At 65.8% G+C, this 57,671-nt stretch carries 43 protein-coding genes and 1 riboswitch (1 of these 44 running past the window's edge); of the genes, 27 read left to right on the top strand and 16 right to left on the bottom strand.

Going from position 1 to position 57,671, the window contains the following annotated elements; all coding sequences use genetic code 11:
* Positions 1–639 carry the 3' portion of an acyl-CoA dehydrogenase family protein gene (locus tag KVY23_RS21425; protein WP_230558165.1) on the top strand. The gene continues 501 nt to the left of window position 1, outside the view, so 639 of the gene's 1,140 nt are visible here — the last part of the coding sequence; its start codon lies off the left edge, out of view; the stop codon is at positions 637–639.
* Positions 636–1,328: a dienelactone hydrolase family protein gene (locus KVY23_RS21420; protein WP_230558164.1), complete on the top strand. Its 693-nt coding sequence runs from the start codon at positions 636–638 to the stop codon at positions 1,326–1,328. Before KVY23_RS21425 ends, KVY23_RS21420 begins: the two co-directional genes overlap by 4 nt.
* Here KVY23_RS21420 and KVY23_RS21415 read toward each other — a convergent pair whose 3' ends face one another.
* The 4 genes from KVY23_RS21415 to KVY23_RS21400 all read right to left on the bottom strand — a co-directional run bounded on the left by KVY23_RS21415 (position 1,329) and on the right by KVY23_RS21400 (position 4,287).
* Positions 1,329–2,129 carry an ABC transporter gene (locus tag KVY23_RS21415; RefSeq protein ID WP_230558163.1) on the bottom strand — a complete coding sequence of 267 codons (801 nt, stop codon included), beginning with the start codon at positions 2,127–2,129 and terminating at the stop codon, positions 1,329–1,331.
* Positions 2,130–2,183: 54 nt separating this feature from the next.
* On the bottom strand, positions 2,184–2,498 hold the full coding sequence (locus tag KVY23_RS21410) for a multidrug efflux SMR transporter (RefSeq protein WP_083668176.1): 315 nt from the start codon (positions 2,496–2,498) through the stop codon (positions 2,184–2,186).
* Positions 2,499–2,510: 12 nt separating this feature from the next.
* A riboswitch (guanidine-III (ykkC-III) riboswitch) is annotated at positions 2,511–2,581 on the bottom strand.
* Between the two features lie 12 nt (positions 2,582–2,593).
* Positions 2,594–3,286, bottom strand: coding sequence for a TIGR03943 family protein (locus KVY23_RS21405; RefSeq protein ID WP_230558162.1), 693 nt, complete (start codon positions 3,284–3,286; stop codon positions 2,594–2,596).
* Positions 3,283–4,287: a permease gene (locus tag KVY23_RS21400; protein ID WP_371829755.1), complete on the bottom strand. Its 1,005-nt coding sequence runs from the start codon at positions 4,285–4,287 to the stop codon at positions 3,283–3,285. The genes KVY23_RS21405 and KVY23_RS21400 overlap by 4 nt, the downstream gene beginning before the upstream one ends.
* Positions 4,288–4,374: 87 nt before the next feature.
* Between KVY23_RS21400 and KVY23_RS21395 the strand changes: the two genes are divergently transcribed.
* Both KVY23_RS21395 and KVY23_RS21390 read left to right on the top strand, forming a co-directional pair.
* Positions 4,375–5,073 (top strand): response regulator transcription factor, encoded by a 699-nt coding sequence (locus KVY23_RS21395; protein WP_371829756.1) that lies wholly within the window; start codon positions 4,375–4,377, stop codon positions 5,071–5,073.
* 35 nt (positions 5,074–5,108) lie between these two features.
* A complete protein-coding gene (locus KVY23_RS21390; protein ID WP_269417437.1) occupies positions 5,109–6,479 on the top strand; it encodes a cell wall metabolism sensor histidine kinase WalK in 1,371 nt (456 codons plus the stop codon).
* Here KVY23_RS21390 and KVY23_RS21385 read toward each other — a convergent pair.
* Both KVY23_RS21385 and KVY23_RS21380 read right to left on the bottom strand, forming a co-directional pair.
* Positions 6,445–7,848: an MFS transporter gene (locus KVY23_RS21385; RefSeq protein WP_230558161.1), complete on the bottom strand. Its 1,404-nt coding sequence runs from the start codon at positions 7,846–7,848 to the stop codon at positions 6,445–6,447. The two genes, KVY23_RS21390 and KVY23_RS21385, sit on opposite strands and share 35 nt — an antisense overlap.
* 30 nt (positions 7,849–7,878) lie before the next feature.
* Positions 7,879–8,304 (bottom strand): HIT family protein, encoded by a 426-nt coding sequence (locus tag KVY23_RS21380; RefSeq protein ID WP_206510995.1) that lies wholly within the window; start codon positions 8,302–8,304, stop codon positions 7,879–7,881.
* 97 nt (positions 8,305–8,401) lie between these two features.
* Between KVY23_RS21380 and KVY23_RS21375 the strand changes: the two genes are divergently transcribed.
* The gene (locus tag KVY23_RS21375) at positions 8,402–9,613 is read left to right on the top strand and encodes a bifunctional glycosyltransferase family 2/GtrA family protein (protein WP_230558160.1); all 1,212 of its coding nucleotides are present in this window, start codon (positions 8,402–8,404) and stop codon (positions 9,611–9,613) included.
* Positions 9,610–11,607: a glycosyltransferase family 39 protein gene (locus KVY23_RS21370; protein ID WP_230558159.1), complete on the top strand. Its 1,998-nt coding sequence runs from the start codon at positions 9,610–9,612 to the stop codon at positions 11,605–11,607. Before KVY23_RS21375 ends, KVY23_RS21370 begins: the two co-directional genes overlap by 4 nt.
* On the opposite strand, the gene KVY23_RS21365 is transcribed toward KVY23_RS21370, so the two are convergent.
* Positions 11,608–12,012 carry a helix-turn-helix domain-containing protein gene (locus KVY23_RS21365; RefSeq protein WP_230558178.1) on the bottom strand — a complete coding sequence of 135 codons (405 nt, stop codon included), beginning with the start codon at positions 12,010–12,012 and terminating at the stop codon, positions 11,608–11,610.
* 174 nt (positions 12,013–12,186) lie between these two features.
* On the opposite strand from KVY23_RS21365, the gene KVY23_RS21360 reads away from it, so the two are divergent.
* Positions 12,187–12,810: an FMN-dependent NADH-azoreductase gene (locus KVY23_RS21360; protein ID WP_230558158.1), complete on the top strand. Its 624-nt coding sequence runs from the start codon at positions 12,187–12,189 to the stop codon at positions 12,808–12,810.
* Positions 12,811–12,916: 106 nt separating this feature from the next.
* Positions 12,917–14,167, top strand: a complete 1,251-nt coding sequence (gene purD / locus KVY23_RS21355; protein ID WP_230558157.1) for a phosphoribosylamine--glycine ligase — start codon at positions 12,917–12,919, stop codon at positions 14,165–14,167.
* Between the two features lie 70 nt (positions 14,168–14,237).
* Here purD and KVY23_RS21350 read toward each other — a convergent pair whose 3' ends face one another.
* Entirely contained in the window at positions 14,238–15,074 is an 837-nt protein-coding gene (locus KVY23_RS21350) for a type IV toxin-antitoxin system AbiEi family antitoxin domain-containing protein (protein ID WP_206510990.1), read from the bottom strand.
* Between the two features lie 85 nt (positions 15,075–15,159).
* Positions 15,160–16,062, bottom strand: a complete 903-nt coding sequence (locus tag KVY23_RS21345; RefSeq protein WP_230558156.1) for a hydroxyethylthiazole kinase — start codon at positions 16,060–16,062, stop codon at positions 15,160–15,162.
* Between the two features lie 81 nt (positions 16,063–16,143).
* Between KVY23_RS21345 and KVY23_RS21340 the strand changes: the two genes are divergently transcribed.
* Positions 16,144–17,256: an aminotransferase class I/II-fold pyridoxal phosphate-dependent enzyme gene (locus KVY23_RS21340; RefSeq protein WP_268995324.1), complete on the top strand. Its 1,113-nt coding sequence runs from the start codon at positions 16,144–16,146 to the stop codon at positions 17,254–17,256.
* Here KVY23_RS21340 and KVY23_RS21335 read toward each other — a convergent pair.
* Positions 17,253–18,245 carry a low specificity L-threonine aldolase gene (locus KVY23_RS21335; RefSeq protein WP_230558154.1) on the bottom strand — a complete coding sequence of 331 codons (993 nt, stop codon included), beginning with the start codon at positions 18,243–18,245 and terminating at the stop codon, positions 17,253–17,255. The genes KVY23_RS21340 and KVY23_RS21335 overlap by 4 nt on opposite strands.
* Before the next feature lie 74 nt (positions 18,246–18,319).
* Here KVY23_RS21335 and KVY23_RS21330 point away from each other — a divergent pair, with 74 nt between their 5' ends.
* Positions 18,320–18,967, top strand: a complete 648-nt coding sequence (locus tag KVY23_RS21330) for a TetR/AcrR family transcriptional regulator (protein WP_230558153.1) — start codon at positions 18,320–18,322, stop codon at positions 18,965–18,967.
* Between the two features lie 11 nt (positions 18,968–18,978).
* Positions 18,979–20,397, top strand: coding sequence for an adenylosuccinate lyase (gene purB, locus KVY23_RS21325; RefSeq protein WP_075841020.1), 1,419 nt, complete (start codon positions 18,979–18,981; stop codon positions 20,395–20,397).
* On the opposite strand, the gene KVY23_RS21320 is transcribed toward purB, so the two are convergent.
* Positions 20,383–21,183: an HAD-IIA family hydrolase gene (locus KVY23_RS21320; RefSeq protein ID WP_075841021.1), complete on the bottom strand. Its 801-nt coding sequence runs from the start codon at positions 21,181–21,183 to the stop codon at positions 20,383–20,385. The two genes, purB and KVY23_RS21320, sit on opposite strands and share 15 nt — an antisense overlap.
* A 57-nt stretch (positions 21,184–21,240) precedes the next feature.
* On the opposite strand from KVY23_RS21320, the gene KVY23_RS21315 reads away from it, so the two are divergent.
* Positions 21,241–21,660 carry an HIT family protein gene (locus KVY23_RS21315; RefSeq protein ID WP_230558152.1) on the top strand — a complete coding sequence of 140 codons (420 nt, stop codon included), beginning with the start codon at positions 21,241–21,243 and terminating at the stop codon, positions 21,658–21,660.
* Positions 21,661–21,663: 3 nt separating this feature from the next.
* On the opposite strand, the gene KVY23_RS21310 is transcribed toward KVY23_RS21315, so the two are convergent.
* Both KVY23_RS21310 and KVY23_RS21305 read right to left on the bottom strand, forming a co-directional pair.
* Entirely contained in the window at positions 21,664–22,425 is a 762-nt protein-coding gene (locus KVY23_RS21310; protein WP_230558151.1) for a 2,3-dihydro-2,3-dihydroxybenzoate dehydrogenase, read from the bottom strand.
* Positions 22,422–23,534, bottom strand: coding sequence for an isochorismate synthase MenF (locus tag KVY23_RS21305; RefSeq protein ID WP_230558150.1), 1,113 nt, complete (start codon positions 23,532–23,534; stop codon positions 22,422–22,424). Before KVY23_RS21305 ends, KVY23_RS21310 begins: the two co-directional genes overlap by 4 nt.
* 146 nt (positions 23,535–23,680) lie before the next feature.
* Here KVY23_RS21305 and KVY23_RS21300 point away from each other — a divergent pair, with 146 nt between their 5' ends.
* The 10 genes from KVY23_RS21300 (at position 23,681) to KVY23_RS21255 (ending at position 47,376) form a co-directional block, all read left to right on the top strand.
* Positions 23,681–24,997 (top strand): lysine N(6)-hydroxylase/L-ornithine N(5)-oxygenase family protein, encoded by a 1,317-nt coding sequence (locus KVY23_RS21300; protein WP_230558149.1) that lies wholly within the window; start codon positions 23,681–23,683, stop codon positions 24,995–24,997.
* 2 nt (positions 24,998–24,999) lie between these two features.
* Positions 25,000–26,655, top strand: a complete 1,656-nt coding sequence (locus tag KVY23_RS21295; RefSeq protein WP_230558148.1) for an ABC transporter ATP-binding protein — start codon at positions 25,000–25,002, stop codon at positions 26,653–26,655.
* Positions 26,652–28,406 carry an ABC transporter ATP-binding protein gene (locus KVY23_RS21290; protein ID WP_230558147.1) on the top strand — a complete coding sequence of 585 codons (1,755 nt, stop codon included), beginning with the start codon at positions 26,652–26,654 and terminating at the stop codon, positions 28,404–28,406. Before KVY23_RS21295 ends, KVY23_RS21290 begins: the two co-directional genes overlap by 4 nt.
* A gap of 70 nt (positions 28,407–28,476) precedes the next feature.
* Positions 28,477–29,139 (top strand): isochorismatase family protein, encoded by a 663-nt coding sequence (locus tag KVY23_RS21285; protein ID WP_230558146.1) that lies wholly within the window; start codon positions 28,477–28,479, stop codon positions 29,137–29,139.
* Positions 29,136–30,752 (top strand): (2,3-dihydroxybenzoyl)adenylate synthase, encoded by a 1,617-nt coding sequence (locus KVY23_RS21280; protein ID WP_230558145.1) that lies wholly within the window; start codon positions 29,136–29,138, stop codon positions 30,750–30,752. Before KVY23_RS21285 ends, KVY23_RS21280 begins: the two co-directional genes overlap by 4 nt.
* Positions 30,749–43,168, top strand: a complete 12,420-nt coding sequence (locus tag KVY23_RS21275; protein ID WP_230558144.1) for a non-ribosomal peptide synthetase — start codon at positions 30,749–30,751, stop codon at positions 43,166–43,168. Before KVY23_RS21280 ends, KVY23_RS21275 begins: the two co-directional genes overlap by 4 nt.
* Positions 43,169–43,265: 97 nt before the next feature.
* Positions 43,266–44,285, top strand: a complete 1,020-nt coding sequence (locus KVY23_RS21270; protein ID WP_230558143.1) for an ABC transporter substrate-binding protein — start codon at positions 43,266–43,268, stop codon at positions 44,283–44,285.
* Between the two features lie 35 nt (positions 44,286–44,320).
* On the top strand, positions 44,321–44,548 hold the full coding sequence (locus KVY23_RS21265) for a phosphopantetheine-binding protein (RefSeq protein ID WP_075841035.1): 228 nt from the start codon (positions 44,321–44,323) through the stop codon (positions 44,546–44,548).
* Between the two features lie 28 nt (positions 44,549–44,576).
* Entirely contained in the window at positions 44,577–46,400 is a 1,824-nt protein-coding gene (locus tag KVY23_RS21260) for a siderophore-interacting protein (protein WP_230558142.1), read from the top strand.
* 85 nt (positions 46,401–46,485) lie between these two features.
* Positions 46,486–47,376, top strand: a complete 891-nt coding sequence (locus KVY23_RS21255) for a siderophore-interacting protein (RefSeq protein ID WP_230558141.1) — start codon at positions 46,486–46,488, stop codon at positions 47,374–47,376.
* A 45-nt stretch (positions 47,377–47,421) separates the two neighbouring features.
* Here KVY23_RS21255 and KVY23_RS21250 read toward each other — a convergent pair whose 3' ends face one another.
* Positions 47,422–48,849 carry an MDR family MFS transporter gene (locus KVY23_RS21250; RefSeq protein WP_230558140.1) on the bottom strand — a complete coding sequence of 476 codons (1,428 nt, stop codon included), beginning with the start codon at positions 48,847–48,849 and terminating at the stop codon, positions 47,422–47,424.
* A 63-nt stretch (positions 48,850–48,912) separates the two neighbouring features.
* Between KVY23_RS21250 and KVY23_RS21245 the strand changes: the two genes are divergently transcribed.
* Together KVY23_RS21245 and KVY23_RS21240 are read left to right on the top strand one after the other, a co-directional pair.
* Positions 48,913–49,797, top strand: a complete 885-nt coding sequence (locus tag KVY23_RS21245; protein ID WP_230558139.1) for a phosphoribosylaminoimidazolesuccinocarboxamide synthase — start codon at positions 48,913–48,915, stop codon at positions 49,795–49,797.
* Positions 49,794–51,920 carry a S9 family peptidase gene (locus KVY23_RS21240; RefSeq protein ID WP_230558138.1) on the top strand — a complete coding sequence of 709 codons (2,127 nt, stop codon included), beginning with the start codon at positions 49,794–49,796 and terminating at the stop codon, positions 51,918–51,920. Before KVY23_RS21245 ends, KVY23_RS21240 begins: the two co-directional genes overlap by 4 nt.
* A 60-nt stretch (positions 51,921–51,980) precedes the next feature.
* Here KVY23_RS21240 and KVY23_RS21235 read toward each other — a convergent pair whose 3' ends face one another.
* Both KVY23_RS21235 and KVY23_RS21230 read right to left on the bottom strand, forming a co-directional pair.
* The gene (locus KVY23_RS21235) at positions 51,981–52,661 is read right to left on the bottom strand and encodes a response regulator (protein ID WP_075841039.1); all 681 of its coding nucleotides are present in this window, start codon (positions 52,659–52,661) and stop codon (positions 51,981–51,983) included.
* Positions 52,658–54,295 (bottom strand): ATP-binding protein, encoded by a 1,638-nt coding sequence (locus KVY23_RS21230; protein ID WP_374108756.1) that lies wholly within the window; start codon positions 54,293–54,295, stop codon positions 52,658–52,660. The genes KVY23_RS21235 and KVY23_RS21230 overlap by 4 nt, the downstream gene beginning before the upstream one ends.
* Positions 54,296–54,352: 57 nt before the next feature.
* Here KVY23_RS21230 and KVY23_RS21225 point away from each other — a divergent pair, with 57 nt between their 5' ends.
* The 3 genes from KVY23_RS21225 to KVY23_RS21215 all read left to right on the top strand — a co-directional run bounded on the left by KVY23_RS21225 (position 54,353) and on the right by KVY23_RS21215 (position 57,173).
* On the top strand, positions 54,353–55,771 hold the full coding sequence (locus KVY23_RS21225; RefSeq protein ID WP_230558137.1) for a cation:dicarboxylate symporter family transporter: 1,419 nt from the start codon (positions 54,353–54,355) through the stop codon (positions 55,769–55,771).
* A 138-nt stretch (positions 55,772–55,909) separates the two neighbouring features.
* Positions 55,910–56,419 carry a glutathione peroxidase gene (locus KVY23_RS21220; protein WP_269417429.1) on the top strand — a complete coding sequence of 170 codons (510 nt, stop codon included), beginning with the start codon at positions 55,910–55,912 and terminating at the stop codon, positions 56,417–56,419.
* A gap of 55 nt (positions 56,420–56,474) precedes the next feature.
* Entirely contained in the window at positions 56,475–57,173 is a 699-nt protein-coding gene (locus KVY23_RS21215) for a DUF2334 domain-containing protein (protein WP_206510975.1), read from the top strand.
* Positions 57,174–57,671 lie beyond the last annotated feature (498 nt).

The raw sequence follows: 57,671 nt of genomic DNA, 5'->3' as shown, positions 1-57,671 counted from the left end.
TACAACCTGTTCGCCCGCACCGGCGAGGGATCCAAGGGCATCTCCTGCTTCCTGGTCCCCAAGGATCAGCAGGGTCTCTCGTTCGGTAAGCCCGAGGAGAAGATGGGCCTGCACGCCGTTCCCACCACCTCGGCCCACTACGACAATGCCGTCCTCCCGGCCGAGCGCCGCCTCGGAACCGAGGGGCAGGGACTGCAGATCGCGTTCAGCGCACTCGATTCGGGCCGACTCGGAATCGCTGCCGTGGCAGTCGGCATCGCGCAGGCCGCCCTCGACGACGCCGTCGCCTACGCCAACGAACGCACCACGTTCGGCAAGAGAATCGTCGACCATCAGGGTCTGGGCTTTCTTCTCGCCGATATGGCCGCCGCCGTCGACTCCGCGCGCGCGACGTATCTCGATGCGGCCCGGCGTCGCGACGCCGGACTCGACTACTCGAGAGGTGCATCCGTCGCGAAGCTCGTCGCCACCGACGCGGCGATGAAGGTGACCACCGACGCCGTCCAGGTGTTCGGCGGCTACGGCTACACCCGCGACTTCCGCGTCGAGCGGTACATGCGCGACGCGAAGATCACCCAGATATTCGAGGGCACCAACCAGATCCAACGTCTGGTGATTGCGCGTAGCCTGCGTACGTGACCGAGATCTCCGTAGAGACGCCAGCCGGACCGATCAGCGCAGTACTCGAGGCACCCGCGGGTGGTGGTCCGGGAGTCGTCATCGTGCACGATGCCTTCGGGCTGACCGAGGACACCAGAAACATCGCCCGACGCTTCGCGGACCAGGGTTACGTGGCGTTGGCACCCGACCTGTACAGCCGCGGCGGCGTCAGGAAATGCGTGACCGGAGTGTTCCGGGCACTGCTCGGACAGAGCGGAGTTGCGATCGACGACCTGCTCGCGACCCGAGACTTCCTGCAGGCGCGCGAGGACGTCACCGGCAAGGTCGGCATCGTCGGCTTCTGCATGGGCGGCGGCTTCGCATTGCTGCTCTCGCCCAAGGGGTTCGGCGCCAGTGCCCCGTTCTACGGGGTCACCCCCAGGCATCTCGAGGAGGTTCTCGACGGTGCATGCCCCATCGTCGCCTCGTACGGAAAGAACGATCCTTCGCTCATCGGCGCGGGGAAGAAGGTGGAGAAGATCCTGGCGGCCAAGGGTATCGACCACGACGTCAAGACCTATCCCGGTGCCTCGCACAGCTTTGCGAACGCGCTACCGAAGGGCCCGATGGCCGCAGTCGCGCGAGTCACCGGCATGGGCTGGCGGGGTGAACAGGCGGAGGATGCGTTCGGCCGAGTGTTCGACTTCTTCGGCACGCACCTGAAATAGCTACTGCAGTTCCTGGACCGGTTGCTTGCCCTTGAGCCAGCGGTTCGGCAGTCGACCGACCAGTTCGCCGAGCGGATTGACAGCCTGCGAGAGAATCTCGACGGAGTCCTGCAGGATGGTGATGCTGACCCCCATGCGCTCGATGTTGGGGGCGAGTGAGGCGAGGGTGTCCGTGAGCGTCACCAGCTGATCGAGAGTGCCACCCTTGGCGGTGAGACGCTCGATGGCTCCGTCCTCGGCCAGCAACTGCTCGAGTATCCCGTCCTCTTCGATGGCGCGTTCGATGATGCCGCCCTCGCGCGTCAACAACTCCAGCGGCCCGTTCTCGGCGGTGAGACGCTCCAGCGGACCGTCGACCGCCGTTATTCGATCCAGCAACCCGCCCTCGGCGAGGAGCCGCTCCAGCGGCCCGTCCTCGGCGAGCAAGCGATCCAGTGGGCCACCGGTCGCGGTGATGCGGTCCACTGGACCGCCTTCCGCGAGAAGCCGTTCGAGTGTGCCCTCCTCGGAGGTGAGCCGGTCGACGACGCCGCCGGGGGCGAGCAGGCGGTCGAGTGGTCCGCCCTCGCGCAGGGCGTTGCCGAGTGCGCGGTCATCGGAGGTGAGCTGCCCCAATGCCGTGATCAGCTGCATCGTCCCACCCTTGGGGTTGGTGGCATGTGCGAGATTCATGGGTGTCGCAACTCCCGACTCCAGCGCGAAACGGGTGGTCGAGAGAATTGCGCTCGAGACCTCCAGGGCCGTTTCTGCGACGGCGATCCCGGCGCGTGCAGGCAGTGTGATCGCGGACACCCAGTTCATGGTTTTACTGTAACCGCTCGCACACATTCTCCGGTGTCGCATCGGTGCAGGGCTTCAGTGCAGGAGTTTGAGCCCGACGATGCAGCCGACCAGTCCGAGGAGCAGCGCGATTCTGATCCAGGACGCGGGCTCGTCTCCGGTCACCATGGCGTATGCGACGGTGAGAGAGGCGCCGATTCCGACCCAGACCGCGTAGGCGGTGCCGGTAGGTAGCGTCCGCATCGCGTAGGCCAGGCCGGCCATGCTGATCACCAGAGCGACACCGAAGACGACCGAGGGACCTGTTCGCGTGAAGCCGTCGGACTTGCCGAGGGCTGTCGCCCAGATCGCTTCGAATACACCCGAGACAACCAGGATGATCCACGCCACGACAAACACTCTCCTGCACCGTCTTGTCGCTGGCCGGGTACGGTGCGCTCGTCCGGATGTCATCGAGACCAGTACGACGGTACCAGTTTTCTCGATCAGTAGGCGTACGTGTTCTCCGGCGCCGGAATCTGCTCGACCCCGGTCACGGACATCGTCGGCACGTTCCCGGTCTCCGGAGACGACTGCCCGACGGTCCCGCGGACGCGCAGCCAGTCACCCTCGGCCCATGCATTCGAACCGGTGTCGAGATGAATCCGGATCGACCGCGCATCCGCCGCGCAACAGACGATGAGGATGCGCGCTAGATCGACGCTGCCGTCGGAGTTCTCCACCACGAAACCGGTCACGGTGATCTCCCGATCCTTCAGGCTGCCGGTGTTGTCCCGGGCCGCGCGCTGAACTACGTCGAGCATCGGAACCTCGGGGCTGGCGCCGCCCGGAAGCGGCGGGAAGGCCGTGCGTTCGAGCGGGCCCGCGGTGACGACCCGCTCCGATACCGAGGACACCCCCAGGGCCGGGGGTGCCACGAACAGAATGAGCGCCGCGGGAATCAACAACATCCAGTACGGGCGGCTGCTGTGGCCGTGCTCCTCGTGGTCTTCGGGGCCGCCGCGCTGGATATCGCGGACCATCGCGGCGACAGCAAGCACAATCATGAAAACCCCGCTCACCAGCAGATACGGATGCATGCTCGGCTTGACGTAGCGAACGAAACTGCCGTCGAACGCAATCTTCACCACCGCGCCACCGACCAGCATGAGCAGTACGTTCTGCGTCTCGCGTTTCACCGGGCGCCGCCCAGGACGACGTACCCGAGGATGCTCGCGCACACGACGGCCACGACGAAGGTGACCGGCGCGAATCGAAGGACGAAACCGCGACCGAAGCTACCGGCCTGCATCGCCATCAACTTCACATCCACGGCCGGACCGACGACGAGGAAGACCAACCGGGGCAGCAACGGAAGCATCGACATGCTGGCCGCGACGAAAGCGTCGGCCTCCGAGCACAGTGCGAGAACGACGGCGAGGATTGCCATCACACCGATCGCCAGCAGCATCTGACCTGCCAGGTGTTCGAGCACCCAGTCCGGCACGATGATGTGCAGCACGGCCGCCAGCCCGGCGCCGAACACCAGGAATGCTCCTGCCTGCATCAGATCGTGCCGGGCCGCCTCGGAGAACACCTCCCACTTGGAGCGACCGGTGTCCTGATGGCGGGCACTCACCCTCGCCGTGATCCATTCGGTCTTGCCGATCCGTGCCCACAGCCAACCCATGATGAGTGCCGTCGCCAACGATCCGAGGAACCTCGCGAGAACCATCCGCGGCTCACCGGGGAAGGCCACGGCCGTCGACACCAACACGACCGGGTTGATGGCGGGGGCCGACAGCAGAAATGCCAGCGCCGCGGACGTCGGCACACCCTGGTCCATCAACCGTCGCGAGACCGGGACGGCGCCGCACTCGCATCCGGGCAGCGCCATCCCCGCCAGCCCGGACACTCCCACCGCGGCTTTTTCGTTGTTCGGCAGCAGCCGTTTCAGCATCGCCGGCGACACGAACGCGGCAATGCCGCCGCTGACCAGCACACCCAGCACCAGGAACGGCGTGGCCTGGACGAATACGCCCAGGAAGATGGTGGCGCCTGCCTGCAGTTCGGGAATCGCTCCGACTGCTCCGACGATCTGCTCGCGGAACACGATCGCCGATACGAGAAGAAATGCGAATACGTGCATGGAGTTGATGGACACGCGGCTGCGCTCGGGCCGCTCGGTCTCCAACATCATCGACCATCATGCACGTTGTCCACCGTTCACAGGAACCTCACAGCGAGAGTGCAGCGAGTGCGCAGAAGATCGGTCCATGATGTGGGAGTGAGCGAAACACCTCAGGCGCGCGTGCTGATAGTCGACGACGAACCGACCATCCTGGAATTGCTGTCGGTCAGCCTCCGATTCCAAGGATTCGACGTGCGAACCGCGGCCGCCGGACCCGAGGCTCTCGACAAAGCCAGAACCTTCCGTCCCGAAGCGGTGATCCTGGACGTGATGATGCCCGGCATGGACGGTTTCGGTCTGCTTCGACGACTGCGCGCGGACGGCGTCGACGCACCGGCGCTGTTCCTCACCGCCCGCGACTCGGTGGAGGACAAGGTCACCGGACTCACGCTCGGTGCTGACGACTACGTCACCAAACCGTTCAGCCTCGAGGAAGTGGTCGCCCGACTCCGCGTCATCCTGCGCAGATCCGGCAGGACCGAGGAGACCGCCCCGTCGCGCATCTCCTTCGCCGACATAGAGCTCGACGACGACACACATGAGGTGTGGAAGGCAGGCGAGGCGGTGTCACTCTCGCCGACGGAGTTCACGCTGCTCCGCTACTTCATGGTCAACGCCGGGACCGTGCTCAGCAAGCCCCGCATCCTCGATCACGTCTGGCACTACGATTTCGGCGGCGAGGTCGGCGTGGTGGAGTCCTACGTGTCCTACCTGCGACGCAAGATCGACACCGGAGACACGCGGCTCATTCACACCCTGCGCGGCGTCGGATACGTCATGCGGCAGCCCCGGTGAAGACCCTGTCCTCGAAGAGCATTCGGCCCCGCAATGTGCCGTTGCGTCTGTCGCTGGTCGTGGCCCTGGTTTTGCTCGTCGCCGCCGGTCTGGTGGCGTCGGGAATCGCGGTGACGTCCTCGCTCGAACGATCACTGGTCGATCGCGTGGACAAGAGCCTGCTCGACGCCTCGCGCGGCTGGGCCGAGCCGAGGAACCGCTATCTCCCGCCGCCGCCGGATGTGCGACGCCCGCCCACCGACTTCTACGTCAAGTCCGTCGACCCCGACGGTGGGGTGATTTTCGAGGAGACCGCCGGATCCGACATTCCCGATATCGACGGTCTCGACGCGCCGAGCCCCGTCACAATCGGATCGATCGACGGCGCAGACACTCGGTGGCGCGTGCTGACCGTGTCGAACTCGCAGGGCACGACGACGGTGGCGCAGAGCCTGACGCCCGTCGAACTCACGGTCGAGCAGCTCGTCGGCCTCCAATCGATCATCGGTGCAGTGGTTCTCGCGATCCTCGCGGTGCTCACCTACTTCATCGTCCGTCGCAGTCTGCGGCCACTCGTCGAAGTCGAGGAAACCGCCGCCGCCATCGCGGCCGGTGATCTACACGAGCGTGTCCCCGAGCGCGACGAGCGCACCGAGATCGGCAAACTGTCGATTGCGCTCAACGGCATGCTGTCTCAGATTCAACGCGCCTTCGCGGCCAGCGAAGCATCGGAGGAAGCGGCTCGCGCTTCGGAGGAGAAGATGCGAAGGTTCGTCGCCGACGCCAGCCACGAGCTTCGCACCCCGCTGACAACCATCCGCGGATTCGCCGAGCTCTACCGGCAGGGCGCGATGAGTGACATCACCCTGCTGATGAACCGCATCGAGGGCGAATCCGCTCGCATGGGTCTGCTCGTGGAGGATCTGCTGATGCTCGCGCGTCTCGACGCCCAGCGCCCGCTGGAGACGAAACCGGTGGACGTGCTCTCCGTCGCGGCCGATGCCGTTCACGACGCCGAAGCCGTTGCACCGGAGCGTGATATCACGCTGAGGTTGCTTCCCGGTCCTGGGATACCGGAGGTAGTCGGCGACGATGCCCGGCTTCGGCAGGTACTGGGGAATCTGGTGGGCAACGCGATCCGGCACACCCCGCAGGACGCGAGCATCGAGATCTGTGTCGGTACCACCGACACCTCGGTGCTGCTCGAGGTGCGCGATACCGGCCCCGGCCTGTCCGAGGAAGAAGCCCAGCACGTGTTCGAACGGTTCTACCGGGCGGACTCCTCGCGCACCCGCGAAAGTGGCGGCAGCGGACTGGGACTGTCCATCGTCGCGGCCCTCGTCGCCGCGCACGGCGGCACCGTCACCGTCGACAGCGCGCCAGGGGTAGGCGCTACCTTCCGGGTGGAGTTGCCGCGGGTGGTGTGACCATTCGGGTGCTGCACACCACCACCACGAGGGCGCCGACGACCGAGGCCGCAGCTGTGAACAGCACCGCACTGTTCCACCCCTCGACGAGGCCTGCCGCAGTGGGAGTTCCGACCGGCACGGCCAGGACGGCAACGACGGTCACGCCGAGGGCAGAGCCGACATAGCGCGCAGTGTTGTTCGCCCCGCTGCCCATTGCTGCACGTCCCGCGGGCACGCTGGACACCGCCTCGCGGCCGAGCGCGGCGTTGAGTACTCCACTCGACACACCCGCAACCAACAGGCCGGGTAGCAATCTGACCCACGTCGACGATTCCGAAATACCCAGGAGCAGAACCTGACCGATTGCCACGCCGGTCAGGCCGATGGCCAGCTGAGTGGTACCCGAGACGCGGTCGGGGATACGGCGCGCGAGGAGGGCCGTAGCTACGGAGGTGGCCGACCACGCGAACAGCAGGAACGCCGCCCCGAGAGCATCGATGCCGTACGCGTTGCCGAGGAAACCCGACAAGAACGACATGAGCGCGATGATTCCGGCCCCGGTCATCAACGCCGCCACCGTGGCCGCAACGAATGCCGGTTGCGTGAACAGCGACAGGTCCAACATCGAATTCCGGTTGCGGTACTCCACATAGACGAACACCGTCAGCACGAGAGCGGAAGCCGCGAACAACACGATGGGAAGTGGCTGCGACCATCCCTGTCGGCCCTCGACCAGAGCTGCGAGGAGCGCGCTCATACCGAGACCGAGCAGGAGTGCGCCGAGCGGGTCCAGACCTCGGGGCGCGTCCGTGCGTGATTCGACCAGCAGCCGTTGCGCCACGAACGCGAGGGCGAGGGCACCCACCGCCATCAGCCAGTAAGCGAAGCGCCACGACGCGAGGCTGTCGAGACCTGCAACCACGAGCGGGCCGAGGGCGATGCCGGCACCGACGCTCGCACCCCAGATCCCACTCGCTCGGGCGCGCACCGGTCCGGGCGCGTGCGTGTGCGCGATGATCCCGAGGCTCGACGCCATCACCGCGGCACCCCCGAGCCCCTGCAGGATCCGGGCCAGGACGAACACAAACGTGCCGGGCGCGACCGCACAGATCACCGATCCGGCGGCGAGCACGACGTTGCCGATGACGAACGTGCGTCGACGTCCCACATCGTCGGCGATCGTTCCGGTCGTGAGCAGCGCTGCGCCCAACCCGATGCTCATGGAGCTGAGAATCCAGGTCCGCCCCGCGGGGTCGCTGCCGAGCGTCAGCGCTGTCGGATTGATCGTCGCCAGTGGAGCGGTGAAGGCGACCAACGTCAACAGGGTGCCGATCGCGGCGACGGTCAGCGACCGACGCGCCACGACGGCCGGATCTGTGCTGTGCATCAAGATCCTACGAACGCTCCCAGTGCCCGATCAGGCGGGAACGTTCGCGGCATGACCGAGCTCGCGCAGCGCCGCCTTGATCTTCGCCGCTGCCTCGTCGAGCGATTGCGGCGACGGGTTCGGGTCGGCGCCCGAGATATCGAAATTGCCCATGTCGTAAGCCGGGAAAACGTGCAGGTGCAGGTGCGGAACCTCGAGACCGGCGATCAGGAACCCGGCGCGTGGTGCGTCGAAACCCTTCCGGACGGCCTGGCCGACCTTCTGCGCAACGCCCGTCAACTCGGCGAAAACGGCCCCGTCGACGTCCTGCCACTGATCGATCTCCTCGCGCGGCACGATCAACGTGTGCCCCTGCGTCACCGGGGCAATCGTCAGGAACGCGACGACGTTGTCGTCCTCCCATACGAACCGTCCCGGAATGTCGCCGCTGATTATCTTGCTGAACACCGATGCCATGCACCCATGGTATGCGGCTGTGCACGCGAAGCCGCACACAGCGCATTGCCAGCTCGAACCCAGGGTGGTGGCAGCTGCGGGAGCGAACCTCGACATCATGACATCGAACCTGCTGGTGACGAGCTCGGTTTCCACAGCCACGCTCGAGGTGGTCATTCCCGTCTACAACGAGGAAGCCGACCTCGAACAGTGCATCCGCCGACTCCACGCCCACCTCGAGGACACCATCCCGTTCTCCTCGCAGATCACCATCGCCGACAACGCGAGCACCGACGGCACTCTTGCCGTCGCCGACAAGTTGGCGAAGGAGATCGACGGGGTCCGGGTCCACCACCTCGACGAAAAAGGACGGGGGCGAGCGCTGAAGGCCGTGTGGATCGAATCCACCGCCGACGTCGTCGCCTACATGGACGTCGACCTCTCGACCGACCTCAACGCGTTGATGCCGCTGATCGCACCGCTGCTGTCGGGCCACTCCGATCTCGCGATCGGTTCGAGACTGAACCGGTCCTCGCGGGTGGTGCGCGGCGCGAAGCGCGAATTCATCTCGCGTAGCTACAACCTCATTCTGCGGGCCTCGCTGCGCGCGCGCTTCTCCGACGCCCAGTGCGGCTTCAAAGCGATGCGTACAGAGGTGGCGCGCGAGCTTCTTCCGCTCGTACAGGACACCGGCTGGTTCTTCGACACCGAACTGCTCGTGATCGCCGAGAGGGCGGGCCTGCGTATCCACGAGGTCCCCGTCGACTGGGTCGACGACCCCGACAGCAGCGTCGACGTGATCGACACCGCCGTGAAGGATCTGCAGGGGTGCTGGCGCGTCGGCCGGGCGCTCGCCTCGGGGGTGTTGCCCGTTGCAGAACTACGACGCAGCCTGGGACGTGAACCGCTGGTGGCCGGCGTGCCGCACGGAATGGTCGGGCAGATGGTGCGGTTCGGCATCGTCGGCGTCGCGAGCACCATCGCATATGCACTGCTCTACCTGGTCCTGCACCCGATCGTCGGGGCGCAGGCCGCGAACTTCCTCGGCCTACTGATCACGGCCGTTCTGAACACCGCCGCGAACCGGGCCTTCACCTTCGGCGTCCGTGGACTCGCAGACGCGGGCAAGCACCAGGTGCAGGGTCTGCTCGTTTTCGGGTTCGCGCTGCTCATCACCAGCGGGTCGCTCGCGATGCTGCACGCATGGGCGCCCGGGGCGTCCCGGCTCGTCGAGCTTTCCGTACTCGTCGTCGCGAATCTCGTTGCGACGGTGTGCCGTTTTCTCGCCCTCCGCTGGGTTTTCCGTAACAACAAAGGAGTGCAGAAATGACGACCTTGACCGAAAGCGCACCGAAGGCGCCTGCACCGGTGCCTGTCAGGGATAGGCGATGGGAGTGGATCGGGCTCGCAGTGCTGCTGATCGGCACGGCCGTCGCCTACATCTGGGGCCTCGGCGCATCGGGCTGGGCCAACTCCTTCTACTCCGCTGCCGTCCAAGCAGGATCGGTGTCGTGGAAGGCATTCTTCTTCGGTTCCTCCGACGCGGCCAACGCGATCACCGTCGACAAGCCGCCGATGTCGTTGTGGCTGATGTCTTTGTCGGTCCGCATTTTCGGACTCAGCTCGTGGGCGATGCTGGTTCCGCAGGCGCTCCTCGGTGTCGGTTCGGTGGCGTTGCTGTGGGCAACCATCCGCCGGCAATTCGGTGCCGCGGCAGGACTGCTCGCCGGACTCACACTCGCCGTCACACCGGTGGCCGCCTTGATGTTCCGGTTCAACAATCCGGACGCTCTTCTCGTGCTGCTCATGATCGCAGCAGTCTGGGCGGCGATGCGCGCAGTCGAGGACGGGCGCACCCGATGGCTCGTGCTCACCGGAGTGTTCGTGGGATTCGGGTTCCTCACCAAGCAACTCCAGGTCATGCTCGTGGTTCCGCCCATCGCCGCGATGTACTTGCTCGCCGGCCCACCGAAGTTCGGTAAGCGCCTGCTGCAACTCTTCGCAGCGCTCGGAGCCGCGATCGTATCGGCTGGCTGGTGGCTGCTCGCAGTCGAACTGTGGCCCGCATCCTCGCGTCCGTGGATCGGCGGATCGCAGAACAACTCCATTCTCGAGCTGACCCTCGGCTACAACGGTCTGGGGCGACTCAACGGTGACGAGACCGGCAGCGTCACCCCCGGTGGCGGCGATATGCCAGGTGGCGGACCGGGCGGCGGAATGTGGGGTGAAACCGGTATCACCCGCATGTTCGACGCCTCGCAGGGCGGTCAGATCGCCTGGCTGATTCCCTCGGCCCTGATCCTGTTCGCGGCGGGTCTCGTATTGCGCGGTCGTGTCCGCCGGGATGATCCGCAGCGCGCAGCGCTCCTCGTGTGGGGACTGTGGTTGCTGGTGACCGGTCTGACATTCAGCTTCATGGCAGGAATCTTCCACTCGTACTACACCGTTGCGCTGGCACCGGCGATCGCTGCTCTGATAGGTGCGGGAAGCGTGCTGGCCTGGCGTCACCGTCACCGCTACCAGGTGCGTCTGGCACTCTCCGCCTCCACGCTCGCTGCCGTCGCCACCGCGTGGGTTTTGTTGGGGCGCAGTGCCGAATTCTTGCCATGGCTGCGGTGGGTGGTGCTCGGGGTGGGGATCATCGGGGCAATCGCACTGCTGATTCCTGCGGCGACACGCGGCAGAATTTCTGTCGCAACGATTCTCGCGGTCATGTTCGCTGGACTCGCCGGACCCACCGCGTACGCAGTGGACACGATCGGGACCGCACACACCGGGTCGATCGTCAGCGCCGGTCCGGCAACGGGTACGGGTATAGGCGGACCGGGAATGGGCCGGCCGGGTATGGACGCCGGACGCGGGATGGGCGGGCCCGATGGCGGGGCCGGTTTCGCGGGTCAGGCACCTCCTACCGGTCAGATGCCTACCGGTCAGCTCGAAGCCGGTCAGATGCCTGCCGGTGGGCTGCTGAACAGCAGCGCGCCGTCAGCCGACATCACCGCGATGCTCGAAGCCGACGCCGACTCCTACACCTGGGTTGCGGCCGCGATCGGCTCCAACAGTGCTTCCGGGTACCAGCTCGCCGCCGAGGAACCCGTCATGGCGATCGGCGGCTTCAACGGCACCGACCCGTCGCCGACGCTCGAGGAGTTTGTGCAGTACGTCGCAGACGGCGAGATCCACTACTTCATCGCAGGCGGGGGCATGGGCTTCGGAATGGGCGGTGGTGAGGCGGGCACCTCGACGCAGATCTCGGGATGGGTTGCCGCGAACTACACTTCCACCACCGTCGACGGAGTGACGCTGTACGACCTGAGCGAGTAATCACACAGTGCTGGCAACTACAGGGCTGGCACGTGACTCGCGATGAGCGAGGACCTCCGACATGTGGTTCTCGGCCCACTCCTTCATGCCGAACACCACGGGAAGCAGACTCGTCCCGAGCGGTGTCAGACGGTACTCGACATGTCGGGGGAAGCCGGGAATCACATCGCGGACGATGATTCCGTCTCGTTCGAGCGAGCGCAGCGTAGCGGTGAGCATCTTCTGGCTGACGCCTGCGATGACCCTGCGCAACTCGCTGTGGCGGTGAGCCCCCTCGCCGAGTGCGCACAGAACCAGGGCGACCCACTTGTTGGACAGTGTTTCGAGGAGTTGATGTGCAGGGCAATTCTCCAGGTACACGCTGTACTGCTTTTTTGCCTGCTCGCGAGATTGCTCTGCCGTCATCGTCACTGTGCGCGCCTCTCGGTCGTGTCGAAAATCCGTACAGGCCGCCGACTGTGAGGCACGCCCAGGTGCCCTGGGCACTTGAAAGTGCCTTCTTGTCACTGGCCGCCCGGTGGAGCAAGTTTTGTGTAGCGACCTTATCGCGTCGCGATTGCCTATATCAGGAGAGAAAACATGACCACGTTTCTGCATGTGAACGCATCCGCGCGACCGGGGTCGCAGTCACTTGCGATCGCGGAGAACTTCCTCGATGCTCTGCGGGATCGCGATGCCGACCTCGAGGTCGACAAGTGGAATCTGTTCGCCGAGCCGCTTCCCCAGTTCGGGGCCGTCGCAGCGGAAGCGAAGATGGCTGTGTTCGGAGGCCAGGATCAGACTGCAGAGCAGGTTGCTGCCTGGGACGCAGCGCGTGCTGTGTTCGATCGGTTTGCGGCGGCCGACGCATACGTGTTCAACATCCCGATGTGGAACGCCGGAGTGCCGTACATCCTCAAGCAGTGGATCGACATCGTCACCCAGCCGGGCTGGGCATTCGGCTTCGACCCGGCCGAGGGGTACTCGGGCCTGATGGCAGGCAAACGCGCCTTCGTCGTCTACACCAGCGGCGTCTACGCACCTGGTGTCCCCATCGAATTCGGCGCAGATTTCGCCTCGACGTTCTTCGACGACTGGCTGCGTTTCGTCGGAATCGCGGACACACAGACACTCCGCTTCGCGCCGACCGTTCTCACCGCCACCCCGGAAGAAGACCTGGCTCAGCACATCGAACTCGCCCGCAAGGCCGCTGTCGACTTCTGACCCATCGTCCTGTGACCTGCATGAATTGCCCCCGGTGAGGATGTCGAGTCGTCGCTGCTCGGGTGTCTCGGGTTTCGGCACGGGTGACCCGATAGTCTGATGCACTGTGCGCGTACTCGTCATAGGTTCCGGTGCTCGTGAGCACGCCCTCCTCCTTGCGCTGAGCAAGGATCCGAACGTCGACACCCTGTTGATCGCTCCTGGGAACGCCGGCACAGCCGCGTTGGCCGAGCAGCATCACGTGGACGTCGCCTCCGGTGAAGCGGTGACAGAGTTGGCGCGCAAGGTTCGCGCCGACCTCGTCGTTATCGGACCGGAGGTGCCACTGGTCCTGGGTGTCGCCGACGCCCTGCGCGAGGCCGGTATCGCGACGTTCGGCCCGTCTGCTGCTGCGGCACGAATCGAAGGGTCCAAGGCGTTCGCGAAGGACGTCATGGCTGCAGCGGGCGTTCGTACTGCGCACAGCGAAATTGTCGACTCGCCCGCGTTGCTCGACGAGGCCCTCGACCGGTTCGGGCCGAACTGGGTGGTCAAGGACGACGGTCTGGCTGCGGGCAAGGGTGTGGTGGTCACCACCGATCGGCTCGCAGCGCGGGACCATGCCGCGGAGCTTCTCGAAACCGGCCATCCGGTGCTGCTCGAGTCCTTCCTCGACGGCCCCGAGGTGTCACTGTTCTGCCTCGTCGACGGTGCGACCGTCGTTCCGCTGCTGCCGGCGCAGGACCACAAGCGTGTCGGTGACGGTGACCTCGGCCCCAACACCGGCGGAATGGGCGCATACACCCCGCTTCCGTGGCTGCCCGAGGAGATGACCGCTCAGATCGTCCGAGAGGTGGTCGAACCTGTTGCAGCCGAGATGGTCGAGCGCGGCTGCCCGTTTTCCGGTCTGCTCTATGCCGGCCTCGCTATCGGCGCTGCAGGCCCGGCGGTCGTCGAGTTCAACTGCCGATTCGGCGATCCCGAGACCCAAGCGGTGCTCGCTCTGCTCGAATCTCCGCTCGGTGCGGCCCTCAATGCGACGGCGACCGGCACGCTCGGTTCGCTCGAGCCGCTGCAGTGGAAGAGCGGTTCGGCGGTGACGGTGGTGCTCGCGGCCGAGAACTACCCGGGCCGGCCCCGAACCGGCGATGCGATCACCGGTGCCGAGGCCGAGGGCGTACTGCACGCGGGGACAGCGAGAAAGGACGGTGTCGTGGTCTCGGCAGGTGGGCGGGTGCTCAGCGTCGTCGGAACCGGGGCCGACTTGGATGCCGCACGCATCGACGCCTACGCGAAGATCGACGCAATCCGGCTCCCGGGCAGCCACTTCCGTACCGACATCGGTTTGGCCGCGGCAGAGGGTCGCATCAGCCTGTAGGGCCGTGTCTGGTGCTCCACGATCTTCAGTATCCGACGGGATCCCGTCAGAATGTGCAGATAAAGGAGCGTCAGACACCCCTGCTCTTTCTACGTCGCCGCACCACGGCCGCGATCTGATCCGCCACACGTTCGATATCGCGATACACAGTGGCGGCAGAGAACCTGAGCACCAACCAGTCGTCCAGCACCAGTGAGTTCTGTCGAGTCCGGTCGTTGTCGAAAGTGCGCGAGTCACTGTGGAACTCACGCCCGTCGATCTCGACGATCACCCTGGCACAGTTGTCGACCAGATCGCACAGGTACCGGCCGACCCAAGCATTGATCTCCATCCGGATTCCGCGAGCGGTGAGGGCGCGGGCAACCATGCGTTCCGGCTCGGACAGAGTGCCCGGGCAACACTGTCGGAGCTGGCGACGAACCTCGCGAACTCCCGTCATTCCTGCCGATCGCTCACAGTGATCGACTGCCTCGCGCCAGCTCACCACTGTTCCGACGCTGCGGTCGACGATCTGCTCGAGTGGGGTGCCGCTCATCGTCGCCGCCGCATCCACGAAGCACTGTGCGGCGGGCACGACCGGCAGACCGCGTGCCTCGGCCGTGTCAACGCTGCGGCGGTGCAACGTCAACCAGTCGGGGCCGCTCACTCGGGTGTTCCTGGGCAGGGTCGCGTGCACCTGCGTGGGCGTGGTGTCGAGCATCCCCCACAACCAGGCAGCGCTGAGGTGACTGAGCACCGCGTCCCCCCGCCACACCGTCACCGCAACACACAGTTCGTAATACGACGGATCTCGATCGGCGTAGACGCACGGCAACAGACGAACCAGTGTTCCGCTGCGCACCCGCCGATCTATCCGCGACCGACCGATTCCCGAATCGAGCAGCTGCTCCCTCGTGTAGACCCCCATGGCGAGAACTCTGCTCGAAAACGACCGCAAAAAGGGGCCCGATATCGAATCTGTGGATAACGGGCCTGCCTGTGGATGAACGCCCTCACACGTCGAGGGGGTCGATCCGCGCACTCGTGCGAAAACCGTCCGGGGTGACCGATGCGAGAGCGTCGATGTAAGCGACAGCGAAGGACCCCGGACCCGATGCGCCCCGCGCGGCAGCCTCCGCAGCGACCGCGACGTGTACGTGCGCAGCGGTGATGCCGATCAACGGATTCGGTGACACCGCAAGGTAGGCGGCCACCAGTGCGGCGAGCGAGCACCCTGTTGCGGTGACCTTGGTGAGCAGGGCATGTCCGCCGCCGACCCGAACTCCGAGCGGCCCCGACGGCCCCCGCCCCACGATGTAGTCGATCGGTCCCGAGGCCGAGACCACCTGCGCGGAGTCGAGCAGCGACAGTGCTGCGGGTACGGCGGCGTCGGCTTCGGAGGTGCTGTCGACACCTCGCCCTGAACTGCCGGGACCTGAACTGCCGCGACCTGAACTGCCGGGACCTGAACTGCCGGGACCCGAACTGCTGAGACCCGAACTGCCGGCGAGCGCGATGATCTCCGAGGCATTACCCCTGATCGCAGTGGGCCCGAGTGCGAGTAACCCGGCCGCCAGTTCTGTTCGCCAGGGGAGTCCGCCGACACCGACCGGATCGAGCACCCACGGTGTGCCGGCTGCGCGGGCAGCGCCGGCGGCGAGGGTGAACGCTGCCGCGGTGCCGTCGTCGGGAGTGCCGAGATTGATCAGAACACCACCGGCTACCGCGGCGAATCCTGCAGCCTCGTGCACGTTGTCGATGTGCGCGTTGCTCGCCCCCGCCGCCAGCAGAACATTGGTGACGAAGTTCGCCGAGACGACGTTGGTCAGCGACTGCACCAGCGGAGTCGACGACCGCAAAGCCTCGAGGGCCTCGGCGACATCGCCCGCGGTCGGGTGAGATCTCGGTTCCGGCATCAGGCAAGTCTTCCACGACCGATAGCCTCGGCAATCGTGGTCACCGAGTCGAGCAGAAGCAACATCGAGCCGTTCCATGTGATGGACGTGTTCAAGGCAGCCGCACTGCGCACGCGCACCCACGGCGACGTTCTCTCGCTCGCGGCGGGGCAGCCGTCGACTTCGGCACCGGGGCCGGTGCTACAGGCGACCCGTGACGCCCTCGACGGACACCTGCTGGGGTACACCGAAACCCTCGGGATCCTTCCCCTGCGCGAGGCCATCGCCCAGTACCACGCCGCCGAGGCAGGAGTGCCAGTGGACGCGGATGACGTCGTCGTCACCACCGGATCCTCGGGCGCGTTCACGTTGCTGTTCCTGGCGGCCTTCGATATCGGCGACACCGTCGTCATGGCCCGCCCCGGTTATCCCGCGTACCGCAACACTCTGGCCGCGCTCGGCTGCCGCGTCGTCGAGCTCGACTGCGGGCCGCAATCGCGGTTTCAGCCGACGGTCGCCATGCTCGAGTCCCTACCGGAACCGCCCAAGGGACTGATCATCGCCAGCCCGGCGAACCCGACGGGCACGATCATCGACCCTAGCGAACTCGCCGCAATCGCGCGCTGGTGTCAGGCACACGGCACCCTGCTGATTTCCGACGAGATCTACCACGGCATCTCCTTCGGTGACGTGGAGACATCGAGTGCGTGGGAGACCTCGCGGGATGCGGTCGTCGTCGGGTCCGTGTCGAAGTACTTCTCGATGACGGGGTGGCGGCTCGGATGGATGCTGCTGCCGACGTACCTGCGCCGCGCAGTGGAGCGGCTGGCGTCGAACATGACGGTGTGTCCACCGGCGATTTCTCAGGTGGCGGCGATCGCGGCGTTCACCGAGGCTTCACGGGCCGAGCTCGACGGGCACGTTCGGCGGTACGCGGTGAACCGGCGGATCCTGCTCGACGGGCTGACGGCGGCAGGGGTGACCGATCTCGCGCCCGCGGACGGAGCGTTCTACGCGTACGCGGACATCGCCCACCTGACCGATGATTCGCTGACCTGGTGCGAGGAGGCTCTAGCGCGGACGGGTGTGGCAGTGGCACCAGGTGTCGATTTCGATACCGTTCACGGTCACCACACCATCAGGTTCTCGTTCGCGGGCGCGACGGCGGACATCGAGGAAGCTCTCGTTCGCCTGCAGCCGCTGCTTCGGGGTTAGAGGCGCCCGAGCGCTTCCTCGATATCGGCTCGGCAAACATCCCGGTGGGTGACGAAGCGGGTCTTCCCGGTGACGGTGACAGCCGCGATGCCGAGTTCGGCGAGGTCGGCCACCGATACGCCCGACCGAGCCAGGACGATGTTGGTTTCCGGCGGTTCGACGGTCCAGCCCCGCTCGCGTAGGCCGTCGGCCAGCAGCCGCGCGTTGGCGTGATCGCCCGCGAGCGAGTCGATGTTGTCGAGCGCAACCAGTCCGGCGGCGGCGAGGACACCGCCCTGCCGGACACCTCCGCCGAGCATCTTGCGGATTCTCCTGGCCTCACCGATGCGTGCGGTGTCGGAGACGAGCATCGAGCCGACGGGTGCGCCGAGTCCTTTGCTCAGGCATACCTGGACGGTGTCGGCGCCGCGGGTCAGCTCCGACACCGGGACCCCCAGAGCGACCGCTGCGTTCCAGACCCGTGCGCCGTCGAGGTGCACCAGCAACCCTGCGTCCCGGCCGGCTTTCAGGAGCGCGTTCCATTCTTCGGCGTCGAACACCGACCCGCCGGCGAAGTTGTGCGAGTTCTCCAGGCACAGCAGCCGCGGATGCAGCGTGTAGTACGGACCGGCACCGGAGGCGGCGGCGACGGCAGCGGGCGTCGGGCGTCCCGGGCCGGCGTCGTGGGGGAGCACCTGGGGCATGCCCTGGGCGAGCCAAGCGGCGGTGCCTAGTTCGGAGCCGAGCACGTGCGCATGTTCGGGAGCGAGGAACGAGTCGCCGCGTTGCAGGTGCATCATCAGCGCGATGGTGTTGCCCATCGTTCCGCTCGGAACCCAGAGGCCCGCCTCGTACCCGAGCATCGCCGCGACGCGTTCCTCGAGGGCAGCCATGGTGGGATCGTGATCGAGGACATCGTCGCCGACCTCCGCCTCCGCCATGGCCGCACGCATCGCCGCATCCGGTCGGGTGACGGTATCGGAGCGCAGATCGATCGTTCGTGGAGCCATACCCATCACGATTGCATACGTTCTCTTGGCCCGTTTCCCTCAGGCCGAGCCGCGCGGGCTGGCACGATGTCCGAATGTCGACAGGTGCCGCCGATACGCCGCACAAGGTGTCGGGTGCTACCCCGAAGGGGGAACGCCGCCGATACGCGCTCGCCTGCGCGGCAGCAGATCTGCTGGTCGAGGGCGGATTCGACGCCGTGCGCCACCGCGCAGTCGCAACGCGGGCAGGGTTGCCGTTGGCCTCGACCACCTACTACTTCGAGTCGCTCGACGACCTGATCGCGTGCGCTGTCGAGCTGCTGGGCAATCGTGAACTCGAAGTCATGCGCGGACGCATCGACGAACTCGGTGACCTCGCCCACGACGTCGAGCCGACCGTCGACCTGATCGTCGATCTGCTGATCGGGCCGGAGGACGACGTCGACGACGGCCGGGAACGGCTCATCGCCCGCTACGAACGATTCATCGCCTCCGCGCGGCGCCCACAGCTGCGGGAAGTGCAATCGCGCTTGCGTGCACAGATCGACGATCTGCTGACCGACGTGCTGCGAAGATCCGGTCGGATCGTCGAGGAACAGCAGCTACGACGGCTGGTAGCGGTGGTCGACGGAGCCGTCGTCGGAGCCCTCGGAGAGGTCGAACCCGAACCGCGAACAATGGCGAGAAGCATGCTGATGGAAGTGTTGGAGGTCGTCGCGCCCGCGGTGCAAACGAGACCGTAAACTGGGCTCTCGTGACTATTCCGAATGTCCTGGCCACCCGTTATGCGAGCCCCCAGCTGGTGGACCTGTGGTCTCCGGAGCACAAGATCATCCTCGAACGCCAGCTGTGGATCGCCGTCCTCAAGGCGCAGGCGGGTCTCGGCGTGTCCGTACCGTCTTCTGCCATCGCCGATTACGAGCGGGTCCTCGACCAGGTGGATCTCGCGTCCATCGCCGAGCGTGAGCGGGTCACCCGCCACGACGTCAAGGCACGCATCGAGGAATTCAATGCCCTCGCCGGCCACGAGCACATCCACAAAGGCCTGACCAGTCGCGACCTCACCGAGAATGTCGAGCAACTTCAGATTCTGCGTTCGCTGCAGCACGTGCACGCCCACGGTGTCGCCGTCGCTGCTCGGTTGGCCGAGCGCGCGGCGGAGTACTCGACGCTGGTGATGGCCGGCCGCAGCCACAACGTCGCCGCGCAGGCCACCACGCTCGGCAAGAGGTTCGCCTCTGCTGCGGACGAGCTGCTGATCGCCCTCGCCCGCCTGCAGGAACTCATCAATCGCTACCCGCTCCGCGGCATCAAGGGTCCGATGGGCACGGCGCAGGACATGCTCGATCTGTTCGGTGGTGACTCCGCCAAGCTCACTGCGCTCGAGCGGATCGTCGCCGACCACCTCGGCTTCCGGCACGTGCTGACCAGCGTCGGTCAGGTGTACCCGCGTTCGCTCGATCACGAGGTCGTGTCCGCGTTGGTGCAGCTGGGCGCGGCGCCGTCCTCCTTCGCGCACACCGTGCGTCTGATGGCAGGTCACGAGCTGGTGACCGAGGGGTTCCAGCCGGGCCAGGTCGGTTCCTCGGCCATGCCGCACAAGATGAACACCCGCTCCTGCGAGCGCGTCAACGGACTCCAGGTCATCCTGCGTGGCTACGGTTCCATGGCCGCCGAGCTCGCGGGCGCGCAGTGGAACGAGGGCGACGTGTTCTGCTCGGTGGTGCGCCGCGTCGCACTGCCGGATGCGTTCTTCGCGATCGACGGCATGATCGAGACCTTCCTCACCGTCCTCGACGAGTTCGGTGCCTACCCCGCCGTCATCGACAAGGAACTGCAGCGTTACCTGCCGTTCCTCGCCACGACGAAGGTGCTCATGGCGTCGGTGCGTGCCGGTGTCGGCCGCGAAACCGCGCACGAGGCGATCAAGGAGAACGCGGTGGCTGTCGCGTTGGCAATGCGGGAGCAGGGGCAGGATCCGGATCTGCTGGACCGCCTTGCCGCCGACGATCGCATCCCGCTCGACCGCGCCGGTCTCGACGCAGCTCTCGCCGACCCCTCGGCGTTCGTCGGTGCTGCGGAAGCCCAAGTTGCTGCTGTCATCGGGGATGTAGAGACACTTCTCGCTCGCTTCCCGAAGGGCGCGAGCTACTCGCCGTCACCGATTCTGTAGTACACCCGGAAGATCGGCCACCGAGTCGATGACGTAGTTGGGCTGCAGGCCGAACTCCTCCTGCGCGCGCCGATCGAGCACGTCCTGTTGGAATTTCCCGGTCCGCACCAGCACGCCGGTCATACCGACGACCTGGGCTGCGAGCACATCGTTGTCCAGGTCGTCGCCGACCATCACCACGTCCTCCGGGTCCAGCCCCATACGTTCGGCGGCGGTCTGAAAACCCAGCGGCGCAGGCTTGCCGACGGCCTTCGCGGTGTGCCCGGACGCCTTCTCCATCCCGGCGAGGTACATGCCGGTATCGATGCGCAGACCCGCCCCGGTGGTCCACATCAGGCTGCGGTGCATGGCCACGACCGGGATTCCGCGACACAGCCAGTCGTAGACCCGGCTGAGCCGTTCGTGGGTGAACTCCGGCCCGGCGCCCCCGACGACGACCACGTCCGGGTCCTCGCCGGATTCCTCCACGAACTCGATGCCGGGCATGTCCCCCGCGATGTCGCCGTTGTTGATCAGCACGGTTCGGGCGCCTGGGTACGTTTCGCGGAGGTGGTCCGCGGTGAGGCTCGCGGCGGTGACGATCTCGTCGGCGTGCACGGGCATCCCGGCCGCGGTCAGTAGCTCGGCGATCTGCCCTCGGGTCTTGGACGTGGTGTTGGTCAGGAACGCCCGGGCGATGTCCTTGCTGTCGAGGTACTCCAGCGTTTCCGCGGCACCCGGCACGGGCTTCCACGCCGTCACCAGCACACCGTCGATGTCGAAGAGAACGCCTCCAGTTGAACCCATGGCCAGACCTTAGTCGCGCGGCCCGAGCGACGCAGTACGGCCCTAGACTGGTCGGATATGAATCCCTTCACTATTTTCGCCGACATCATTGCTGGCAAAGCCGAGGCCAGCATGGTGTACACCGACGATGTGGCCGTAGCGTTCATGGATATTCGGCCGCTCACCCGCGGGCATGTGCTTGTGGTACCGAGGCAGCAGGCCCGTAGCCTCGCCGAGCTCGACCCCGAGGTGGGTGCGCACCTGTTTCGGGTCGGCCAGAAGGTGGCGGCGGCACTACGGGCATCGGATCCCCGGTGCGCGGGCGTCAACTTCATGCTCGCCGACGGCGAAGTGGCGGGCCAGGAGATCTTCCACGTCCATCTCCACGTCATCCCCCGGACCATCGGTGACGGTTTCGGTTTGCGGGCGCGGCCGACGTCGCCGCAGCGGGACGAGTTGGACGCGAAAGCCGCCGAGATCGCGCGGGCACTCGGCTAGGTTTCAGGCTCGTAGGGTGGCTCCGCCGTCGATGTAGAGCGATTGCATGGTGATGTGGCGGGCGCGGTCCGAGAGCAGGAACTCGACGGCGTCGGCGATGTCCTCGGCAGATGCGATGCGTCCCAGGGGTATCCCGGTCTTGTAGGTTGCCAGGTCGCCGGTGACGACGGGCTGGGCGTAGCGGTCGTCCGACGGGTCGGCCCACAGGGACCGCTGCATGTCGGTGTCGGTCGAGCCAGGTGCGACGATGTTGGCTCGAATGCCGTATTCGGCCAGTTCCAGACCCAGTACCCGTGTCAGCATGGTCGAGGCGGCTTTGGAAGAACCGTAGGCGCCCATGGACATTCGTGGGATTCCGGCCGCGTTGGATCCGACCACCACGATGGCTCCGGATCTTCGCTCGCGCATGAGGCGACCTACCGATCGAACCACATTGAGTACTCCGAAGACATTGACGTCGAACATCTCTCGCCACTGCGATATGTCGGAGTCGAGTACCGAACCCGTGTTCAGAATGCCCGCGACGTGGGCCAGCGCGGTGACCGGGCCTGCCTGAGTTTCGACTGCGGTGATCGCGGCGTCGACCTCCTCGGCCTCGCGCACATCGACGGTGTACGTCAATGCATGTCCCTCGATCCGAGCCGCGGTTTCGTCGAGCGCCGCCGAATCTCTGTCCAGGAGTGCAACCGTCCGTCCGGACTCCGCGAGTTGCACCGCGACCGCGCGGCCGATGCCGTTGCCTGCGCCGACTATCACCGTGGTCACAGCTGCGCCCCCAGAGCACTCATGACGGTGCCGAACTTGGTGACGGTCTCGCGCACCTCGTCCGCGGGATCGGATTCGGCCACGATGCCCCCGCCGGCGTAGGCCGTCACGCGTCTGAGATCTGGTGCGAGCTCCGCACATCGAATGGCGACCATCCATTCGCCGTCCCCGTCGGAGACACACCATCCCACTGCGCCCGCATAGAAGCCGCGGTCGCCCTCGAGTTCTTCGATCGTTCGATAGGCCAGATCGGTGGGGGTCCCGCAGACGGCGGGGGTGGGGTGCAGTGCGATGGCCAGATCCAGAGCGCTGGTGTCGGCGCCGCGCACCTCACCCCGAATGGGAGTGCCGAGGTGCCACAGTTGCGGAGTGCAGGTCAGCGTCGGCGACGTCGGTATGTCGAGATCCCGGCAGAACGGTGCGAGAGATTCGCGCAGAGCATCGACGACGAATGCGTGTTCGCGGAGGTCCTTGACCGATTCGGTGAGGGCTGCGCCGTTGGCCTGGTCCTGTTGGGGGTCGGGATGTCTGGGGGCGGATCCGGCGAGCGGGTGGCACGTGACAGTGTTGCCCTGCTTGCGAATGAGCACCTCCGGGCTCGATCCCACCAGCGTTCGCCCCGTCCACGATCCGCCGGCCGCGCCGAGATCGGCGAGGTAGCCGTTGCCCCATGGATTGCCCTCGACGAGTGCGGCAAGAAGCGCGTTCGGATCGACGTCGGTGTCCGCGGTGAGCGTCAGGCTGCGCGCGAGCACCACTTTCTGCAAAGGCGACCCGTGGTGACGCAGGACGTTCACCGCTGTTCGGACTCGATCGATGTGCTCGCTCTCTCTCGACCCCGTGACGGTGAAGGCGGGCAGAGGTGGGAGGCCGGACGGTGCAGTCCACGTGCTCTCGGTTCGGTCGAGATGTTCGGGTTCGAACAGGGCGCAGGGCGCGTCCCGTGAGAACGGGAGTGCCCCGACGACGGCGGCTGCGTTGCCGGAGCGCAGCGCCGCGGCTGCAGAGGAGGCTGTGTCGAATGTCGTTCTCGATCCGTGTGCTTGCGCGGTTCCGTGCGGACGTGAGAGCACGAATCCCGCCCCTGCGATGTGTCGCGATAGGGGCACGGGGTGCCGCGGCTTGGGTTCGAGTCATCGTCCCTCGTTTCGTCGGGGTGGGTCGGTGGGCGCTCGTCGCTCAGTGTTGGTTAGCCTAAACTCAATTGTTGAAGATAGGTTAGGGTAACTTTACCCCCGAGCGACAAGGACAACCTGTGCCAGTGGAGAGCAATCTGCCCGACGTAGTGGACATTCTCGGGGTCGGCTACGGACCCTCCAACCTGGGCCTTGCGATAGCCCTGCAGGAACACAACGCGGCTGTTCCTGCGCGCGAGAGGCTCACCTCGGTCTTCGTGGAGCGGCAATCGGAGTTCAAGTGGCACACTGGAATGCTGCTACCCGGTGCCACCATGCAGATCTCCTTCCTCAAGGACTTGGCGACGCAGCGCAACACGCGAAGCGAGTTCACGTTCCTGAACTACCTCGAGCAACGAGGCCGGCTCACGCACTTCATCAATCTGCAGACGTTCTTTCCCTCGCGGATCGAGTTTCACGACTATCTGTCGTGGGCCGCGGACAAAGTTCGCGCCGACGTGCACTACGGAACCTCCGCCACGGCCGTTGCCTGGAACGGTCGACACTTCGAGGTCACCACCCGTTCCGCTGCTGGTTCGCGAACCCTGCGTGCCCGCAACATCGTTCTTGCCGGTGGGCTGACGCCGAAGCTGCCGGACGATGTCGACGCCACCGACCGCGTTTTCCACAATCATCGTGTCCTGGATCGTCTCGACGCGCTGCCCAGTGTGAATCAGGAGCGCTTCGTCGTCGTCGGCGCCGGTCAGAGTGCGGCTGAGGTGATGGCGCACCTGCATCAGCGCTACCCCTCCGCCGAGGTCCACGGCGTGATGAGCAAGTACGGATACAGCCCGGCCGACGACAGCCCCTACGCCAACCGCGTCTTCGATCCGGAGGCGGTGGACGACTTCTATTCGGCGTCACCACAATTACGCGACGAACTCATGGCGTATCACCGAAGCACCAACTACTCCGCTGTCGACCTTCCGCTGATCGAGGACCTGTACGAGCGCGAGTACACCGAGCGCGTCACCGGGCGGCGACGATTGTTCGTGCACGGCGCATCCGGGCTGTCCTCGCTCACCGAGTCCGGCGACGCCGTAGAGGTGACCATTTTTCATCGCCCGACCGCCAGCGAGTCTCGAATGCGCTGTGATGCAGTGGTGTTCGCCACCGGATTCCGCCCGCTCGATCTCCACGGCATCCTCGGCTCGCTCGCCGAGGAGTGCCGGTTCGCCGCCGACGGGACACCCGAGGTGGAGCGGGACTATCGGCTACGCACCGACCCGTCTGTGTCGGGAGGGATATACCTGCAAGGCGGCACCGAGCATTCGCACGGTCTCACCTCGTCACTGCTGTCGAATATTGCGGTGCGCTCGGGTGAACTCGTCTTCTCACTCGCCGCGCACACCCGTCTCGCCGACAACCCCCCGCTCACAGCGGTGTTGACCCACTGATCATGCGCCTGCCGATCTTTTTCGAAGCCCCCGCAACGCCCATTCGAACCAGGGCGATTCCCATCACGGAGTCGACCACCGCCCGCGAACTGACCTGGACCACCATGTTCGCCGCACAGAAGTACACGGTCCCAGCCGGCGCTCTGCTGATACTTCATCAACTCTGCGCCGCCCTCGTGCCCGTCGTGATGGGCCTCGCGATCGACCGCGCGATCGCCCCTGGCGACACCGGCCAGCTGGTGCTGTGGATCGGTGTCCTCGCAGTCGTCTACGCCCTGGTGTCGACCACGTTCCGGTTCGGTTCGCGAATCGGGTTTCTCGGAATGCAGTCGATCCAGCACCAGGTGCGGACCAAGATCACCGACCGCATCCTCGACGCCAAAGGAATGGGCGGGCCCGCGCGTCAACCCGGGATGATGCTCAACATCGCCACCTCCGACGCGAGGCAACTGGCGATGTCCGTCGCCATCGTGGTGTATCCGCTCGGCGAATTCGCCGCCGTCGTGTTCTCGGCCCTGATTCTGCTGTACATCTCGTGGCCCCTCGGTCTTGCGATTGCAGTGGCAGCGCCGCTGATGCTGTGGTTGATGGATATCGCCGGGTCGCCGTTGCGTCGACGAAGCATGCACGAGCAGCAGGCGGCGGGCGAGGCCTCGGGCACTGCGGCGGATCTCGTCGGTGGCTTCCGAATCGTCAAGGGGCTCGGCGCCGAACCCGAGGCCGGTCGCCGATATACCACTGCCAGCGAGCATGCACTGCGAAAGACATTGGACGCGAACCGCGCACGAGCGGGTTACCTCGGTGCGATGGAAACGGTGTCCGGGCTGTTCATCGCGGGCGTTGCCGTTGCCGCGGGCCTGATGGCCCTCGGTGGGGCGATGACGATCGGTCAGCTCATCACAGTCGTCGCCGTCACCCAGTTCGTGATGGGCCCGCTGCAGGCGTTCGCCGCCAATTTCGGCGCCATCTGGGCACAGGCATTGGGGTCGGCGGAACGGGTGCTGACGATCCTGCAGGCGCCGCCGTCGCGAGAGCTCGTCGGAAAGTACCAAACGCCCGATGGTTTCGAGGTCATCGTCGACGGTGTTGTCCTCCGGGAGGGCGAATTTCTGGTCGTGGACGCAGATGCCGCGAAAACAGCGATGCTGGCCGACGCGCTGCGCGGGCTCGCAGCCCCAGGGGTGGCGACGGTCGGCGGCACCGATGTACGCGACCTCGACCCAGCCCGACGCAAGAGAACTTTGCTCGTTGCCCCACACGAGAGCGATCTGTTCGAGGGGACCATCGCGGAGAACATCGCGGTGGGCGAGGTGTCCGACACCGCAGTGACGCGTGCAATCCTCGCCGCCGCGTGCGAGGACGTGATCGAGGCGCTGCCCGACGGTCTCGAGACGAGCGTCGGCGAGGCAGGCCGGCTGCTGTCCGGCGGGCAACGACAGCGAGTCGCGCTGGCTCGGGCGCTCGCAACCGATCCCGACGTGCTCGTGCTGCTCGACCCCACCACCGCAGTCGATTCCGTGACGGAGGCAACCGTGGCCGAACGCATTGCGACAGCTCGAAAGGGAAAGACGACCATCGTGTTCACATCTGCGCCGGCATTGACGGCGGTCGCGACGTCCGTGCTGTCGCTGAACACCGAATTGGAGGCCGTCCGATGACCGCACCGGCTATTGCGAGGATGCCGATTGCCGACTCACGTTCGGTGGTGCGGGAGATCAGGGGCGCTCTGGTGGGCCAGGGCACTCGGCTCGTCGCAGTGTTGGCGACGATGATTGTCGGCGCCGCACTGGGACTCGTCGCACCCTGGGTGCTCGGGCGCATGGTGGACGCCGTCATAGGCGGCGCCGGCGTGGGCGAGATCTGGCAACTCGGGGCAGTGATGGGTGTTGCTGCACTGGGGTTCGCCGGGTTCACCGCGCTCGGTGTGGTGCTCTCGTCGAGACTGTTCGAGACCGTTCTGGCTCGGCTGCGCGAGCGCATGTTCCGCGCCAGTCTGGCTCTCCCGCTCGAACGCGTCGAGGTATCGGGCACCGGAGATCTGGTCTCCCGGGCGACCGACGACGTAGAAGAAGTCTCCACTGCGATCAACACTGCGGTGCCTGCTTTGTCGACGTCGCTGTTCACGGTGGTGCTCACCGCAGTGGGCCTCACTGCGCTCGACTGGAGGTTCCTCGGGGCGCTGGTGCTGATCGTGCCGGTGTACGCGCTGGCTGTGCGCTGGTATCTGCGCAACGCTCCGGGTATCTATGCGGCCGAACGAGCGGCAATGGGCCAACGCGCCCAACACGTTCTCGGTGCAGTTCGCGGACTGCGCACCGTGCACGCCTACGACATGTCACCGCTGCTCGCGGCACGCGTCGGGCAGCATTCGTGGGAGGTCGTGCGGTGGACGATGCGAGCGCGCATCGTGCAGAACCGCTTCTACGGTCGGCTGAACTCCGCGCAGTTCCTCGGCATGGCGAGCCTGCTCGTCATCGGGTACTTCCTCGTCGGCGCCGAGACGCTGACCGTCGGTGCGACCACCACCGCGATGCTGTTCTTCTTGCGGCTCTTCGCCCCGATCGAGGATCTGCTGCTGGTCATCGACGAGTTGCAGTCGGCGTTGGCCTCGCTTGCCCGCATCGTCGGGGTGATCCAGGCCGAGCCTGCAGCGGAGGTTCGGGTGGAGTTGCCCGCCCGTGGCGTGCTCGTGGCCCGCGATATCACCTTCGGGTATACCCCGGATCGACCGGTGTTGCGGGGTGTCGACATCACCGTCGAGCCTGGTGAGTCGGTCGCTCTGGTCGGCAGTTCGGGTGCAGGCAAGACAACGTTGGCGGCCGTGCTCGCAGGTGTGCGGTCACCGGACGTGGGCCGGGTGCAGTTCGGGTCGGTCGACCTCACTGGCGTCGACGATTCGACTCGTGCGCAACGCATCACGCTGGTAACGCAGGAAGTGCACGTATTCGCCGGGACGCTTCGCGATGATCTCTCGATGGCTGCTCCCGGTGCGAGTGACGACGATATGAAGGCGGCACTGCGCGCTGTGCTCGCCGCCGACTGGTTCGAGCTGCTGCCCGACGGGCTCGACACTGTGGTCGGCGATGGTGGCCATCAGCTCACGCCCATGCAGGCCCAACAGGTTGCCCTTGCGCGGGTGGTTCTCATCGACCCACCGGTGGTGATTCTCGACGAGGCCACCGCCGACGCGGGCAGTGCGGGTGCGTCGCTGCTCGAGTCTGCAGCCGAGGCGGCCCTCGCGGATCGTTCGGCGCTGATCGTTGCGCACCGGCTCGGCCAGGCGCGGCGTGCCGATCGAATCCTGCTGATGGACAACGGTCTGATAGTGGAACAGGGCTCACATGAGGACCTGGTTTCGCTCGGCGGCCGATACGCGCAGCTGTGGACTGCATGGAGTGCCAACCGGTGACACCACCCAACATCGAGAACTAGAGCCTCACCAACCTCGAGGCGAGTCTGGACGAGAAGGAGAGACCAGGATGGCGATACCGAGAATTCCCAGCTACACCATGCCCGTGCGCAGCGAGATCCCCGACAACAGAGTGGATTGGCAGCTCGATCCCACCCGTGCGGCACTGCTGGTGCACGATATGCAGAACTACTTCATCGACGCCTACATCGATGCACCCGAGATGATCTCGTCCGTCATCGACAACATCGGCTCGCTACGCGAGCGTGCGGCAGAGCTGGGCATACCGGTGGTGTACACGATGCAGCCCGGTGACCAGCACCCCTCTCGCCGAGGCATTCTCGCGGACTTCTGGGGACCGGGCCTCGGAACCGGACGCGATACTCAGATCATCGATGCCCTCGCCCCGCGCCCCGGCGATATCGAGGTCACCAAGTGGCGCTACTCGGCCTTCCAACGCACCGACCTCCGCGAACTGCTCGGCCACCACGGCCGCGACCAACTGATCGTCACCGGCGTCTACGCCCACATGGGCTGCATGCTCAGTGCAGCAGAGGCATTCATGTCCGATGTACGCCCGTTCCTGGTGCTTGACGCCACCGCCGACTTCTCGCGCGAGGAGCACATCCTGGCCGCCACCTACGCAGCCAAGCGATGCGGCGCCGTCGTCACCACCGAGGAGGTAGGTCTCGCCCTCGAGCGCAAGGCTGTCGCCGCAGGCGCTGTCCGATGAGTGCGCCGGCGAAGGAGCTCGTTCCGCTGCAGCTCGACGGCGTCATCGCATATCCCGAGGACGTGGCCGCACAGTACCGCGAGCGAGGTTATTGGATCGGACAGACACATTCGGACCTCCTGTCCGAAGCCGTTGCCGAGCATCCCGATCGCGTCGCCGTTATCGACTCCGTGCGAACCCTCACCTACGCCCAGCTCGGCGAGCGCGTACAACTCGTCGCCGGGGAACTCGCGTCGCGGGGAATCGGGCGTGGGGACCGAGTAGTGGTTCATCTGCCGAACACCGTGGAGTTCGTCGAAATCGTATTCGGGTTGTTCGAGCTCGGCGCCCTACCGGTGTTCGCGCTGGCCGCACATCGCCTCGCAGAGATCCGCCAGTTCTGTGCGGGCACCTCGGCGCGTGCGTATGTCACCGTCGACCGTGTCGGACTCACGTCCTACCGCGATATCGCGGCCGATATCGCGCGCGAACTCCCCGCCGTAGCAACCGTTCTCGTTCCAGCCGGTGACGAGAGCTGGACCACCGCCGCACCCCTGCCGCGCCGGGCCCGCGCGTTGCCATCCGATGTGGCGTTTCTGCAGTTGTCCGGGGGAACCACCGGAACCCCGAAGCTGATTCCGCGCACCCACGACGACTACCTCTACTCGGTGCGCGAGAGTGCCCGCATCTGTGCGGTCGACGAGAGGTCGGTGATGCTGGCCGCGCTACCGATCTCGCACAACTTCACGATGAGCTCCCCGGGACTGCTCGGCATGATCGCAGTCGGTGGCAGCGTGATTTTGGCACCGGACCCGAGCCCCGATACGTGCCTGCGCCTCGTCGAACAGCACTCGGTCACCCATGCCGCCCTGGTCCCGCCGCTGCTGATGGCGTGGCTGAACTCCTCGGCACGACACACTGCAGATACATCGTCGCTGGTGTCCCTCTGGGTCGGCGGCGCCAAGCTGCCCGCAGAGGTCGCACGGCGGGTCACCCCGGAACTCGGGTGCTCGCTGACCCAGGTATTCGGGATGGCAGAGGGGTTGGTCAACTACACCCGCGTCGGCGACGATGACCGAACGGTGTTCACCACCCAGGGCCGACCGATCTCACCGGACGACGAGATCCGAGTGGTCGACGACAACGGCACGCAGGTGCCGGACGGCGAGCCGGGGCATTTGCAGACACGGGGTCCGTACACCATTCGCGGATACTTCGATGCGCCGGAACACAATCGACACTCGTTCACACACGACGGGTTTTACATCACCGGCGATATCGTGATTCGAGACAGTCGTGGCTACCTGCAGGTGGTAGGCCGCAGCAAGGACCAGATCAATCGGGGCGGTGAGAAGGTCGCACCAGCTATGGTCGAAAACCATCTATTGGCCCACGGCGCCATTCACGACGTGTCCGTGGTCGGGATCCCGGATGATGCACTCGGCGAGCGGATCTGCGCGTTCGTCATCCGGCGTGACCCCGAGGCACAGACCCCGAGCGCGGCGCAGCTGCGAGCATTCCTGCGAACCGAACGTCAGGTGGCCGCGTACACCATCCCGGACATGTTCGAGTTCGTCACCGAATTCCCCACGACATCGGTGGGCAAGATAGACAAGAAGAGTCAGGGCAAATGACACTCGATCTACCGCTAACCGGCGCACAGCTCGGAATCTGGAACGCGCAACGACTCGAACCGGACTCGCCCTACTACCTTGTCGGCGAAGTGCTCGAGATCGATGGTTCCGTCGGCGACGACAAGATCGACACCAGTGTTCTCCTGGATGCGATCTCGGACACCGTCGACGAGGCCGAGACGATGCGGCTGCGCTTCGCGCTGACCGAGGCCGGACCGAGGCAGTGGATCGAACCGGTCGAGTCCTTCGAGGTGCCGATTCTCGATGTGCAGGACGAGGCCGATCCTCGTTCGGCTGCCGAGCAGTTGGTGACGCAGATCCGATTCGACGCCGCAGCCGAGGCCCGCGAGATGGTCGAACGACGACTCTTCTCGTACACCCTGATCGTGCTGTCACCGACTCAGGTGTGGTGCGTGCAGCTCTACCACCACCTCATCGTCGACGGATACTCCGCCGCAATGATCTCGAGGCGACTCGCCGCCCGATACACCGCCGCCGTCACCGGACGGAGACTGCGCCCCAACCCGTTCGGCTCGTTCACCGACGTCGTGACCGAGGACCAGGCGTACCGGATCTCCGAGGAGGCCGCCGCCGATCGCGAGTACTGGCGCGCGCGACTCGAACCGTTCCCCGAGCTGCACGGACGCGGAACTGCCGATCTGGAGTCGGCCCAACAGGACCGGACGAGCACGCATTCCGCCCGCGCCGTCCTCGACGCCGAGGAGATGGCCCATCTGAAGCAGATCGCCGACGAGACCGGCTGCACGTGGGCCGACGTACTCATCGGTGCCTACGTCGGATTCGTCGCCCGGCTGCACCACACCGGTGACGTCGTTCTCGCGCTGCCCGTGATGGTGCGCACCACCCGCGTCGCCCTGACCACGCCGTCGATGGCGGTCAATGTTCTCCCGCTGCGAGTGTCGGTCTCGCTCGCCGACGACATCGAGAAGTTGGCCTCCACGGTGGCCTCGGCGCGGGGCGATCTCCGCGCCCACCAGCGTTATCGCGGCGAGGATCTCGTCCGCGACCTCGCAGCGCCGGGTGCCGGTGCCGTGTTGCACGGGGTTGGCATCAACCTCAAGGCATTCGACTTCGACCTCGACTTCGCCGGCGCGGTCGGCACCCTGCGAAACGTGGCCGGCGGGCCACCGGAAGAACTCGGGCTGACTGCGACGCCGGTCGAGGGCGGAGCGATGATGCTGGGTTTCGAGGTCGACGCCCGCTCGGTCTCGGCGGCCGTAGCCGCTGCCCGAATCAACGGGTTCGCTGATCTGATCGGTGCGCTGTGCAGCCCGGAACGTCCGCGCCTGGGATGCATCGGTATCGGTCATCTCGATGCGGGGTGGACGCCGCCCTCGCTCGAAATCGGGCCAACCCCGACCATTGCCGATGTGTTTGCGGACATGGTCCACCAGGATCCCGATCGGATCGTGATCAGCGACTCGGACACGGTATGGACGGCCGGCGAACTCGCCGCGCGCACCTACCGCATTGCGCGATTGCTTCGCGATCGAGGCATCGGCCCCGAAAACATCGTTGCGCTGTCACTTCCGCGCTCGGTCGACATCGTCGCCAGCATCTTCGCGGTCTGGGAGGCGGGCGCCGGCTACGTCGTACTCGACCCCGCCTATCCGCGTGAGCGACTCGACCGTCTCGTCGAACTCGCGCGCCCGTCGTTGGTGCTGCGCGATGACGAGCTGTCGGATCTGTCGTCCTACGACACGACCCGACTTGGCGCGGACGAACTCGCCGGTCCCCGCCGGGCCGAGGACATGGCGTACGTGCTGTTCACCTCCGGGTCGACCGGAACACCCAAAGGTGTGGTGGTGCGCTCGGGGGGTCTGGCTCATCTCGCTGCGCGGCAGCGCGCCTGCTTGTACTCCGACGCTGCATCGCGGGCCGGCGGACGCCGGTTGAACATCGCACACACCACCTCCTTCGCGTTCGACGCCTCGCTGGACCCGCTGCTGTGGATCCTCGACGGCCACCGTATTCATTTGTACGACAGCGAAGTTCAGCGCGACGCCGAGCTGCAGGTGCAGAGGTTCCGGACGGACCGAATCGACGTCGTCGACACCACTCCGTCGATGGCGGCGTTCCTGATCGAGGCCGGGTTGGTCGAAGCAGGGCTGGTGTCGACGATCGTGGTCGGCGGGGAGGCGCTTCCGTCTTCCGTTGCGGAACAACTCGCACGTAGCAGCGCCCGGGTGTACAACATGTACGGCCCGACCGAGGCCACCGTCGACGCGATTTCCGCCGACGTCACCGGCGCCGATGTGCACATCGGACGCCCACTCGACGGCACCGCGGCCTACCTTCTCGACTCGGCGCTCCAACCGGTCCTCGACGGCGAGACGGGAGAGCTGTATCTCGCGGGCCCCCAGCTTGCTCGTGGCTACCTGGACCGGCCGGGGTCGACGGCCGAGCGGTTCGTCGCGAATCCGTTTGTGAGCGGCACCTGCATGTACCGCACCGGCGACCTTGCCCGCTGGAATCCCGAGACCGGCTACCAGTACCGAGGCCGCGCCGATGACCAGGTGAAGATCCGCGGCCATCGCGTCGAACTGCGTGAGGTCGAAGCCGCACTTGCACAATGCGATTCGGTGTCCTCGGCCGTCGCCGTGTGCACCGGCACCGGGCCCGCTGCAAAGCTTGTGGGCTACGTGAGCGCCACCTCGGAGCGCACCGGCGACGATATCCGACGCGACATGCTGACTCGGGTTCCCGATCACCTGGTGCCCTCGATCGTGATGGTGCTGGGTGAGATGCCGGTGACCGTCAACGGGAAGGTCGATCGGGCTCGGTTGCCCGCGCCCGCCTCCGGAACCTCCCGAGACAGTCATCCGAGTACAGCGGCGGAATACGCGCTGTGCGCCGTCGTCGCCGATGTGCTCGGACACGAGTCCGTCCCACTCGACGCGGACCTGTTCACGCTCGGCGGCGACAGCATCGGTGCGATCAGCATCAGCAGCCGACTGCGCAGCCGCGGATGGATTCTGACACCCAAGGAACTCCTGACGGGCCGCGATCTCGCGGCACTTGCCGCGGCGAGCCGTGAGCTCGAATCCGACCAGCATGCCGCAGTCGAGGACATCGCGACCGGCGTTGCCCCGAGCACCCCCATCATGCGCGGGGTGCTGCGGGTGGACTCGCTCGACGCGGTGGCGTCGTATGCACAGTGGACGGCGATCGAGGTGGACGGATCGATCGATGAGGCTGCCCTCGCAGATGCGGCTTCGATGCTGCTGCAACGACACCCGGCGCTGCGGATGATCGTTCGCGATGCCGAGGCGGTGGAGATTCCCGACCACGGCCGGACAGCAGTGATCACAGCGTACGGTCCCGTCGACTCGGGCGAATTCGACGCTCTTGCCGATTCCTACGCTCGCGCCTGCGCATCGGAACTCTCACCGCGAGTGGGAGATCTGCTGCGGATGGCTGTGGTCCGGATGACCGAGGGCCCCGACCGAGTGCTGACCGTCGTGCACCACTTCGCCGTGGACGCTATCTCGTGGCCGGTGCTGCTCACCGATCTCGTGGACGCGATCAACGGGCGACCTATGCCACCGGTGACGGGCCGGTCGTGGCGGCATCGCGCCATCGAACTCGCCGAACACGCTTCGCGGCACCGCTACCTCGACGAGTCCGATCACTGGAACTCCGTCCTCGGCCCGGACTCCGAGGCGATCTGTTCCCAGCCTCCACGTGGCGGAGTCGACACCCACGCGACCGCGGCGGTCACTCGCACTGCCGCACCGGTCCCAGTGACAGCGGCCGTTCTGGACGATCTGTGCACGAAGTACACCGCCCGACCCGACGAGGTACTGCTCGTTGCAGTGACGATCGCGCTGCGCGCACTACGCGGCCCGCACACCCCTGACTGTGCCGTCACAATGGAAGGGCACGGCCGAGACGAGTTCAGCGCCGGCACCGTCGGTTGGTTCACCACCGAATATCCGATCTCCGCGCCCGTGTCTCTCCTCGGTGGCGATGCCCGCCTCGCCGAGGCATTCGGCGGCGGAGTGGTCCTCGCCGAAATGATCCACGAGGTGAAGGCACGCAGGCGTATCGGCCGGGACGACGGCGCCGGTTACGGCGTACTTCGCTACCTCGACGATGCAGGGTCTGCCCTTGCCGAGCGCCCTGCACCGCAGGTGGTGTTGAACTATCTCGGCAAGCCTGCCGGCCTGTCGGGGAACGGCTGGCGCGCACTCGGCGGTGACGCCTTCGGGGTCATCGAGCCCCATACTCGTACGCTCACCGAAGTGCTGGCGATCAACGCGTTCGTCCACGAAACTGCCGACGGGCCTTCGCTGGCAGTGGAGTGGACAGCAGCGGGAGAACTCCTGGACGAGGGCACCGTCCGAGACCTTCAGCGCTACTTCTCCGACGCCCTCGAGGCGATGGCCGCGCACGCTGCGCTGTACCCCGGCGGGCTGAGCGCCTCGGACTGCGAACTGGTCGAGGTGACGCAGGACGAGATCGACTACCTCGAAGCGATCACGGGGCCCCTGGCGCGCGTGCTCCCGCTCTCGCCGCTGCAGGAGGGGTTGCTCGCGCATGCCGCTCGCTACGCCGACGAGGACGTCTACACACTCACCGCAATCGTCGATCTGGGCGGCGACCTCGACGGCGACCGACTCCGCGCGGCATTCTCCGAGGTCGTCGCGCGGCACAGCAATCTCGCGGCGGGCTTTCACTTCGAGGGCGTAGGCGCCGCGGTGCAGACGATTCCGCGGTCGATCGACATCCCGTGGGCGGTGACCGATCTGCGCGCACTGTCCGTGGCCGCAGCAGATGCTGCGGCTGCGCAGGTGCACCGATCGGCCGCTACTCGCGTGTTCGACGTACGACGCGGACCACTTCTCGCCGGGCACGTGCTTCGTCTTCCTGGACGACGGACGCAGTTGGTGCTCAACGCGCACCACCTGGTGACAGACGGATGGTCGACGCCGATCATGTTGCGTGAGTTGGTGCATCACTACAACCAGGGCAGCGCAGGCTTGGCCGCACCGGCCGACTATGCCGACTACCTCCAATGGCTCACCCGACTCGATCGCAGCGAACTGAAGGCCGCGTGGAGGCACCGACTCGAGGGGCTGACCCAGCCGAGCGTGGTGGCGCGCGGTGAGAGCACCGGCACACAGGTGGTGACCACCGAGGTGTCGGTCTCGCCGAACCTGGGGACCGAGCTGACCGACCTCGCGCGCGAGAATGGACTGACCGTCAACACCATCGTCCAGGGCGCCTGGAGCGCGGTACTGCACGCATTGGTCGGCCGCGAGGACGTGGTGTTCGGAACCACCGTGTCCGGGCGACCGTCCGAGCTGAGCGGGGTCGAAAAGATGATCGGCCTGTTCAGCAATACCGTGCCCGTGCGTGTTCGAATGGACCATCGCCCGATGCGAGAGGTGCTGCGCGAGAGCCAGACAGAGCAGTACGACCTGGGCGACGCACAGCAGCTGTCGCTGTCCGAGATCGAGGCATGCAGTGACGCGCCCGGCGGAACCAGCCTGTTCGACACGCTCGTGGTGTTCGAGAACTACCCTGGCATTCTCGACGGTGATGTGGATGACGACGGTGAAACACGCATCACCGGGCTCGGAAATCTGAGCCTCACGCAGTACCCACTGTCGCTGCTGGCCCCTCCCGGCGATGCGTTCAGACTCGTTCTCGATCACGACCCGTCGGTGGTCGAAAATGTCACTGCAGCAGCCGTCGCGCAGGCGCTTCCCGAGATTCTCGGCTCCATGCTCGCCGACCTCGGCCGCCCAGCAGCGGAGTATGCGCCGCAGTCGGTGACAGCGCTACCGGATGCGCCGGTTCGTCTCATCCCGAAGACCCAGGGCGGGCACGCGGGTCTACGCACGGTAGAAACAGTCACCGAGGTGTTGACCGAGGTGCTCGAGACGCCCGTGCAACCGGACGACGACTTCTTCGAGCGCGGCGGGCATTCGCTCGCGGCGATGCGGGTGGTCAGTGGTCTACGCCGACGCGGTATCACCGTCACCGTCGCCGACATCTTTGCCGCTCGGACGCCACGTTCCTTGGCGGCGCTCTCGCGAGAAACATCAGCTAGACCTCTGTCCGACATCGCCGTGACCACCGAGCCGGTGCTGTCCTCGGCGCAGGAGCGGCTGTGGATTCTGCAGCGCCTCGATGCCGAGTCGCACGCACAGGACGTTCCGATCGTGCTCGAGCTGAACGGTGATGTCGACCCGGATGCGCTTCGGGCGGCATGGCGAGACCTGCTGTCGCAGTTCGAGATCCTGCGCACGTGCTACCCGGCGTCGGAGACCGGAGATCCGACAGTTCTCGTGCTGCCCACCGATGCCATTCCCGAGCTGCAGTTTCGCGAATGCGATGGACCGGTCGCCGAGGCGGTGCGCCGAGAGCTCGACCTAGCCGCTGGGAACGACTCTGCCGCTGCCTTCGACATCGAGCGTGCGATACCGGCACGCGCGGCGCACCTGCGCGGTCCGGGGTGGTCGGCGCTCGTGATCGTGGTCCACCATATTGCTATCGACGGGGCCTCGGTGCCCGTGCTGCTCGATGCGCTGTCCGCGGCCTACACCGACCACCGGGAAGGGCGTCGACCCGCCCAGGGCAATACCGCACCCACGTTCGCCGAGTTCGCGTCCGTGGACCGCGCGCGGGCGGAGTCCGGTGAGGTCCAGAAGTCGCTGCAGTACTGGACGGAGCAACTCGACGGTCTTCCGGCGGAGCTCGAACTCCCGACGGATCGTTCTCGTCCTCGCCGGCCGACATATCGGTCGGTTGGAGCGTCCCGTCGACTCGAAGACGCATTGACCACCGACATCCGAACGGCCTCTATTCGGCACGGTGTCAGCCCGCTGATGGTGTTGGAAGCCGCCGTGGCCGCAGCATGGCACCGGTTCGGCAGCGGCACCGACATCCCCGTCGGCACCACGGTCTCGGACCGGGATGTCATCGCCGACGGTCGTTTCCGCGACACCGTCGGATATTTGGTGAACACCGTCGTCCATCGTATCGACGTCTCGGGCAATCCGACGTCGACCGAACTGCTCGACAGGATTCGCGCAACCGGTCTCGATGCCCTGACGCACCAGCATGTTCCGTTCGATCGGGTGGTCGACGCGCTGGCGCCCGAACGCAGTGCCGGTCGCCATCCGCTTTTCCAGACGATGGTCGGCTACGAGGTCCTCGGACCGCCCGCCATGCTGGGTGACGTCCTCGCCACTCCGATGGAACCGATGGATCCACCGGCGCGCATGGATGTGTCGGTGTGGCTTCGCGAGTCCGAGTCGGGCGTCGAGCTCGCACTGGGAGCCGCAGCCGACCTGTTCGACGAGGCCACCGCTCGGACGCTGCTCGGCGAGATCTCCGCGGCGCTTGCGCACGTCGTGCGCGAGCCCGACGGCCCGATCACGCAGTTGGGTAGTGCTCACGAGAATTCACCGACCCGCGAGCAGCCACCGCAGTCGGTGATCCACCGGTTCCTGACTCAGGTGCAGGAACGTGCGAGCGAGATTGCAATTGTGGCCCACGGTCACGAGGTTACGTACGCCGAGGCCGGTGCCGAGGTCGAATCGCTTGCACGCGAACTCACCTCGCGCGGAGTGGGCGCGAGCTCGGTTGTCGGGGTCGCCGTCGAACGCGGCCGTCACTTGCCGATCGCGCTGCTGGCGGTACTGCGATGCGGGGCAGCGTATCTTCCGCTGGACGTCGACTATCCGCGTGAGCGCCTGCAGTACATGCTCGACGACGCACGACCGGTCTGCGTGCTCACCACCACGAGCGTCGCCGACCGCATCGAGTGGATGAGCGTGCCGATGCTGACGGTCGATACCACCTGTGTGTCCGCAGCCGCTCTGCCGCCTGTTCCGTCCGCCGGGGATGACCTGGCCTACGTCATCCATACATCGGGGACGACCGGAAAACCCAAGGGCGTCATGGTCACCACCGCGAATCTCGCCGCGTTCGCCGACGCGGCTACGCAGCTTGGGTGGCTTCGACAGGGCGACCGGTTGCTGGCGGTCACCACGGTGTCCTTCGATATCGCGGTGCTCGAATTGCTGTGCCCACTGACGGTCGGAGCGAGCGTCGTGGTGGTCCCGCGGGCCACCGTGGTCGACCCGGCGTTGCTGGCGCAGTCCATAGTCGACCACCGGGCCACCGTCCTGCAGGCGACCCCGTCGCTGTGGCGGCTGCTGCTGGCGACGCTCTACAGCGGCGGAGTCCGCGCATTGATCGGCGGCGAGGCTGTGCCCGCCGAGCTGGCGAATCAGCTCACCTCGATCAGCGAGGAAGTGTGGAACGTGTACGGCCCCACCGAGGCAACGGTGTGGTCGACGGCGGACCGCATGCAGCACGGCGAGCCGGTCACCATTGGGTCGCCCTGGACCGACGTCCACGTACGGGTGCTGGACGAGCTGCTTCGCGAGGTCCCCGAGGACGCGCAGGGGGAGCTGTACCTCGGCGGCTCGCAGATCGCGCGTGGCTACCTGAACCGGCCGGCGCAGACGGCGACGCGGTTCATCGCCGACCCGCATCGGCCCGGTCGGCGGCTGTACCGCACAGGCGACGCTGTTCGGCGCCGCGGCGATCGCCTCGAATACCTCCGCCGCTCCGACGATCAGGTGAAGGTGCGCGGATTCCGCATCGAACTCGGTGAGGTGGAGACCGCCCTGCGAGCGCTGGGCGGTGTCCGCGACGCAGCGGCGAAGGTGGCCGAGATCGCCGACGGCTCGGCGCGGCTGTTCGGGTACGTCGTCGCCGATCCGTCGAGAATGGATCCGTCGAGAGTCGACACGGCAGCGATGCGGGCCCAGCTGGCCGCTACCCTGCCGGATCAGTTCGTGCCACAGTCGATCACCGTCGTAGAGACATTGCCACGCACATTGAACGGCAAGCTCGATCGCAACTCCCTCCCTGTACCCACGCCCAGCTCGCCCGTGGAGGTCTCGGAATCGAGTGCACTTCTCGCTGCTGCCACCGAGGTGCTCGGCACCGTCGTGGACCCGCAGACCAGCTTCTTCGCGGCCGGCGGAGACAGCATCGCGGCCGTGCGCTTCGTATCTGCGGCCGCAGCCAGGGGAGTGCACCTCTCCGTTGCCGACGTGTTCGATGCGGCCACGCTTGCCGAACTCGTCGGCCGTGCCGAGCAATCGGCTCCGAAGCCCGCGTCGCAGGCGGAGTTGGTCGAACTGGACGAGGACGCGCGTGCGCTCCTCGATCGTGACCACCCGGGTTGGCAGCAGGTGCTTCCGCTGACACCGTTGCAGCGGGGCATGTACTTCCAGTCCGCGACCGGGCCCGGCGACGGCGGGGACAACTATCACGTTCAGCATCGGTTCACCTTCGATGGGACCATCGACCGGTCTGCCCTCGCAGTCGCGACGGCTGCGCTGCTGCAGCGGTACCCCAATCTCGCTGCGGCGTTCACGCATTCGGTGCTCGACGACCCCATCGCGATCATCGCACCGGTAGCGGTCGATATTGCGTCGGTGACGTCCAGTGATGTCGACGAGCTCGCGGCGCAGGAGTTCGCTCGGCCGTTCGATCTCGGTCGAGGCCCACTGCTGCGCATGGTGATTGCGAAGGATGCGGTCGGCACCGAAAACCTGATCGTCACCCAGCATCACTTGCTCACCGACGCATGGTCGCAGGGCGTGATGTTCTCGGAGCTGTTCGTGATGTTCGGCGTTGCCAAGATGTTGGTGACTGCGGGAACGAGCGAGGACGAGCTGGTGGCCGTCGTGCAGCGGGTACTCGATGCGCCCGCCGACTTCACCGATCACCTGCGGCAACTCACCACCCACGACGACGTGGCAGGCGCGCAGACGTGGTCCGACTATCTCGCCGATTTGGCCGAACCGACGTCGATCGCCGCCGAAGCGCAACCGGGGACGATGGCGCTGCCGAATCTGCACACGCGAGCACTCGACGACGCTACCCGCGACGCAATTTCGAGGTTGGCCGCCGAGAAGGGCGTCACAGTCTCGACGGTGGTGTCCGTGGCCTGGGGACTGACGCTTCGCCGGATCACCGGACGCGAGGACGTGGTCTTCGGATCCACAGTGGCCGGGCGTGACCCGATGGTTCCCGGCGTCGACCGCATGGTCGGATTGACGCTCAACACCGTGCCGGTGCGGGTACAGGCGCGGCCGTCCACCTCGCCCAGGACGTTGCTTCGTGAGGTGTTCACCGCGCAGGGCGCCCTGATCCCGCACCAGCACATGGGGCTCGGGGAAATCTCCCGGGCCGCAGGGTTCGCCTCGCTCTTCGACACGCTCCTGGTATTCCGCAACGTCGGAGGCGACGCGGAACGGTTCGATGTTCTCAGCCGCGCCGGCATCACCGCGGCCGAGGCGACAGACGCCACGCACTACGCGATCACCCTCGACGTCGACCCGCGAAGCCGTAGTGGGGCAATGGAAGTCACCGTCGAGAACCGCCCGGACCTCGTCGACGACGAGACTGCACAACGGGTGCTGGAGACGATGCTGGAGATGCTCGGTGCACTGTGCGAGGTGGAAACCATCGCCGACACCGGTCGCGGGCTGGATGACCTCGAGGCCACGCCGCTCACCGCAGCCCGAATGCGGGTGCCGGGGCCGGGTGAGCCGGAGGGCAGCATCGACACGCTACTGACCGAACGCGCGACAGCGACGCCCGATGCCCCGGCGATCACGTGCGGCAGCGAGAGATGGACCGCCGGCGAACTCGACCGACGCGTCACCGCTCTCGGTCGGTTCCTGGCCGCGTCGGGTGTCGGTGCAGGCGACGTGGTTGCGCTGCTGTTGCCGCGGATCGCCGATCATGTCGCGGCGATCTTCGCCGTGATGCATACCGGGGCAGCGTATCTCCCGCTTGACCTCGGCAACCCTTCAGCACGCCTGCAGGAGATCCTGGAGGACAGCGGGGCGCGCACCGTGATCGTCGCGGGCGCCGAGACCGATCGGGTTCTCGAGGTCACCGCCGGTGTTCCCGCGCTGAACGTCGTCGACCTGTGGTCGCCTGAGGTCAGCGCGATTCTCGAGGGCAACAATCCCGCACCGCAGGTTCCGACATGTCGAGTCGAGGGACCGCGGCACGCCGATCAAGCGGCCTACGTGATCTACACCTCGGGGTCGACCGGCAAGCCCAAAGGTGTCCAGGTGGGACACCGCGGTCTGACCACGATGTTCCACAACCATCGGACCGAGATCTTCGAGCGGACGGAACGAAAAGTCGGTGGGCGGCAACTCCGCATCGCGCACACGGTCTCGTTCTCCTTCGACATGTCGTGGGAGGAATTGTTCTGGATGCTGGCGGGCCACCACCTGCACGTCATCGACGAGGCAGCGCGGGCAGACCCGATCAGCCTGGTCCAGCACTACCGCGAGGTGGGAATCGACGTCGTGAACGTGACGCCCTCGTACGCACGAGAACTCATCGCCGCAGGACTGCTGGACGGTGATGTGGCGTCGGGTGCGCATGTGCCGGTCCTGGTGATGCTCGGCGGTGAGGCCGTCCCGCAGGAACTGTGGACCCGGCTACGCGAGCAGGACGGCGTCGACGGCTATGACCTCTACGGTCCGACGGAGTTCACCATCAATGCGATGGGCTCGGCTGTGGCGGAGAGCGAGACACCCTGCCTGGGCCGGCCGGTCCAGAACGCCTGCGCGCGGGTACTCGACACCGGACTCCGGCCGGTGGCCGTCGGGGCTGCGGGTGAGCTCTACATGTCCGGTGATGGCGCCGCGCACGGTTACCGGGGGCGAGCCGGACAGACTGCCTCGGTGTTCGTGGCGGATCCATATGGCAGCGGAGAGCGGATGTACCGCACCGGCGACCTCGTGCGCTATCTCGCGGGCGGCCGCGTCGAGTACCTCGGCCGCGTCGACCGGCAGGTCAAGATCAGGGGCATCCGCATCGAGCTGGGCGAGGTCGAGTCGGCGCTCGAGGCGCTTCCCGGGGTGGCCCGCGCGGCCGCCACCGTGTTGTCGGACGGGCCCGTCGCCCGGCTCATCGGGTACGTGGTCGGCGGCGTGGTGGACGCGACCCGAGACCTGCGGGCCGAGTTGCGTAGCAGAGTCCCCGCGCACCTCGTACCTGCCCAGATCGTCCCCGTCGACCACATCCCGCTGACGGTCAACGGCAAGCTGGACCGCGCTGCGCTTCCCGAACCGCCACTACGTGCCGGCGGAACGAGTCTGACGACGCCCACCCAGCGGCTGGTAGCGGCGATCTACCGCGAGGTACTGGGCCTGGACGAGATCGGCAGCGAGGACGGGTTCGCCGACTGCGGTGGAGATTCACTCGCCGCGATGCGTCTGATCTCACGGCTACAACGCGAACTATCGGTACGTGTGGATGTCGGGGAACTGCTGCGTGAACAGACTGTCGCGGCGGTCGCCGAGCTCATCGACCGAGCGGGTGCGAAAACGTAGCACCCCCATTTGAGGGTAGGTTCGCCTAAGCTTCCTTCCTGCTGAGTCGGCAGAACGCCGACCCGGGATTGCAACGATGATCTCGAAAGGATCCACAGTGTCATCAACCGCAGTGTCACATTCACAGTCCCGCGGACGCGGCCTGCGCACGGTCGTAGCGATCGCTGCCTCCGCTGCAGTTGTCCTCGGCCTCGCCGCCTGCTCCAGTGGCGACACCCCGGCCGAGGAAGGTGCCAGTGACACTCGGACCGTCGAGACCAGCCGGGGCGAGATCACCGTTCCAGCGGAACCGCAGCGCATCGCGGTGCTCTCGGCCGGGCTCGCCGGGTACCTGTTCACGCTCGACGCTCCGATCGCGATCACCGACACACGCTTGCTCGGTGTCACCAATCTCGATGGCGGCTTCCCTCCCCAGTGGGCCGAGAAGGCCGAGGCGCAGGGCACCGAGGAGTTGCCCGCCGGTGAGACCCTCAACATCGAGGCCATCGCGCTGGCCGAGCCCGACCTGATCATCGGAGGCGGGCAGGGCTTTTCCGCCGTACTGGCAGAGGAGGCCTACGACCAGCTCGCGGCCATCGCGCCCACGGTGCTGATCCCGTCCTCGGTCAATACCTGGCAGGGCGAGCTCGAAGCCGTGGCCGACGCCGCCGGCGAGAGCGACAAGGTCGACGGCCTCTTGGAGGCCTACGAGGACAAGGTGGCCGAGGTGAAGGAGTCCATCACCGTTCCGGGGGCTCCGGTTGCCTACTTCCTGTCTCTCGCCACCGACGAGCCGGCGTTCATCCCGCCGACCGCCGCGCTGCCGGAGCTGCTCGCCAGCGTCGGCTTCGAGGCGGACGACGTGATGACCAAGGCGAACAACCCGGAGCTCTACGGCTCGGGTGACTCGTTCATCATCAGCAACGAACTACTCACGCAGGTGGGCGATGCCCCGGTGATGTTCGTCGTTCCGGTCGCCGGTCGCACTCTCGAGCAACTGCAGCAGGATCCGCTGTACACCTCGCTGCCCGCATTCGCTGAGAACCAGGTGTACGAGCTCCCCGCAACGAGCTACCGCCCGGACTACGACGGCGTCATGGGAACCCTCGACCTGGTCGAAGAAACGTTCGCCCAGTAAACAGAAGTGTTTGCCCAGAAAAGAGAGAAGAAACTGTGCTCACCCGCGAGACCGTCATCGGTGATATCGCCACCGCCCTCGATCAGCCACGCTCGTCGATCAGTGACGAGATGAATCTGCTCGACGAGGGCTTGGACTCCATCCGAATCATGGGGTTGGTGGAGCGATGGCGGTCTGCGGGTGCACCGGATGTCGACTTTCCCACTCTCGCTGCCGATCCGACCGTGTCGGCCTGGGTGGCCGTTGCGCTGGGCGAGTACTGAACAACACGAACAAGAGGAGTCTTTTCCGATGGCGGGAACCGTCCGCGAGGTCGAGGTCTTTCCGATCCGCATGCGTGAGATGGATGTACTGCGGGTCGAGGATGTCACGCCGGGTATGCGGCGGGTGACCATCGGCGGACCGTCGATGGACCGGCACGTGCGCGACGGTATCGACCTTCCTCCGGTGCGTACCCATGGTTTCGACGACGACATCAAGCTGTTGCCGGTCGATCCGGCGACGGGCACGCTTCCGTTCGAGGTCCCCAAGAATTCCTCGGACGGGACCGTCGACTGGCCCTCGGGTTCGTTTCAGTACAGCCGGACGTACACGGTGCGGAGATTCGACTCTCGCGCACGTGAGATGGACATCGATTTCGTCGTGCACGAGGGCGGGCTTGCCGCCGAGTGGGCCGCTCGGGTGCAGCCGGGGGAGAAGATCCTCGTCGCCGGACCGAAGCACTCGTCCTCTCTCCCGCGTGGCGTGGAGTGGATGCTCGTCGCCGGCGACGAAACGGCACTGCCCGCCATCGCGCACTGCCTCGAAAAGTTGCCACCGGATTTGCCCGCCACCGTGGTGATCGAGGTGGCCGAACCTGCGCATCGCCAGGACCTGAAATCCGATGCGGACGTGGATATCACGTGGCTGTACCGGTCCGAGAGCGACGGGGAATCCCGCTTGGTCGAGTCCGTCCAGTCCGCGGAGTGGCGACCTGGTCAGCCGTACCTGTGGGTGGCGGGTGAGGCGGCGACCATCAAGCCGTTGCGCCGCTGGGCCAAGCAGGACAAGGTGCTCGGCAAGCAGTTCATCGAAATCGCGGGTTACTGGAAGCGGCGTGAGGCCGCACCGGACAGCGACCCGGCCGCGACCGGCGAGGACGGCGCAGCCGAGACATTGCACGAGCTCTCGGAGTTGTTGCCACCGTTGGCAATCAGAACGGCTGTGACGTTGGGGGTGTTCTCCGCGGTCGACGGTGGAGCAGATACGGTGGAAGCCATTGCTGCGCAGTGCCAATCGCACCCCGCTGCCACGGAGAAACTGCTGCGCCACCTCGCGCTCATGGACTTGTTGGCCCTCGGCGGCGAGCGCTATGCATTAACCGAGATGGGATCGATTCTCGCCGACGAGGATGCCTTCATCACACAGTCGCTGACATTCGACAGCATTCACACCCGCATGGACATGGCCTTTCTCGGGCTGCTCGATGCGGTGCGCACAGGCTCTCCCGCAACCGGTCACGGGTTCGTCGACAAGGCACTCGAACCGGGTTTCGCGACTGGGTATCACGAGGAGGCCTCGTTCGAGGCGGTGTACCGCGCACCAGCGCTTCCCGACGCAATCGACCTGACCGACGTGCGCAGCATCGCCGTCTACGGCGAGGGCGCAGGCGTGTACGCCGATACGTTGGCACGGTTACTGCCGGATCTCGAGATCTTCCTCGTCGGACTTCCTGCGCTGGGGGAGAGAAACCTCGCCGACGTCGCCGCTGCACGCCGCGACCGCATTCAGCGCATCGATGCCAGCGAGTTCACCCCTCTCGCAGTGCCGGTGGACCTCGCCGTGGTTGTAGGTGTCGTCGACATGCTCCCCGACGCCGATGCCGCGCTACTCGTGCGCACTCTCGTCGGCTCCGCACAACGCGTCGTCCTCGTGACCGACCTGCTCGATCCGTCGACGACCGACGAGCACGACACCGAGGACGACCTGCGCCGGCTGTGCCTGTACGGATCAGGACTGCGCACCGAGGCCGAACTGGCCGCGCTCGTGTCCGAGGCGAACGGCGGCGTGCCGCGGTTCGGCCCACTGGGCTGGGGATCGACCGTCGTCGAATTCTCGGCGGCCTCGCACACGTGAGCGTGGATGTGCCGGTGTGCGAGACTCGAAAGCACCCGAGCAGAGGGGCCACCGACACGTACGAGTTCTGGAACGAGGACGGTGAATGACGGAGAAAGCAGGCTGCTGGTTCGCGGAGGTCGTCGACGCCGCGCAGCTGACACCACACATGGTGCGCGTGACGTTCGGGGGCGAGGACATCGCACAGTACGTCTCCAACGGTTCGCCCGACGAATGTGTAACCGTCTTCTTCCCCCGTGACGGCGAGGACCGCCCACCTGCCATGACCGCGATCGACGGCGTGTGGTGGTTCCACGGCATCGATCCGATCCCGGAAGGCCGCAACTACACGGTTCGCCGATTCGACCCGGCTTCGGGACGCTTGGTGATCGACTTCGTCGCCCACGAGGGCGGCGTCGCGTCCGCCTGGGCGCTCAGCGCCACCGCCGGGCAGACCATTCTGCTCACTCGGCCGCGCCGCTGGTACAACGTTCCCGAGACCGCGCGGTGGCAGTTGCTCGTCGCCGACATGACCGGGCTACCCGCCCTGGGACGAGCCGTCGAACAGCTTCCGGCGGGAGCCCGCGCGCACGTGATCGTCGAGGTGCTCGAGCGCGGGGACATCCAGACTTTCGAGACCGCAGGCGAGGTGACCTACGACTGGCGCGTCGGCTCCGGCAACGGCGACTGCGCGAGCGTGCTCGAGAACGCGGTCGAGAGCTTCGAGCTCCCGGACGGTGAAGGCTACGTCTGGTTCGCCGGTGAGGCCTCGACCTCACGTGCGGTGCGAAAGTACGTCCGCAAGGTGTTGGGATTTCCGGTACGGCAGTTCGAGATCATCGGCTACTGGCGGGTCAACTCCGAGCAGTGGCTCGAGAAGTACAAGGCATACCAGGAAGAAGCCCTCGCGGTGTACAACGGCGCCCTCGCCGCCGGGCGCAGCCAGGCCGAGGCGAGCGACGAGTTCGACGCGATGCTCGAGCGCGTCGGTCTCTAGGCGCTCCGCGCATGTGCGTGGAAATACGTGTCCTGCTATGTATTTTCACGCACCTGCGCCTTTAGGCGCCTTGGGCATCAGAGTCGCCGCCGCGAGCATGAGCACCGCCGCCGCGGCGACGCCCAGAAATACCAGGTGGATGGCGTCGGACAGCTGGCCCGGGTCGGGTTCGCCGGGACCGGAGATGCGGGAGTTGACGATCGCACCGAAGATCGCGACGCCCACGGCGCTTCCGATGGAGCGCGCGAACATGTTCGTCGAGGTGGCGACGCCCCGCTCGGACCACTCCACGCTCGACTGAGCGGCGATCAGCGTCGGGCTCGCGATCAGCCCCAGGCCGAGACCGATGACGAAGCACACCGTCGCGATCTGCCAGATCTGTGAATTCTCCGTGATCAGCGACCCGAGGATGGACCCGATGACGGCGATCGTCCCGCCCGTCAACGCCGTCGCACGGAAACCGAACCGCAGATAGAACCTGCCGGACTGCGAGGCCGCGATCGGCCACCCGATCGTCAACGTCGCCAGCGAAAAACCCGCCACGATCGCACCGGTGCCGAGCACTCCCTGCACGAAGGTAGGGATGTACGACGTCAATCCGAGCACGAGGGCGCCGACGAGCAGAGAGATCAGACTGCTGACGACCAGCACCCGGCGAGTGAACACCCACAGCGGCAGTATCGGCTCCGGGGCGCGGCTCTGCTGCCAGGCGAACAGTGCCAGAGAGGCAATGCCGACGGTGAAGATCGCGACGGAAGCGCCTGATGTCCAGCTCCAGGCCTGCCCACCTTCGAGCAACCCGAGCAGCACCGCCGCAGCCCCGATCGTGAGAAGGCCGGCACCGAGGTAGTCGATCTTGGGCCGTCGACGGCTCATCTCACCCTCGTGGAAGCGTCGGATCAGCATCCAGGCAGCCAAGATGCACAGCGGGATGTTGACGAAGAAGATCCACCGCCACGAGAGATACTGCGAAAAGATGCCGCCGAGCGCTGGGCCCAGCACCGCGGACATCGCCCACACGCTTGCCAGATACCCCTGCACCTTTGCGCGTTCGGCGAGGGTGTAGATGTCGCCGGCGATGGTGATGGACATCGGCTGCACAGCCCCGGCGCCGAGACCCTGGATCGCGCGGAACGCGATGAGCGCTGGCATGCTCCACGCCAACCCGCACAGAATCGAGCCGAGCAGGAAGACGCCGATCCCGAACAGCATGATCTTCTTGCGACCGAACAGATCGGCGAGCTTGCCGTAGACCGGTACGGATACCGCCTGTGCCAGCAGATAGATCGAGAACAGCCAGGGAAACTGGTTGAAACCGCCCAAATCGCCAACGATAGTCAACACTGCAGTGGCGATGATCGTCGAGTCCAGCGCGACGAGCGAGGTGCTGAGCATGATCGCGATGAGCACCGGCCCACGCTCGGACCTGAATCCGATGCCCTCGCTGTTCGAGATCCCACTGTTCGTTGTCATTACCAACCATTGTTGTCCTGGCACCGAGACGGGTCGCCACCAGGGGAAGATAGGGTTGATTTCGTGCGCCCAACTCTCAGTAGCTACCAGCATCTGGCCGGCGGCAAGGTTCGCGACCTCTATGTCGTCGACGACGACCATCTGCTTCTCGTCGCGAGCGATCGAATCTCCGCATACGACCACGTACTCGACACCCCGATCCCCGACAAGGGACGGGTCCTGACCGCGATGAGCGTGTTCTTCTTCGCCGAACTCGGTGGGGTGAACCACCTCGCCGGCGACCCGCTCGACGAGCGCATTCCGCAGGAACTGATCGGCCGTGCTCTTCTCGTGCGCAGGCTCGAGATGGTGCCCATCGAATGCGTCGCCCGCGGGTACCTCACCGGGTCCGGTCTCGCCGATTACCGCCGAACCGGAGCCGTCTGCGGCGTCGCGCTGCCGGCGGGCCTCGTCGAGTCGAGCAAACTCGACGCCCCCATCTTCACCCCGGCTGCCAAGGCTGCGATGGGTGAGCACGACGAGAACGTGGACTTCGACGCCGTGGTCGACAAGGTCGGTGAGAAGCTGGCCACCGAACTGCGCGAGAAGACCCTCGAGATCTACGACCAGGCTGCGAGCTTCGCGCTCGACCGCGGAATCATACTGGCGGACACGAAGTTCGAGTTCGGCCTCGATCCCGACGGGCAACTCGTTCTTGCCGACGAGGTACTCACACCGGACTCCTCGCGGTACTGGCCGGCCGAGGGCTATGCCGAGGGCAAGGTGCAACCGAGTTTCGACAAGCAGTACGTCCGCGACTGGTTGACCGAGGAGTCGGGCTGGGATCGCGGCGGCGACACCCCGCCTCCCGCGCTCCCGGACGACGTCGTCGCATCGACGCGTCTGCGATACATCGAGGCCTACGAACGAATTTCGGGTCTGAACTTCGACGATTGGGTCAAGCCATGACGATCACTCCGCCTGTTGCCAAGAAAGTCCCGCACGAGCGCACTCACCACGGAGACACCTTCGTCGACAACTACGAATGGCTACGCGCGAAGGAAGACCCCGAGGTCATTGCATACCTCGAAGCGGAGAACGCCTACACCGAGCAGCAGACCGCGGGACTCGAGCCGTTGCGAGGAAAGATCTTCGACGAGATCAAGTCCCGCACGCAGGAAACCGACCTGTCCGTGCCGACACGCATGGGTGAATGGTGGTACTACTCACGGACCATCGAGGGCAAATCGTATGGTCTGCAATGCCGTTGCCCCGTCGACTCTCCCGACGACTGGACACCGCCGACGCTCTCCAGCGATACCGACATCTCCGGTGAGCAGATTCTGCTCGACGCCAACCTCGAGGCGGAGGGGCACGACTTCTTCTCGATCGGGGCTTTCTCCATCAGCCGGGACGGCAATTTGCTTGCCTACTCCACCGACACCGAGGGCGACGAGCGGTACACACTGCGCTTCAAGGACCTACGGACCGGTGAAATGCTGGCCGACGAGATCGAACGAATCTCGGCCGGGGCGACCTGGTCCTACGATCACACTCACGTGTTCTATCAGACCGTCGACGAGTCGTGGCGTCCGGACAGCGTGTGGCGTCACGAACTGGGGACGCCCAACGAGACGGACGTGCAGGTCTTCCACGAACCCGACGAGAGCTACTGGGTCGGGTTCGGCTCCACTCGCAGTGAGAAGTACCTGCTGATCTACGTCGGGTCGAAGATCACCTCCGAATGCCTCGTTCTCGAATCCGAGAACCCGAAGGGTGAATTTCGGGTCGTCCTGCCGCGCGTGGACGGGGTGGAGTACAGCGTCGAACATGCGGTGGTAAAGGGCGAGGATCGATTCCTCATCCAGCACAACGGATCTGTCGACGGTTGGGGCACCGACGGCGCGAAGGCGGAGAACTTCCTGCTCGCGGAGGCTCCCGTCGACGATCCGGCGGACCAGACGATCATCGTCGCGCACCGCGAGGACGTACGCCTCGAGGATGTCGACGCCTTCGCTGATCACCTCGTGCTCAACTATCGCCGAGAGGCGTTGATGCGGCTGGCGATCTGGCCGCTCGATGACAACGGCTACGGCGAATACCACGAAATGGAGTTCGACGAGGAACTCTTCGCCGTCGGCGCCGGGGCGAACCCCGAGTGGGATCAGCCACTGCTACGTATGGTCTACACCTCGTTCGTCACTCCGGCGAAAGTGTACGACTACGACCTGAAGTCGGGTGAGCTGCTGCTGCGAAAGTCGCAGCCGGTGCTCGGCGACTTCGACGCGGGCAACTATGTACAGCATCGTGATTGGGCCACGGCGGAGGACGGAACGCGGATCCCGCTCTCGATCATCGCCCGCAAGGATGTGCCCGACGGACCGGCTCCGACCCTGCTGTACGGCTATGGCTCGTACGAGGCATCGATGGACCCGGCTTTCTCGGTGGCTCGGCTGTCGCTGCTGGACCGTGGAATCGTCTTCGTGGTTGCGCACGTGCGCGGCGGCGGAGAAATGGGACGGCACTGGTACGACAGCGGCAAGACGCTGACGAAGAAGAACACCTTCACCGACTTCGTCGCCGCAGCACGTCATCTGATCGACTCGGGCCGCACGTCGCCGAAGCATCTCGTCGCCGACGGCGGCAGCGCAGGCGGGTTGCTGATGGGTGCGGTCGCGAACCTCGCACCCGAGCTCTTCAACGGTATTCTCGCGAACGTTCCGTTCGTGGATCCCTTGACCTCCATTCTCGACCCGTCGCTGCCACTGACGGTGATCGAGTGGGACGAGTGGGGCAATCCACTGGCGGACAAGGCGGTGTACGACTACATGAAGTCCTACAGCCCCTACGAGAACGTCGAAGCCAAGGACTACCCGGCGATCCTCGCGATCACATCCATCAACGACACCCGCGTGCTCTACGTCGAACCGGCCAAATGGGTTGCGGCTCTGCGTGCTACCAAGACCGGTGACTCCGATCTACTGCTCAAGACCGAGATGAACGCGGGGCACGGCGGCGTCAGCGGGCGCTACGAGAAGTGGAAGGAAGTGGCGTTCGAGTACGCCTGGATCGTGCAGCAGACCGGCGCCTAGGCGCTTCCCGCATGTGCGTGGAAATGCATAGCAGGACACGTATTTCCACTCACATGCGCGTCAGCGCCAGACGTAGCGGACCTGCGGGCGCCCGGCCTTGCCATACTCGGTGTGCCGCACGACGAGTCCGTCGTCGGCGAGCCGCTCGAGATACCGCCAGGCAGTGACGCGGGAGACCCCGACGAGCTTGGCTGCCTCGGAGGCATTGAGGCCGTCCGGTGCCTCGCGGACGATGGCGGTAACCCCGTCCATCGTCTGCGGGGCAATGCCTTTGGGAGTGGAAGCGCGTTCGTCGGCGGTACGCAGGTGTGACATCGCTCGGTCGATCTCACGCTGGCTGGCAGCATTGGCACCCGCAGGCAGGGCGTCGTGGAACTCGCGGTAGCGCTCGAGTTTGTCGCGGAACGCAGCGAACGTGAACGGTTTGAGCAGATACAGCACCACCCCGTGCGCGACGGCCGAGCGCACCACGGCCAGGTCGCGCTCCGAGGTGATGGCGATGACGTCGGGACTCGGGCGCAGACCACCAAGCGCGGCCGCGACGTCGATCCCGTTGGCGTCGGGCAGGCCGATGTCCAGCAGCACCAGATCGACCGGATCGACGGCTTCGCTGGCTGCGCGCATGGCGGCCGAACCGGTGTGCGCGGTGCCGACCACGGTGAAGCCCGGCACCCGCTCGACGTACGTTCGATGCGCCTCGGCGATGAGCGGCTCATCCTCGACGATCAATACTCTGATCACGATTCGCTCCGGGTGGTGGGGATCGTCGCGGTCAGTACCGAGCCGTAGGTGATCTCCGAGGTTAACGTTCCGCGATAGCGGTTGACCACCTGGGAAACCAGCGCCAGGCCGAGGCCGCGGGAGTCGGCTTTGGTGGAGTACCCGCGGGTCAGTGCGCTCTGCAGGACGTCGGCGGACATGCCCGGTCCGCTGTCGGAGACTCGTACCACGAGCTCGGTCGCCGAATCACGCACGGTCACTTCGACCCATGGTTGGTCCGATTTCTTCGAGGCATCGATTGCATTGTCTATCAGATTGCCCACCAGCGTGACCAGTTCGCGTGCGGTAACCCTGCCCGCGTGATCGAGTCCGGTGTCGTCCGTGATCGTCAGTTCGACGCCCTGCTCGGCCGCCTGACTGACCTTGCCGAGCAGGAGCGCAGCCAGGGCCGGCTCGTTGACCGAACCCATCAACCGGTCGATCAGGTGCTGCGACAGCTCGAGGTCGGCGGTTGCGAAATCGACTGCTTCCGAGTGTCGTCCGAGCTCGACCATCGTGATGACGGTGTGCAGCCTGTTGGCCGATTCGTGAGCCTGCGAACGCAACGACTCGGCGAAGCTGCGCACGGAGTCGAGTTCGCCCATCACGCCCTGCAGTTCGGTCCGATCGCGGATGGTCAGCACATCTCCCAGTCGGCGGTCGTCCCAGATCACCGGGTCCTGGCTGACGACGAGGATCCGAGTGTCGGTGAGATGCAGTTCTCCGTCGACAGTGCCGGACTCCATGTGTTGCAGTGACTCCGGGAGATCGCTGCGTCGTACCGGTCCGTCGGGGAGGTCCAACAGTCGCCGGGCTTCGTCGTTGACGAGCTCCGCATTGCCGTCGCGGCCGAACACGACCAGACCTTCACCGATGGAATGGAGCACCGCGTCGTGATGCTCGTACATCGTGCGTAGCTCGTCCGGTGCCATCCCGAGCGTCTGACGCCGAAGACGCCTGCTGAGCAGCACCGATCCGACGGCGGCCACGACGAATGCGGCGAGGACGACTCCGATGATGACCGGGAGACCGTCGAAGAACTGGTCGCTGATCCTCGCGCGGGTGACACCTGCCGACACCAGTCCCACGATGTTGCCGTCGGTGTCCGTGATAGGGGTGACCGACCGGATCGACGGCCCGAGTGAACCCACGTAAGTCTCGGTGAACGTTTCACCGGCCAGAGCGCGATCGATGTTCCCGCTGAACGGCTTTCCGATCAACTCGGGCGTCGTGTGAGTGAAACGGGTGCGGTCCGGTGCCATCACGACGATGAAATCGACGCCGGTGATCGCGCGGATCCGTTCGGTCTCGGGTTGAAGCGGAGTCGTCGGATCCGCCGAGGTGACGGCAAGCGCGGTGGAGGGCTCGTTCGCGATGCTGGCGGCGACCGCCACGACCTCGCGTCTCGCGGCATCGTCGCTGTTGGATCTTTCGTTCGCGATGGTGAGGGCCGCGCCCGCCATCACGACCACGGCCATGACGACCAACTGCAGGACGAGCACCTGCCCCGCAACGCTCGTCGGGCGCTTCGACACCTGGTGTGCCTCGATTCTTTCGGTCGAACCTGTGAACAGAATGAACGTATAGGTGACTGGCGTCACGATCTCAACAAACATCGTCCCTCAGCAAGGCGTGATTCACCTCACTCCACCGAAGTCACGAAGGACGTACCCATGACTATCACCATCGACGGCGACGCGAACCGCACACCGGATCCCGCGCCCAAGAAAAAGCGCGACAAGACCCATTGGCTGTACATCGCGGTGATCATCGCCGTCGTCGCCGGCGTGATCGTCGGATTGACCGCCAAGGACTTCGCCACCGAATTGGCAGTGCTCGGAACGCTGTTCGTCAGTCTGATCAAGATGATGATCAGCCCGGTCATCTTCTGCACCATCGTGCTCGGCATCGGTTCGGTACGAGCGGCAGCCAGCGTCGGCAAGGTCGGTGGCCTGGCGCTCGCCTACTTCATCGGCATGTCGACCATCGCCCTCGGCATCGGCATGGTCGTCGGCAACCTCATTCAGCCCGGTAGCGGCCTCGACATCCCGTCCGGTGGGGGCTCCCAGTATGCAGCCGCAGCCGAGGGCGCAGGCGGCACCATGGACTTCATTGCCGGCATCATTCCCGAGACACTGGTGTCCTCGCTGACCGCCGGAAGTGTGCTGCAAACTCTGTTCGTCGCCATCCTCGTCGGCTTCGCCCTGCAGGCCATGGGCAAGCAAGGTGAAGGCATCCTCAAGGGCATCGCATCGGTGCAGAAGCTCGTGTTCCGCATTCTGACCATGATCCTGTGGCTCGCTCCGATCGGCGCATTCGGTGCCATCGCAGGCGTCGTCGGCAAGACCGGGTTCGACGCGGTCATCCAGCTCGGCACCCTGATGCTGGCGTTCTACATCACCTGCTTCATCTTCGTGTTCTTCTTCCTCGGCACGATTCTGCGCTTCGTGTCCGGAGTGTCCATCTTCAAGCTGGTCAGGTACCTGGCCCGTGAATACCTGCTCATCGTCGCCACCAGTTCCTCCGAGTCGGCCCTGCCGCGACTGATCGCCAAGATGGAGCACGTCGGAGTCGAGCGCACCACCGTCGGCATCGTGGTTCCGACCGGCTACTCGTTCAACCTCGACGGCACCGCGATCTACCTGACGATGGCCTCGATCTTCATCGCCGACGCGATGAACATGCCGCTCTCGATCCCCGAGCAGTTCTCGTTGCTGCTGTTCATGATCATCGCCAGCAAGGGCGCAGCAGGCGTCTCCGGCGCCGGCTTGGCGACGCTGGCCGGTGGCCTGCAGAGCCACCGTCCGGAATTGCTCGACGGAGTCGGCCTCATCGTCGGCATCGACCGGTTCATGTCCGAGGCGCGTGCGCTTACCAACTTCTCCGGCAACGCCGTCGCCACCCTGCTGGTCGGCACCTGGACCAAGACCGTGGACGCCTCCCGCGTCAAGACCGTCCTCGACGGAAACCTCCCGTTCGACGAGGAAACCATGGTCGACGATCATCTCCCCGAGGACGATCGCCACGCCGCGGGTGGGGACGACAGGCCGACCGACAAGCGCATGGTCGTGGAAGAGCACGCCAAGGCGTGAAATCTGCCGGGCGCCGCGCATCCCACCGGCGCCCGGTTCGGTGAAGCACCAGGAGCGGCCACCGCAGGTAGGTGGCCGCTCCTGGTGTGTTCTCGCCTGGTCGATTCCCCGTAGTTGGGTACTCACAGGTAAGTTCGTGTGATGACTGAAGTCCAGAATATCGGCATCAACACGCTGGGCGGTGCGCCCACTTCTCTCGACGAGTACGCAGGCAGGGCGGTCCTGGTTGTCAATGTCGCCTCGAAATGTGGCCTGACGCCGCAGTACGCCAGCCTCGAGAAGTTGGCCACCGAGTACTCCGCGCAGGGCCTGTCGGTCATCGGCATCCCGTGCAACCAGTTCGGCGGCCAGGAGCCCGGAAACGCCGAGGAGATCGAAACTTTCTGCTCCACCACGTATGGCGTCACCTTCCCGATGATGGAGAAGATCGAGGTCAACGGCGAGAACCGGCACCCGCTCTACGCCGAGCTGACAAAAACCGAGGACGCCGACGGCCAGGCCGGTGACATTACGTGGAACTTCGAGAAGTTCCTGATCTCGCCCGACGGTGTCGTCACCAACCGTTTCCGCCCACGCACCGAGCCCGATGCACCCGAGGTGCTGGCGGCAATCGACAGGATTCTCCCCAAGGAAACGATGGCCGTTTAACCGGCATCCATGTCGACGTCGAGCCTCGTTCACCACGGTGTGCGAGGCTCGAGTCATGTCTGGACGACTGATCGTGTCGATTAGCGGAATCAGGGACGAGACCTGCGAACACGCGGCAGAGTTCGCCCGCGAGCTCGACTCTCGGTCGGTGGCGGTTTCTCTGCTCGTCGCGCCTAGATTGAAGGACAAGTATCGGCTTGTGACCGATTCCGGTACGCAGGAGTGGTTGCGCGCCCGCCGTGACGGGGGAGACGCCATCGTGTTGCACGGTTACGACCAGGCGGCCACCAAGCGCCGCCGCGCCGAGTTCGCCACTCTTCCGCGTCATGAGGCGCGGCTTCGGCTCATGGCGGCCGATCGCGTGATGGAGCAGACTGGTTTGCGCACAAGGGTGTTCGCGGCCCCGCGGTGGCTGGCCTCGCCTGGAGCCATGTCCGCTCTGCAGGATGCTGGGTTTCGAATGACCGCCGGTATCAACGCAATACATGATCTGGAAAACGGAACCGTGGTGCGCGGCCGCGTTCTCGGAATCGGCGAGGGCGTCAAGGCCGAACCCTGGTGGTGTCGAGCGCTGGTGATCGGCGCGGGCCGCACGGCCCGGCGAGACGGGCTTGTTCGCCTGGCCGTCAGCGCCAAGCAGCTCGGTCGCAGCGGACCGCGCATGGCGATGCTCGACGCGGTCGACCTCGCGCTCTACAACGGTGCAACGCCTGCCGTGTACGAGCACGTTCGTCCGGTGCACCGCGCGGCGTAGACGGCTCCTCCTCGATGTGAGCGGTTGAGGCTCTCGCGCAAGAGAGGCGCGTCTACTTGTGTATCGAACTTCGCTGCAGCCACAGCACCGTGATCAACCAGGCTGTTGCGGAAACTGCAGTCAGCGCCCAGCCGGCAATCCCTGCCCAAGGCTGATCTAGTAGTACGGCCACCAGGATGCCCGCAACAACAAGTGCTGCGAAGATCGGTGAAAGTATGCGCTGAGCTTTCACTGGTTGACTCAACTCTTTCCCTGTCGTCGATCGTAGGGCTCATTCCCGCCCACATGACATCGGCGAGTCTGCATGCGAGGGCAATGGCGGCTTGGACGGCTCCGCCGTACGTGAGCGGAAATACGTGTCAGGCTATGCATTTTCGCTCAGTGATACTGGAGTTGTTCGTTGAGGCGGGAGTTTGGCTCGTTTTCGCTCTGACGCCGTTGGCTGTCCTTCATGTGATGTGTCGGCTCTCGCTTCGACGGACAACGTTCACACGCGAC

This window comes from Rhodococcus sp. I2R (assembly GCF_020889545.1).
Classification (GTDB): domain Bacteria; phylum Actinomycetota; class Actinomycetes; order Mycobacteriales; family Mycobacteriaceae; genus Rhodococcoides.
This window is presented reverse-complemented; position numbering and strand designations above follow the sequence as displayed.

Coding starts and splice junctions, on each gene's coding strand:
- KVY23_RS21415 (WP_230558163.1), bottom strand. CDS start 2,129: ATGAACTGGGTGTCCGCGATCACACTGCCTGCACGCGCCGGGATCGCC.
- KVY23_RS21335 (WP_230558154.1), bottom strand. CDS start 18,245: ATGGCTCCACGAACGATCGATCTGCGCTCCGATACCGTCACCCGACCG.
- KVY23_RS21255 (WP_230558141.1), top strand. CDS start 46,486: ATGACGGAGAAAGCAGGCTGCTGGTTCGCGGAGGTCGTCGACGCCGCG.
- KVY23_RS21375 (WP_230558160.1), top strand. CDS start 8,402: ATGACATCGAACCTGCTGGTGACGAGCTCGGTTTCCACAGCCACGCTC.
- KVY23_RS21290 (WP_230558147.1), top strand. CDS start 26,652: ATGACCGCACCGGCTATTGCGAGGATGCCGATTGCCGACTCACGTTCG.
- KVY23_RS21230 (WP_374108756.1), bottom strand. CDS start 54,295: ATGTTTGTTGAGATCGTGACGCCAGTCACCTATACGTTCATTCTGTTC.
- KVY23_RS21370 (WP_230558159.1), top strand. CDS start 9,610: ATGACGACCTTGACCGAAAGCGCACCGAAGGCGCCTGCACCGGTGCCT.
- KVY23_RS21280 (WP_230558145.1), top strand. CDS start 29,136: ATGAGTGCGCCGGCGAAGGAGCTCGTTCCGCTGCAGCTCGACGGCGTC.
- KVY23_RS21215 (WP_206510975.1), top strand. CDS start 56,475: ATGTCTGGACGACTGATCGTGTCGATTAGCGGAATCAGGGACGAGACC.
- KVY23_RS21320 (WP_075841021.1), bottom strand. CDS start 21,183: ATGGGTTCAACTGGAGGCGTTCTCTTCGACATCGACGGTGTGCTGGTG.
- KVY23_RS21330 (WP_230558153.1), top strand. CDS start 18,320: ATGTCGACAGGTGCCGCCGATACGCCGCACAAGGTGTCGGGTGCTACC.
- KVY23_RS21250 (WP_230558140.1), bottom strand. CDS start 48,849: ATGACAACGAACAGTGGGATCTCGAACAGCGAGGGCATCGGATTCAGG.
- KVY23_RS21350 (WP_206510990.1), bottom strand. CDS start 15,074: ATGGGGGTCTACACGAGGGAGCAGCTGCTCGATTCGGGAATCGGTCGG.
- KVY23_RS21295 (WP_230558148.1), top strand. CDS start 25,000: ATGCGCCTGCCGATCTTTTTCGAAGCCCCCGCAACGCCCATTCGAACC.
- KVY23_RS21275 (WP_230558144.1), top strand. CDS start 30,749: ATGACACTCGATCTACCGCTAACCGGCGCACAGCTCGGAATCTGGAAC.
- KVY23_RS21315 (WP_230558152.1), top strand. CDS start 21,241: ATGAATCCCTTCACTATTTTCGCCGACATCATTGCTGGCAAAGCCGAG.
- KVY23_RS21340 (WP_268995324.1), top strand. CDS start 16,144: ATGGACGTGTTCAAGGCAGCCGCACTGCGCACGCGCACCCACGGCGAC.
- KVY23_RS21400 (WP_371829755.1), bottom strand. CDS start 4,287: ATGATGTTGGAGACCGAGCGGCCCGAGCGCAGCCGCGTGTCCATCAAC.
- KVY23_RS21260 (WP_230558142.1), top strand. CDS start 44,577: ATGGCGGGAACCGTCCGCGAGGTCGAGGTCTTTCCGATCCGCATGCGT.
- KVY23_RS21345 (WP_230558156.1), bottom strand. CDS start 16,062: ATGCCGGAACCGAGATCTCACCCGACCGCGGGCGATGTCGCCGAGGCC.
- KVY23_RS21240 (WP_230558138.1), top strand. CDS start 49,794: ATGACGATCACTCCGCCTGTTGCCAAGAAAGTCCCGCACGAGCGCACT.
- KVY23_RS21225 (WP_230558137.1), top strand. CDS start 54,353: ATGACTATCACCATCGACGGCGACGCGAACCGCACACCGGATCCCGCG.
- KVY23_RS21360 (WP_230558158.1), top strand. CDS start 12,187: ATGACCACGTTTCTGCATGTGAACGCATCCGCGCGACCGGGGTCGCAG.
- KVY23_RS21285 (WP_230558146.1), top strand. CDS start 28,477: ATGGCGATACCGAGAATTCCCAGCTACACCATGCCCGTGCGCAGCGAG.
- KVY23_RS21380 (WP_206510995.1), bottom strand. CDS start 8,304: ATGGCATCGGTGTTCAGCAAGATAATCAGCGGCGACATTCCGGGACGG.
- KVY23_RS21385 (WP_230558161.1), bottom strand. CDS start 7,848: ATGCACAGCACAGATCCGGCCGTCGTGGCGCGTCGGTCGCTGACCGTC.
- KVY23_RS21365 (WP_230558178.1), bottom strand. CDS start 12,012: ATGACGGCAGAGCAATCTCGCGAGCAGGCAAAAAAGCAGTACAGCGTG.